The 56,069-nt window shown below is 69.2% G+C and carries 48 protein-coding genes (1 of these 48 running past the window's edge); 19 read left to right on the forward strand and 29 right to left on the reverse strand.

From position 1 onward, the window contains the following. The first annotated feature begins 355 nt into the window (after positions 1 to 355). Positions 356 to 2,263 (forward strand): ATP-binding cassette domain-containing protein, encoded by a 1,908-nt coding sequence (locus AC1DMS_RS25655; protein ID WP_018907346.1) that lies wholly within the window; start codon positions 356 to 358, stop codon positions 2,261 to 2,263. Between the two features lie 93 nt (positions 2,264 to 2,356). After that, complete coding sequence (locus AC1DMS_RS25660) at positions 2,357 to 4,108, forward strand: phospholipase D family protein (RefSeq protein ID WP_015867533.1); 1,752 nt, start codon at positions 2,357 to 2,359, stop codon at positions 4,106 to 4,108. A gap of 10 nt (positions 4,109 to 4,118) precedes the next feature. On the opposite strand, the gene AC1DMS_RS25665 is transcribed toward AC1DMS_RS25660, so the two are convergent. From AC1DMS_RS25665 to AC1DMS_RS25680, 4 genes are all read right to left on the reverse strand, one after another. After that, a complete protein-coding gene (locus AC1DMS_RS25665; RefSeq protein WP_015867534.1) occupies positions 4,119 to 5,027 on the reverse strand; it encodes a copper chaperone PCu(A)C domain-containing protein in 909 nt (302 codons plus the stop codon). Positions 5,028 to 5,062: 35 nt separating this feature from the next. Then, a complete protein-coding gene (locus tag AC1DMS_RS25670) occupies positions 5,063 to 7,345 on the reverse strand; it encodes a TonB-dependent receptor (RefSeq protein ID WP_015867535.1) in 2,283 nt (760 codons plus the stop codon). Positions 7,346 to 7,461: 116 nt separating this feature from the next. Then, the gene (locus tag AC1DMS_RS25675) at positions 7,462 to 7,833 is read right to left on the reverse strand and encodes a DUF2946 family protein (protein WP_015867536.1); all 372 of its coding nucleotides are present in this window, start codon (positions 7,831 to 7,833) and stop codon (positions 7,462 to 7,464) included. 11 nt (positions 7,834 to 7,844) lie between these two features. Beyond that, the gene (locus AC1DMS_RS25680; RefSeq protein ID WP_230537990.1) at positions 7,845 to 9,005 is read right to left on the reverse strand and encodes a TraB/GumN family protein; all 1,161 of its coding nucleotides are present in this window, start codon (positions 9,003 to 9,005) and stop codon (positions 7,845 to 7,847) included. A gap of 108 nt (positions 9,006 to 9,113) precedes the next feature. Here AC1DMS_RS25680 and AC1DMS_RS25685 point away from each other — a divergent pair, with 108 nt between their 5' ends. Together AC1DMS_RS25685 and AC1DMS_RS25690 are read left to right on the forward strand one after the other, a co-directional pair. Then, entirely contained in the window at positions 9,114 to 9,527 is a 414-nt protein-coding gene (locus AC1DMS_RS25685) for a VOC family protein (protein ID WP_015867538.1), read from the forward strand. Further along, positions 9,524 to 10,738 (forward strand): toxin-antitoxin system YwqK family antitoxin, encoded by a 1,215-nt coding sequence (locus AC1DMS_RS25690; RefSeq protein ID WP_018907344.1) that lies wholly within the window; start codon positions 9,524 to 9,526, stop codon positions 10,736 to 10,738. Before AC1DMS_RS25685 ends, AC1DMS_RS25690 begins: the two co-directional genes overlap by 4 nt. 31 nt (positions 10,739 to 10,769) lie before the next feature. Here the strand turns inward: AC1DMS_RS25690 and AC1DMS_RS25695 are convergent, their stop codons facing one another. The 3 genes from AC1DMS_RS25695 to AC1DMS_RS25705 are packed head-to-tail and all read right to left on the reverse strand — an operon-like array spanning position 10,770 to position 13,768. After that, positions 10,770 to 11,744 carry a Bug family tripartite tricarboxylate transporter substrate binding protein gene (locus AC1DMS_RS25695; protein WP_015867540.1) on the reverse strand — a complete coding sequence of 325 codons (975 nt, stop codon included), beginning with the start codon at positions 11,742 to 11,744 and terminating at the stop codon, positions 10,770 to 10,772. 3 nt (positions 11,745 to 11,747) lie between these two features. Next, a complete protein-coding gene (locus AC1DMS_RS25700; RefSeq protein WP_015867541.1) occupies positions 11,748 to 11,978 on the reverse strand; it encodes a hypothetical protein in 231 nt (76 codons plus the stop codon). After that, entirely contained in the window at positions 11,975 to 13,768 is a 1,794-nt protein-coding gene (locus AC1DMS_RS25705; protein WP_369663675.1) for an FAD-dependent monooxygenase, read from the reverse strand. Before AC1DMS_RS25705 ends, AC1DMS_RS25700 begins: the two co-directional genes overlap by 4 nt. Before the next feature lie 83 nt (positions 13,769 to 13,851). On the opposite strand from AC1DMS_RS25705, the gene AC1DMS_RS25710 reads away from it, so the two are divergent. Continuing rightward, positions 13,852 to 14,631 (forward strand): LuxR C-terminal-related transcriptional regulator, encoded by a 780-nt coding sequence (locus AC1DMS_RS25710; protein WP_015867543.1) that lies wholly within the window; start codon positions 13,852 to 13,854, stop codon positions 14,629 to 14,631. On the opposite strand, the gene AC1DMS_RS25715 is transcribed toward AC1DMS_RS25710, so the two are convergent. Further along, the gene (locus tag AC1DMS_RS25715; protein ID WP_369663676.1) at positions 14,632 to 15,702 is read right to left on the reverse strand and encodes a fumarylacetoacetate hydrolase family protein; all 1,071 of its coding nucleotides are present in this window, start codon (positions 15,700 to 15,702) and stop codon (positions 14,632 to 14,634) included. A gap of 134 nt (positions 15,703 to 15,836) precedes the next feature. Between AC1DMS_RS25715 and AC1DMS_RS25720 the strand changes: the two genes are divergently transcribed. Beyond that, the gene (locus tag AC1DMS_RS25720) at positions 15,837 to 17,069 is read left to right on the forward strand and encodes a DUF3108 domain-containing protein (RefSeq protein WP_369663677.1); all 1,233 of its coding nucleotides are present in this window, start codon (positions 15,837 to 15,839) and stop codon (positions 17,067 to 17,069) included. A gap of 87 nt (positions 17,070 to 17,156) precedes the next feature. Continuing rightward, positions 17,157 to 17,468, forward strand: a complete 312-nt coding sequence (locus tag AC1DMS_RS25725) for a BTH_I0359 family protein (protein WP_018907341.1) — start codon at positions 17,157 to 17,159, stop codon at positions 17,466 to 17,468. 77 nt (positions 17,469 to 17,545) lie between these two features. Here the strand turns inward: AC1DMS_RS25725 and AC1DMS_RS25730 are convergent, their stop codons facing one another. Beyond that, positions 17,546 to 18,607 carry an AbrB family transcriptional regulator gene (locus tag AC1DMS_RS25730; RefSeq protein WP_369663678.1) on the reverse strand — a complete coding sequence of 354 codons (1,062 nt, stop codon included), beginning with the start codon at positions 18,605 to 18,607 and terminating at the stop codon, positions 17,546 to 17,548. A gap of 126 nt (positions 18,608 to 18,733) precedes the next feature. Here AC1DMS_RS25730 and AC1DMS_RS25735 point away from each other — a divergent pair, with 126 nt between their 5' ends. Then, the gene (locus AC1DMS_RS25735) at positions 18,734 to 19,504 is read left to right on the forward strand and encodes a ChaN family lipoprotein (RefSeq protein ID WP_278874926.1); all 771 of its coding nucleotides are present in this window, start codon (positions 18,734 to 18,736) and stop codon (positions 19,502 to 19,504) included. Between the two features lie 37 nt (positions 19,505 to 19,541). Here the strand turns inward: AC1DMS_RS25735 and aptA are convergent, their stop codons facing one another. Then, positions 19,542 to 20,876 carry an omega-aminotransferase AptA gene (gene aptA, locus AC1DMS_RS25740; protein ID WP_018907339.1) on the reverse strand — a complete coding sequence of 445 codons (1,335 nt, stop codon included), beginning with the start codon at positions 20,874 to 20,876 and terminating at the stop codon, positions 19,542 to 19,544. Between the two features lie 67 nt (positions 20,877 to 20,943). Here aptA and purU point away from each other — a divergent pair, with 67 nt between their 5' ends. Further along, a complete protein-coding gene (gene purU / locus AC1DMS_RS25745; RefSeq protein ID WP_307595585.1) occupies positions 20,944 to 21,801 on the forward strand; it encodes a formyltetrahydrofolate deformylase in 858 nt (285 codons plus the stop codon). 27 nt (positions 21,802 to 21,828) lie between these two features. Here purU and AC1DMS_RS25750 read toward each other — a convergent pair whose 3' ends face one another. The 4 genes from AC1DMS_RS25750 to AC1DMS_RS25765 all read right to left on the reverse strand — a co-directional run bounded on the left by AC1DMS_RS25750 (position 21,829) and on the right by AC1DMS_RS25765 (position 28,651). Further along, entirely contained in the window at positions 21,829 to 22,206 is a 378-nt protein-coding gene (locus AC1DMS_RS25750) for a YXWGXW repeat-containing protein (RefSeq protein WP_015867551.1), read from the reverse strand. Positions 22,207 to 22,338: 132 nt separating this feature from the next. Then, positions 22,339 to 23,607, reverse strand: a complete 1,269-nt coding sequence (locus AC1DMS_RS25755) for a GDSL-type esterase/lipase family protein (RefSeq protein ID WP_018907338.1) — start codon at positions 23,605 to 23,607, stop codon at positions 22,339 to 22,341. A 122-nt stretch (positions 23,608 to 23,729) separates the two neighbouring features. Next, positions 23,730 to 27,026: a carboxyl transferase domain-containing protein gene (locus tag AC1DMS_RS25760; RefSeq protein WP_018907337.1), complete on the reverse strand. Its 3,297-nt coding sequence runs from the start codon at positions 27,024 to 27,026 to the stop codon at positions 23,730 to 23,732. Positions 27,027 to 27,037: 11 nt separating this feature from the next. Continuing rightward, positions 27,038 to 28,651, reverse strand: coding sequence for an AMP-binding protein (locus AC1DMS_RS25765; RefSeq protein ID WP_018907336.1), 1,614 nt, complete (start codon positions 28,649 to 28,651; stop codon positions 27,038 to 27,040). A gap of 86 nt (positions 28,652 to 28,737) precedes the next feature. On the opposite strand from AC1DMS_RS25765, the gene AC1DMS_RS25770 reads away from it, so the two are divergent. The 3 genes from AC1DMS_RS25770 (at position 28,738) to AC1DMS_RS25780 (ending at position 34,388) form a co-directional block, all read left to right on the forward strand. Continuing rightward, complete coding sequence (locus AC1DMS_RS25770; protein WP_015867555.1) at positions 28,738 to 29,436, forward strand: TetR/AcrR family transcriptional regulator; 699 nt, start codon at positions 28,738 to 28,740, stop codon at positions 29,434 to 29,436. Between the two features lie 30 nt (positions 29,437 to 29,466). Further along, on the forward strand, positions 29,467 to 30,729 hold the full coding sequence (locus AC1DMS_RS25775) for a branched-chain amino acid ABC transporter substrate-binding protein (RefSeq protein WP_015867556.1): 1,263 nt from the start codon (positions 29,467 to 29,469) through the stop codon (positions 30,727 to 30,729). A 434-nt stretch (positions 30,730 to 31,163) separates the two neighbouring features. Further along, complete coding sequence (locus tag AC1DMS_RS25780; RefSeq protein WP_369663685.1) at positions 31,164 to 34,388, forward strand: bifunctional cytochrome P450/NADPH--P450 reductase; 3,225 nt, start codon at positions 31,164 to 31,166, stop codon at positions 34,386 to 34,388. A 12-nt stretch (positions 34,389 to 34,400) separates the two neighbouring features. Here AC1DMS_RS25780 and AC1DMS_RS25785 read toward each other — a convergent pair whose 3' ends face one another. The 5 genes from AC1DMS_RS25785 to AC1DMS_RS25805 form a co-directional block, all read right to left on the reverse strand. Further along, complete coding sequence (locus AC1DMS_RS25785) at positions 34,401 to 35,174, reverse strand: esterase/lipase family protein (protein ID WP_015867558.1); 774 nt, start codon at positions 35,172 to 35,174, stop codon at positions 34,401 to 34,403. An 86-nt stretch (positions 35,175 to 35,260) separates the two neighbouring features. After that, complete coding sequence (locus AC1DMS_RS25790) at positions 35,261 to 35,896, reverse strand: TetR/AcrR family transcriptional regulator (RefSeq protein WP_307595580.1); 636 nt, start codon at positions 35,894 to 35,896, stop codon at positions 35,261 to 35,263. Between the two features lie 50 nt (positions 35,897 to 35,946). Further along, positions 35,947 to 36,477, reverse strand: a complete 531-nt coding sequence (locus AC1DMS_RS25795; protein ID WP_307595579.1) for a phasin family protein — start codon at positions 36,475 to 36,477, stop codon at positions 35,947 to 35,949. 17 nt (positions 36,478 to 36,494) lie between these two features. Further along, positions 36,495 to 37,052 carry a hypothetical protein gene (locus AC1DMS_RS25800; RefSeq protein WP_062364305.1) on the reverse strand — a complete coding sequence of 186 codons (558 nt, stop codon included), beginning with the start codon at positions 37,050 to 37,052 and terminating at the stop codon, positions 36,495 to 36,497. A 137-nt stretch (positions 37,053 to 37,189) separates the two neighbouring features. Next, entirely contained in the window at positions 37,190 to 38,863 is a 1,674-nt protein-coding gene (locus AC1DMS_RS25805; protein ID WP_369663686.1) for a WS/DGAT/MGAT family O-acyltransferase, read from the reverse strand. A gap of 153 nt (positions 38,864 to 39,016) precedes the next feature. Here AC1DMS_RS25805 and AC1DMS_RS25810 point away from each other — a divergent pair, with 153 nt between their 5' ends. Beyond that, complete coding sequence (locus AC1DMS_RS25810) at positions 39,017 to 41,110, forward strand: prolyl oligopeptidase family serine peptidase (protein ID WP_369663687.1); 2,094 nt, start codon at positions 39,017 to 39,019, stop codon at positions 41,108 to 41,110. Further along, positions 41,107 to 42,030 (forward strand): arginase, encoded by a 924-nt coding sequence (gene rocF, locus AC1DMS_RS25815; RefSeq protein WP_015867564.1) that lies wholly within the window; start codon positions 41,107 to 41,109, stop codon positions 42,028 to 42,030. The genes AC1DMS_RS25810 and rocF overlap by 4 nt, the downstream gene beginning before the upstream one ends. 6 nt (positions 42,031 to 42,036) lie before the next feature. On the opposite strand, the gene AC1DMS_RS25820 is transcribed toward rocF, so the two are convergent. From AC1DMS_RS25820 to AC1DMS_RS25840, 5 genes are all read right to left on the reverse strand, one after another. Continuing rightward, a complete protein-coding gene (locus tag AC1DMS_RS25820; RefSeq protein WP_244883464.1) occupies positions 42,037 to 43,086 on the reverse strand; it encodes an FUSC family protein in 1,050 nt (349 codons plus the stop codon). A gap of 5 nt (positions 43,087 to 43,091) precedes the next feature. Continuing rightward, positions 43,092 to 43,583 carry a MarR family winged helix-turn-helix transcriptional regulator gene (locus tag AC1DMS_RS25825; protein ID WP_018906600.1) on the reverse strand — a complete coding sequence of 164 codons (492 nt, stop codon included), beginning with the start codon at positions 43,581 to 43,583 and terminating at the stop codon, positions 43,092 to 43,094. Between the two features lie 50 nt (positions 43,584 to 43,633). Further along, the gene (locus tag AC1DMS_RS25830; protein WP_155736568.1) at positions 43,634 to 44,326 is read right to left on the reverse strand and encodes a DUF2242 domain-containing protein; all 693 of its coding nucleotides are present in this window, start codon (positions 44,324 to 44,326) and stop codon (positions 43,634 to 43,636) included. Between the two features lie 83 nt (positions 44,327 to 44,409). After that, positions 44,410 to 45,063, reverse strand: coding sequence for a nucleoside/nucleotide kinase family protein (locus tag AC1DMS_RS25835; RefSeq protein ID WP_369663688.1), 654 nt, complete (start codon positions 45,061 to 45,063; stop codon positions 44,410 to 44,412). A 31-nt stretch (positions 45,064 to 45,094) separates the two neighbouring features. Continuing rightward, entirely contained in the window at positions 45,095 to 46,366 is a 1,272-nt protein-coding gene (locus AC1DMS_RS25840) for a Glu/Leu/Phe/Val family dehydrogenase (RefSeq protein ID WP_015867569.1), read from the reverse strand. A gap of 201 nt (positions 46,367 to 46,567) precedes the next feature. On the opposite strand from AC1DMS_RS25840, the gene AC1DMS_RS25845 reads away from it, so the two are divergent. Then, on the forward strand, positions 46,568 to 47,029 hold the full coding sequence (locus tag AC1DMS_RS25845; protein WP_369663689.1) for a hypothetical protein: 462 nt from the start codon (positions 46,568 to 46,570) through the stop codon (positions 47,027 to 47,029). Between the two features lie 22 nt (positions 47,030 to 47,051). On the opposite strand, the gene AC1DMS_RS25850 is transcribed toward AC1DMS_RS25845, so the two are convergent. Next, positions 47,052 to 50,024 (reverse strand): L-glutamate gamma-semialdehyde dehydrogenase, encoded by a 2,973-nt coding sequence (locus tag AC1DMS_RS25850; protein ID WP_369663690.1) that lies wholly within the window; start codon positions 50,022 to 50,024, stop codon positions 47,052 to 47,054. 88 nt (positions 50,025 to 50,112) lie between these two features. Between AC1DMS_RS25850 and AC1DMS_RS25855 the strand changes: the two genes are divergently transcribed. Beyond that, a complete protein-coding gene (locus AC1DMS_RS25855) occupies positions 50,113 to 50,586 on the forward strand; it encodes an Lrp/AsnC ligand binding domain-containing protein (RefSeq protein WP_018906595.1) in 474 nt (157 codons plus the stop codon). A gap of 6 nt (positions 50,587 to 50,592) precedes the next feature. Here AC1DMS_RS25855 and AC1DMS_RS25860 read toward each other — a convergent pair whose 3' ends face one another. Then, the gene (locus AC1DMS_RS25860) at positions 50,593 to 51,291 is read right to left on the reverse strand and encodes a YggS family pyridoxal phosphate-dependent enzyme (protein ID WP_018906594.1); all 699 of its coding nucleotides are present in this window, start codon (positions 51,289 to 51,291) and stop codon (positions 50,593 to 50,595) included. A 51-nt stretch (positions 51,292 to 51,342) separates the two neighbouring features. Between AC1DMS_RS25860 and AC1DMS_RS25865 the strand changes: the two genes are divergently transcribed. The 3 genes from AC1DMS_RS25865 to AC1DMS_RS25875 are packed head-to-tail and all read left to right on the forward strand — an operon-like array spanning position 51,343 to position 54,503. Further along, entirely contained in the window at positions 51,343 to 52,386 is a 1,044-nt protein-coding gene (locus AC1DMS_RS25865) for a type IV pilus twitching motility protein PilT (RefSeq protein WP_015867574.1), read from the forward strand. A gap of 28 nt (positions 52,387 to 52,414) precedes the next feature. Beyond that, positions 52,415 to 53,551, forward strand: coding sequence for a PilT/PilU family type 4a pilus ATPase (locus tag AC1DMS_RS25870; protein WP_015867575.1), 1,137 nt, complete (start codon positions 52,415 to 52,417; stop codon positions 53,549 to 53,551). A 43-nt stretch (positions 53,552 to 53,594) separates the two neighbouring features. Then, positions 53,595 to 54,503 (forward strand): NAD(P)-dependent oxidoreductase, encoded by a 909-nt coding sequence (locus AC1DMS_RS25875; protein ID WP_015867576.1) that lies wholly within the window; start codon positions 53,595 to 53,597, stop codon positions 54,501 to 54,503. 45 nt (positions 54,504 to 54,548) lie between these two features. On the opposite strand, the gene AC1DMS_RS25880 is transcribed toward AC1DMS_RS25875, so the two are convergent. The 3 genes from AC1DMS_RS25880 to AC1DMS_RS25890 form a co-directional block, all read right to left on the reverse strand. Then, positions 54,549 to 55,325 carry a BON domain-containing protein gene (locus tag AC1DMS_RS25880; protein WP_015867577.1) on the reverse strand — a complete coding sequence of 259 codons (777 nt, stop codon included), beginning with the start codon at positions 55,323 to 55,325 and terminating at the stop codon, positions 54,549 to 54,551. Next, the gene (locus tag AC1DMS_RS25885; RefSeq protein WP_015867578.1) at positions 55,322 to 55,966 is read right to left on the reverse strand and encodes an SIS domain-containing protein; all 645 of its coding nucleotides are present in this window, start codon (positions 55,964 to 55,966) and stop codon (positions 55,322 to 55,324) included. Before AC1DMS_RS25885 ends, AC1DMS_RS25880 begins: the two co-directional genes overlap by 4 nt. Positions 55,967 to 56,053: 87 nt before the next feature. Continuing rightward, on the reverse strand, positions 56,054 to 56,069 hold the end of the coding sequence (locus AC1DMS_RS25890) for a YraN family protein (protein ID WP_015867579.1). Its footprint extends 356 nt past the window's final position; the window shows 16 of its 372 coding nt (coding positions 357-372); its start codon lies off the right edge, out of view; its stop codon occupies positions 56,054 to 56,056.

Genomic DNA, 56,069 nt, shown 5'->3' on the forward strand with positions numbered 1-56,069 from the left:
TTTTTTAAGTACCGTCAAACTTTTTTCGCTTTCTTCAGCTTCTTGTCGCACCCCGCAACCTTCGCTACGAGACGCTGAAGCTGCTTCAGCGGAGCCTTCGATTATGCACTGTTTTTTCAAACCGCGTCAACTTCGAAGAAGATTTTTTCGACTTTCATCTTCTTGCTTTCCGCTCCTGGGAGCGGCTGCCTGAAGTGCTTTGCAGCGTTGTCAGCCGAGCCCACGAGTATATGCCAAATTCCGGGTCCTGCAAGACTGCCGTGAACAAAATCGGCGTCGGAGCCTTTCCCTCCGGGGACGGCGCTTCGCGCCGCCCCCGGAGGGAAAGGGAGGCTCCTCCGATAATCCGTGCCACATGGCACTCATCACACTCCTCAACGCCCAACTCGCGTTCGGTCACGTCCCGCTGCTCGATCATGCGGACTTCTCTCTTCTCGAATCGGAGCGTATCGGCCTGATCGGGCGCAATGGTGCCGGCAAGTCTTCGCTGCTCAAGATACTGGGTGGCCTGGAGAAGACGGACGACGGCACGCTCCAACTGCAGCAGAACCTGCGCATCGCGTTCGTTGCCCAGGAACCCCAGCTGGACATGGACGCGGACGTATTCACGGCCGCGAGCCAGGGGCTGGCCCCGGTCATCGCCATACGGGACCTCTATCTTTCTGGTGCAGAGGGCCTGGACCTGGATGCGCTGCAATCCCAGATTGAAGCTTTCGACGCCTGGAACTGGGAGCAGCGCGTGGAAGAAACGCTGCATCGGCTCCACCTGGACCGCAACGCCCGGGTCGGCTCGCTCTCCGGCGGCACCCGCAAGCGGGTCGCGCTGGCCCAGGCGCTGGTCGCCGCGCCGGATGTTCTTCTATTGGACGAACCCACCAACCACCTGGACCTGGACTCCATCGAATGGCTGGAGCAATTGCTGATCGACTTCAAGGGAAGCGTCGTCACCGTCACCCATGACCGCAGCTTCCTCAACCGCGTGGCCACCCGCATCGTGGAGTTGGACCGGGGCAAGCTGAATTCCTACCCGGGCAATTTCGAGCAGTACCTGCTGCAGAAGGAAGAACAGCTCGCCCAGGAAGCGGTCATCAGCGCCAAGGCGGACAAGCTCCTCGCACAGGAAGAAATCTGGATCCGCAAGGGCGTGGAGGCGCGCCGCACCCGCAGCCAGAGCCGCATCAGCCGCCTGGAAGCCCTGCGCGCAAGCCGCGCGGCACGCCGCGAAGTGCAAGGCAGCGTCAACATGGACGTGGCCTCGGGCCAGAGCAGCGGCAAGATCGTGGCCGAGCTCACCGAGGCGACCAAGTCCTTCGGCGAAAAGACCGTGATCCGCAAGTTCACCGGCACCATCCTGCGCGGCGACAAGGTCGGCCTGCTGGGCCCGAACGGGGCGGGCAAGACCACGCTGCTCAAGCTGATCCTGGGCGAGCTCGAGCCCGACAGCGGCAAGATCCGCCGCGGCACCAACCTGCAGGTGGCGTATTTCGACCAGATGCGCGACAAGCTCGACCTGGACGCGACGCTGGAGGACTTCATCAGCCCGGGCAGCGAGTGGATCGAGATCGGCAGCCAGCGCAAGCACGTGAAGAGCTACCTTTCGGACTTTCTCTTCTCCCCCGCGCGTGCCAATTCGCCGGTGCGCTCCCTGAGCGGCGGCGAGCGCAACCGGCTGCTGCTGGCGCGCCTGTTCGCGCGCCCGGCCAACGTGCTGGTGCTCGACGAACCGACCAACGACCTGGACATCGACACGCTGGAACTGCTGGAAGGCCTGCTGCAGGACTACGACGGCACCGTGTTCCTGGTCAGCCACGACCGCACCTTCCTGGACAACGTAGTGACCAGCACGATCGCCTTCGAGGGCGACGGCCACTGGCGCGAATACGAGGGCAGCGTGCAGGACTGGCTGATCCAGTCGAAGCGCGCGCGCGAGATCGCGGAGCAGCGGCAGGCCGCCGGCGCCCCGCCTGCCCCGCCGCCCGCACCGGCTCCCGCCGCCGCCGAACCGGCGCCCGCGCGTCCGGCCGGCGCCGCCCGCAAGAAGCTCAGCTACAAGGAACAGCGCGAACTCGAGGCGCTCCCGGCGCTGATCGAGGCGCTCGAGGCCGAGCAGAAGCGCATCGGCGAAATGCTCGAGCTCGACGGCGGCGCGATCTACGCCAGCGACGCTTCGCGCGCGGCCGAGTTGAGCCAGCGCCACGCCCAGATCGACGACGAACTGCTGGCGGCGCTGGAACGCCAGGAAGAGCTGTCCGCCGGGCGCTAGTTCATTGGTTCTACGACGGGCCGTCCCGCCGTCCCACGCCGCGGCGGCGCCGACTGGGCTATATATGCGGCTTCCAAGCTCCGGGAACGCCGCATGTCTTCCTTCTACGCGCTCTTTGGCCGAAGCATTGCGCTTCTTGTCCTTGTCCTGCAGGGCGCCTGCGCACAACTGCCCGAGCACGTCGACCGGCCGGTCTCGACCGCGCTCGCCTCGCCCAACGGCACCGCGCTGGAGGCCCTGGTGCAGCAGCGGCGCAAGGCCGACGGGGCGCGCTTCGAATCCGGCTTCCTGCTGCTCGCGGGGCCGCCCGCCGCCTACGGCAGTCGGCTCGCGCTGATCGAAGGCGCGCAGAAAACGCTCGACCTGCAGTACTACGCCATCCATGCCGACGCCAGCACCGGCCGGCTGGTGCGGGGACTTCGAGCGGCGGCCGAGCGCGGCGTGCGCGTGCGAATCCTGCTCGACGACCTGCACAGCACCGGGCGCGATGCGCTGGTGCTGGGCCTGGCGTTCGTGCCGAACATCGAGATGCGCCTGTTCAACCCGCTGGCCGGCGCGCGCGGGACTTCGCTGGCGCGCGTCTTCAACTCGATCGGCGATGCCTCGCGGATCCAGCAGCGGATGCACAACAAGCTCTTCCTCGCCGACAACGTGCTCGGCGTCACCGGCGGGCGCAACCTGGGCGACGCCTATTTCGGCAATGCGCTGAAGGGCAACTACATCGACGTCGACATCCTGGCGGCCGGGCCGATCGTGCGGGACCTGTCGCGCAGCTTCGACAGCTACTGGAACAACGAACGCGCCTACCCGGTCCAGTCGCTGGTCAAGCGCAGCGAGCTGGAGGCCATCCGCGAGCGCGCGCAGCAGGCCGACCGGGAACTGGCCGACGAGTCGGCTCGGGCGCAGAACTCGCCGCCGCCGGCCCCCCCGCCGCCCGCGCCCGGAACAGAACCGAAGGACGGCGCCGCCCCGACGCCGGCACAGCTCGCCCGCGCCTGGGACGAAAAGCCGATGGACCTGCGAACCGCCCGTTTCGTCTGGGCGCCCGCGGTGATGCTCGCCGACCAGCCCGGAAAGATCCCGGCCGACAAGGGCGCCGAGAAGACGAGGGCGCCGGGCCTGGTCGTGAGCCAGCCCGGGGACGCCGCCAGCTCGTCGCGGCGCGCGGCGGCGCTCGAAGCCAGCTCCGACCTGGCCGCGGGCAGCGACACGGTGGTCGAAGGCCTGCTGCAGCTGATCGGCCAGGCCCGCAGCGACCTGCTCATCATCTCGCCCTATTTCGTGCCCGGCCCGGACATGATGCAGGCCTTTGCAGCGGCGCGGGGGCGGGGCGTGCGCATCCGCGTGCTGACCAACTCGCTGTCGTCGAACGACGCGCCGGTGGCGCATGTCGGTTACTCCCGCCATCGCGAGGATCTGCTCAAAGTGGGCGTGGAGCTCTACGAGCTGCGCAGCGAGCAGGCCAGCGTCGGCAATGCCTTCGGCTCGTCGGGCAGCGGCGGCAGCCTCGGCGAATCGCGCTCGATGCTGCATTCGAAGGTGCTGGTGATGGACGGCCGGCTGCTGGTGGTCGGCTCGATGAACCTGGACCTGCGCTCGCAGCTGCAGAACACCGAGATCGCGCTGCTCGTGCGAAGCGCCGAGCTCTCGCGCGCGGCCTCCGCCCAGATCGAGCGCGGCATGCGCGAGGGCTCATGGCGGGTCGAGCTGGACGGCGGCTCGCTGGTCTGGCGGGCGCCCGAAGGCAGCGGGCTGAAGGACACCTCCACCGAGCCCGACGCCAGCCTGACCCTGCGCCTGCTGCTGCGGCTGTTCGGTCCGCTGGCGCCGGACCAGCTGCTGTAGGGCGCCGGCGTCAGTGCTTGTGCTGATGGGCCGGCGCGGCGGTGTCGGCTCCTTCGGGCGCGCCCACCGGCAGGTTCAGCTCGAGCGAGCTCTTCTGGCCCTTGGCATCCTCGAAACGCAGCGTCATCGGCACGGTCGAACCCTTGGCCAGCGCCTGCTTCAGGTCCATCATCATCACGTGGTAGCCGCCCGGCTTGAGCTCGACGGTCTGGCCGGCAGGCAGGTCGAGGCCGCCCGGCAGTTCGCGCATCTTCATGGTGTCGCCTTCCATCTTCATCTCGTGCACCTCGGCCACGCCGGCGGCCGGCGTCGTGATGCCGACCAGCCTGGCGCCCGTGGGCGCGGTGAGTTTCATGAAGGCCCCGGTGCCGCTCTGGCCCGGCACCGACTGGCGCACCCAGCCGTCGCGCACGTCGACCGTGGCCACGCCCTGCGCCACCACGTCGAGCCTGGCGGCAGGGCTCTTGAGCCCGGTGGTCGAAGTGCCCGAGGCCGGCACTTCCGCCCAATCGATGCTGCCCACGTCGCAGGTCTGCAGCACCTTGAACCACAGCGGGCCGGGCGTGCCCGGCACCTTGCCGCGCAGCACGAACTCGGCGCGCTCGCCGGCGGGCAGCGCCGCTTGCGGGTTTTCGGCGGTCCAGCGCACTTCGCCGTCGCCGGCGTTCTTCTGCACGTCGAGCTTCCAGCCCTTGCGCGCCTGGGCGTCGCTCAGCAGGAAACCCTTGGGCAGGCGCACGGCCAGGCCGGTAGTGGCCTTGGCGCCTTCGCAGGCATGGCCGACGCGGAAGGCCGCGTTGTAGTCGCTGCCGACGGTGGCGCCGCCGCGCGGCAGCGTGACGTGGGCGCAGGCGGCGGCCGTGCCTGCCAGCAGGGCGCAGGCGGCGGCGGTCTTGAGGATGGTGCGCGGATGGTTCATTGCGGGAACTCCTTGAAAAAGGCGGTTGAAAGGAATCAGAGGTCGAACTTGAGTTCGGCCACGTAGGTGCGTTGCGGATAGGGGTGGAAGGCCCAGTACTTGTTGTTGTTCAGGTTGTCGATGCCTAAGGCGGCGCTCCATTGCCGGTCGATCCGGTAGCGGATGCGCGCGTCGACCACGAAGAACTTCGAGAAGCCCATGTAGGCCGCGCCGTTGCCGTCGCTGTTGTCGAGCGTGCCGTACTGCTTGCCGCTGTAGCGGGCGCCGACGGTGTAGCTCCACCTCGCATCGGGCCGGTAGGTGGCGAGCAGCGTGGCCCGCAGCTTCGGCACGCGCGGCTGCTCGCGGCCGACGCTGGCCGGAAAACCGCTGTTGGCCGCGATCTTCGAGCGCGTCAGCGTGAGGCTGCCGCTCAGGTCCAGCCCCTTCACGCCCACGTCGACCGCGTTCAGCGCCACCTCCAGGCCGCGGGTGCGGATGGCATCGACGTTCTGCACCGTGCTGACCAGATTGGTGAGGGCCTGGCTGTAGAGCGCGTCCTTGGTGTTCTCGAAGAACAGCGTGGTGCGCAGCACGCCGTCGAGCCCCCAGCCCTTCAGGTCGCGCTCGGCGCTGAGCTCCGTCGTCCAGGAGCGCTCCGGCCGCAGGTTCGGATCGGTGTTGACGATGCGGTTGCCGTCGATCGAGCCCTGGTAGAGCTCGCTCACCGTCGGCATGCGCACTGCCCGGCCGGTCGATGCCTTGAGCAGCCAGTCCGGCGTGGCCTGCCAGGCAAGGGCCGCCTTGGGCGAGTCGTAGCTGTTCCTGCGCGGCGCGAAGTCGAGCAGCTTCGTCGCGCTGCCGAGCTGGCCGCCGTAGGCCTCCCAGCGTTCGTGGCGCAGGCCGAGCGTGGTCTTCCAGTCCTTGGCGAAGCGCCAGGTGTCCTGCACGTAGAGCGACTGCAGCCGGGTGTTGCCGTTGAAGCCGGAGAACGGCGACACGGCCGGCCCGGCGATCCAGTCGAGCGTGTTGCCGACGCTGGTGCGCAGGCGGGCGGTGTCCTGCTGGAAGCCGAAGTCGACCACGTGCGCGCCCACGCCCTCGGCCGAGCCGATGGGCCGCCATGTGCCGGCGGCCTTGAAGGTGTGCCAGCCGGAGCCCCCCATGTCGGTGGTGCGGCCCGGTCCGCCGTTGAAGGCGCCGGGCAGCGGCGTGGTCGGCGTGCGCGAGGTGTCGCGCGCATAGTCGAACAGGCTTGCGGACAGCTCCCAGTCGAACACCCCGCCGGTGTGGCTCTTCACCGAGAGGCCATGCATGTAGTGGGTGAGCGCGGTTTCGGTCGGCGCCAGCGCGGCGCTCGGCGCATCGAGGTTGTAGCTCCGCCCGGCGATGTTCACGCGCCCCGAATACACCGGCCCACCGAAGGCATCGCGCAGGTAGGTGTCGACGCTGCCGTGCGTGGTGTTGTTCCAGGCGCCCAGCGTGTAGGTGGCGCGCACCGTGGGCGAGAAATCGTAGGCCAGCTTGAGCTTGGCCTGCTCCTGCGTGGTGTCGTAGATCGTCGAGCCGCCTACCAGCCACCAGGGCTGGTTCGACGGGTTCAGCCCCAGAACCGCCCCGGTGACCGGCGTGCCGGCATTGCCCAGGGTGCCGGCACTCGCGAGCCGGTTGCCGAACACCAGCGCCTGCCCCTTGCTGTGGGTGCGCGAGGCGCTGAGCCACCATGACCAGTCGCCGCTGCGGCTGCCCAGCGAGAGCTCGAGCTGCTGGCCGGCGGGCGAGGAGTGGCTGTTGTACAGGTCGAAGTTGGAGGCGAAGCCGCTGAGCTTGGCGTGCGCTTCGAGCCGGGTGGGCATGCGCGTCACGTAGTCGACCACGGCGCCGACCGAGTTGCCCGGATAGGCCGCCGAGAACGGCCCGTACAGCACGTCGACCCGCTCGATCTCCTCGGGCGAGACCATGCCCCAGCGCGGCGCGTAGGTAGCGCCGTTGCCCAGCGGGTTCGACAGCATGACGCCGTCGGCATACACCATCGAGCGAGCGCTGTTGCCCGTGCCGGAGGCGCGCGTGGCAAGCACCGCATGGTTGAAATCGCCGATGTAGCGCTTGCGCACCACGAGGCTGGGCAGGTACTTGAGCGCGTCTTCGCCGTCGGTGGCGTTGACGGTTTCGGCGATCTGCTCGTGCGTCACGCCCTCGATGGTGGTCGGAATCTGGGTCGGCAGCGAGGTCGGGCGGCCGCCGCTGACCGTGACGGTGCTCAGGGTGCGCGCACCGCTGCCGCCGGATGGATCAGGCGCGTCCTGCGCCCACGCGGGCGCGCCAAGGGGAAATGCCATGGCGATCGCCATGGCGCGGGAATGCTTTTTCACTGGGAACCTGCTCCACGAACTTCAAGCCGGACAGGCCGCATGCACCCGTCGATCGGGCGCACGCAGCTACGGTTTTGACAGCTTCAGGAGAAGGCGGGAGGCCCGCGCGCCGGCAGCGGCGCGGCGGTGGCCGCGGCCAAGCGCGCGGCGGGAATGGACTGGACCACGCGGCCGAGCGGCAGCGGAAGGTCGAAAGCGGCAGCGGACGGCGACGGCGGCGGCGCGCCGGTCAGCACGCACAGCGGGCAGTCCATGTGCGAGGCGCCCATCTCCTGCACGCCGTCTTCGGTGTGGACCACCGCCTTGATCGAACCGGCGCTCGAGCACACCAGTTCGACGGCCTGCGGATGCACGATCGGCGAGGCCACCGCCGCGCCGATCGAGAGCGCGAACCACAGCAGCACCCAGCGGCCGACGAGGCCGAGGAAGCGGGGGTGGTTTCGCAGCAGGTGCATGGCGTTGGCGATTATCGGCGCTGTTTGTTCTTTGGTGCCGGTGCGCGCTGAGCGGACTTGGCATTGCCCGAACTCCGGGTGCCCGAGGCCTTGGCGCCGGAAGCCTTGGCGCCGCGATTGCTCCTGGCCCCTTGCGCGCCGCGGGCGCTCGCCTTGGGCGCGGGTGCGGTCGGCACCGCGGCGGGCGGCTGCGCCACCAGCGGGACCGCCTCCACCTTGAAGCCGCGCGCCGCCAGCAGCGCCGGCAGCCCCTGCGGACCGACCATGTGCAGCGCGCCCACGGCAGCGAACACGCGCTTGCCGCCCGCGTGCATGCGCTCGATGCCGTCGGCCAGGCCCGGGTTGCGGTCGTCCAGCAGGCGCTTCATGAGCCGCTGCTCGGCGGGCGTGTTGAGGCAGTTGCACCACTCGGGGTAGCGGCCGAGCTTGTCCGCGTCGCCGCGTGCCCAGATGTCGGCCAGCTCCTTCATCTGCGCGCGCAACTGGCCCGATTCCAGTTCGCTCAGGGCCGCGTCGATCTGCTCGGCCTCCTCGGCCTCGGAGTCGCCGGTCAGCATCTTCAATTGCGCGGCCGCGCTTTCGAGCGCGAACACCGGCTTGTTGTTGTTGCGTGCGGAGACGGCCAGCGCCTCGTCGGCGCCGAACTCGGGGTACAGGCCGTCGGCGCGCGCCACCAGGCCGGTCAGCGCCATGACCTGCAGGATGGGCTGCAGCCCCGTGGCCTGGCCGGGCGGCACGCAGGCGGCCTCGTTCTGGCGCGCCAGCCGCTGTGCGCGCTCGCCACTGAGCAGCCGCGCGACCACGGCCGGATCGGCCTGCTGCGTCAGGGGCTGCATCGCGACCGGGTCGCGCACGTCGAGTTCCAGTGCCAGCGCGTCGCTTTGCTCCAGCGCCTTCTGCACGGTGGGCCCGGGCCGCACCCACTCGGCGCGCCCGAGATGAATGGTCCCGTAGAGCCAGGAAGTGCGCCCGTCTCGCTCGGCGCGCCACAGCAGGCCGCGGTCGGCCGCGTTCCACTGGCCGACGGCCGCGCCGGGCTTTCCGAGGCTGGCAATGGCAGACGGCGGGCAGGCGGCCTGCGCCGCCAGCGCGAAGACGCAGCAGGCGCCGGCCAGCGCAAGGCGCGGCAGGCGCGAAAGCAGGGACGCACGCGCGGGCGTCTTCGTCTTCAAAAGGGTGTCGCGCCTCGGCGCAACCAGGATCCGGAGTATCCGCAAGGCTTGCTCCACGATGAAAGAAAGTCCGGCATTCTCACAGCACCGCTGCCCATAATCCGGAACATGCAGAGCATCTTCCATCTTGCCTTCCACGTCCGCGATCTCGACGCGGCCCGCCGCTTCTATGGCCAGGTTCTGGGCTGCGCCGAGGGCCGCAGCACCGGCACGTGGGTCGATTTCGACTTCTTCGGCCACCAGATCTCGCTGCACCTGGGCGAACCCTTCGCCACCACGCGCACCGGCCGTGTCGGCGACGCGATGGTGCCGATGCCGCACTTCGGCATCGTGCTCGCGCTGCCCGACTGGCAGGCGCTCGCGAAGCGGCTGAAGGCCGCCGAGATCGAGTTCGTGCTCGAGCCCCAGGTGCGCTTCGAGGGCCAGCCGGGCGAGCAGTGGACCATGTTCTTCTGCGACCCGTTCGGCAATCCGATCGAGGTCAAGGGCTTTCGTTCCCTGGCAGCGCTCTACGACAAATGAACCCTCCGCCCCGAGCCGCCCCGGGCTGGCTCGCAGCCTCTGCGGGCGCCGGCGCAGCCGCATTGCGCGCCGCGGCGGCGGTACTGTGGCTTCTTTTTGCGGCGGGCACCGCCCACGCGGCCATCGATTGCGAGCTCAACGACCGCAAGGCCGATCCGTCCGACGGCAGCAGCACCGCGGGCAAGACGGGGCTGATGCGCTGCAAGGAGCGCGAAACCGGCGAACTCCAGCGCGAGCAGCAGATCCAGAACGGCGTCTTCATGGGCCTGGCGCGCTTCTATGAAAAAGGCAAGCTGGCCAGGGAGCACACGCTCAACGCCAAGGGCCACATCCACGGCCTCGCCCGCGAGTTCGCGCCCAACGGGCAGGTCGTGCGCGAGGCGGTCTACGACGACGGACAGGAGCAGGGCCTGGTGCGCAGCTTCTACCCGGGCGGGCAGCTGCGCCGCGTCACCTTCTATCCAGCCGTCGGCACCGACCGCGCCTTCGTCGAGTTCACCGAACGCGGCCAGATGTCGGCGCTGCGCTGCGGCGAAACGCCCATGCTGGCGCCGGCCGTCGACGACGCCCGGCTGTGCGGGTTCATCAGCGGGCCGTCGCAGGTCGAGCTGTTCGATGCGGGCGGCATCCTGCGCTCGCGGCTGTCGTACCTGTCGGGCAAGCGGGTACGTTCGCAGAGCTTCTACGACAACGGCAAGCCTTCCGTGCAGGACGAGATCGTCGGCAGCCAGCGCACCGAGCGCCAGTTTTCATCCGAAGGCGTGAAGCGCCGCGAAACGGTGTGGCTGCTGGTCGAGCGCAGCGCGGTGCGGCAACGCGAGCAGGAGTTCTCCGAAAAGGGAACGCTGATCCGTGACCAGCGATGGAACCCGGCGGGCGAACCGATCGGCGACGACAGCTACCACCTCAATGGCCGGCCGCGCAGCAAGTCGGTCTACCGCGGAAGCGGCAATGCGCGCACGGTCGAGATTACCGAGTTCTACGAGAGCGGCCAGCGCGCCGCCCACGGCCGCTACCTGGTGGCGGGCCGCGGGCGCCAGGTGCCGGTGGGCACGCACCGGCGCTTCAGCGAAAAGGGCAACCTGCTGGCGGAATCGAGCTTCGATGCCAAGGGCCGCGTGACGCGCGAGCGCAGCTGGGACGAGAACGGCGAACTGCAGCACGACGAGCACGTGCTCGAGGACGGCTCGCGCAAGGCCTACACGCAGTAGCACGGCCCACCCCGGGGCCGCGCGGGCTTCATCAATCCAGCTTGATGCCGGCCTGCTTGATGATCGGGCCCCAGCGTTTCGACTCGGCGCGCGACAGCGCCGCGAACTGCGCCGGTGTGCCCGGCATGGCTTCCATGCCGAAATCGTCGAAGCGCTTCTGCACGGCCGGCGTGCCGAACGCGCGGTTCAGCTCGCTGTTGAGCCTGGCGACCACCGCGGGCGGCAGCCCCGCCGGGCCGAGGATGCCCTGGAACGCGAACACCTCGGTGTTGGGCACGCCCACTTCGGCCAGCGTCGGCACGCTGGGCAGCGTCTTGCTGCGCGCGCCCGAGCCGATGGCCAGCACGCGCACCTTGTTGCCCTGCATGATCGGCAGGCCCGAGGCCAGGTCGAGGAACATGCACGGCACCTGGCCGCCCATCACGTCGGCCATGGCGGGCGCCGCGCCGCGGTAGGGAATGTGGGTGATGAAGGTGCCGGTGCGGGCCTTGAACATTTCCATGGCCAGGTGGTGCGGCGAGCCATTGCCCGGCGAGGCGTAGTTGACCTTGCCCGGATTGGCCTTCGCGTAGGCCAGGAACTCCTTGAAGTTCTTGGCCGGAAAGTCGGGATGCACCACCAGCGCGAGCGGGAACTTGCCGATCGCGCCGATGTAGGTGAAGTCCTTCTCCGGATTGAACGGCAGCTTGCTGAACAGGTGCTCGTTGAAGGCCAGCACGGCGTTGTCCGCCGAGAGGATGGTGTAGCCGTCGGGCTTGCTCTTGGCGACGAGGTCGGCGCCGATGTTGGTCGAGGCGCCGGGGCGGTTGTCGACCACGATCTGCTGGCCCAGCGTCTGGCGCATGGCCTCGGCCAGCACGCGTGCGATCACGTCGGTGCCGCCGCCAGCCGGATAGGGCACCACCCACTTGATGAGTTGCGCCGGGTAGTCCTGGGCGCGGGCAAAGGGCGCGGCGGTTACGGCGGCGCCGGAGGCGAGCGTGGCGAGAAGGGTGCGGCGATCCATGGATCAGTCTCCTTTTTGTATTGGTTCGGTTGCGGACAGCGATGGTACGGGCAGCGCGTGCAGTGCGTCGGCCAGCGCGGCGCGGCAGCGCGCCTCGTCGCCGACCTGCTCGAACAGCAGCAGCGCGAGGCGGGCCAGGAACAGCGATTCGCGTTCGGCGCCGGCCTCGGTGATGGCGCGCGCGCACTCTGCATAGAGCCGGTCGCGCGCGTCGGATGGAAGCGGTGTGGTCATCTGGCAATCTCCGTGGAAGCGGCGGCTGCAGCGCGGGCCAATGCGGCCTGCAATGCGCCGCGGGGCAAGCGCCGCCAGCGCGCGGCCACATGGCCGTCGGGGCGCAGCAGGTAGACGGCACCATCGCGCGCGCCCAGCGCCTCGAACACGTCAGGGCCGACGTGCGCGTCGGCGCCTGCGATGCCCGGGCCTGCAATGGTGCGCACCGCGAACGGCAGCGCGCCGCCAAGCGCCTGTGCCAGTTCATCGTCCGGCAGCGGCACGGCATCGGCGCCCGGCCGGAGCACCAGCAGCGTGAAGACCGGCCCGATCCAGTCGGTCAGGTGGCCTTGCTCGAGCTGCTGCTCGGCCATGACCTCTCCAGGCAATGGCCCCGCAGGCAGCGCATCGCCTTCGCTCGACAGCGCCGAATCCGCGTAGCGCACGGCCTGGGTCTGGCGCGGGTTGATCAGCTGCGCAATGCCGCGGTGCACCTGCGACAGCGAAAGCGCGGCCTCGCGCAGCAGGTCGAAGCCGCGCGACGGCGGCGACATGAACTCGGTGCTGCGCATCGCGTTCTCGGCATTGACGTGAAAGGCCGCGATGCGCTCCTGCGAGTACGAATCGAGCAGCGACGCGTCCGACAGGCCGCGCGCCACGAAGGCCAGCTTCCAGGCCAGGTTGTCCGCATCGTCGAAGCCCGAGTTGAGGCCGCGCACGCCGAAGATCGGCATCGCATGCGCGGCATTGCCCGCGAACAGCACGCGGCCGTGGCGGTAGCTGTCGAGCGTCATCGCACCCGCGCGGTAGACCGAGGTCCAGACCGTCTTCCATGGCAGGTGGCCTTCGCCGATGGCGTTGAGGTGGCGCTGCACGAATTCGGCCACGGCCGCCGGCTTCAACGCGTCCTCGGTGCCCTGGCCCGCGCGCAGCTGGTAGTCGATGCGCCAGATGTCGTCAGGCTGGCGGTGCATCAGCACGGTCGAGCCCGGGTTCCACGGCGGGTCGAACCAGGCGCGGCGCTCGGTGGGGTGCGTGCTGTGCAGCTCGATGTCGATGATCACGTAGCGGCCCTCGTAGCCCGTGCCCTCGAGCGCGAGCCCGAGCGCCTTGCGCACGAAGCTCTGGCCGCCATCGCAGGCGGCAAGCCACTGGCCGCGCAGCCGGTAGGCGCCCTCGGGGTTGCGCACGTCCAGCGTCACGCCCTCGTCGTCCTGCGCGAGGCCGGTGAGCTCGGTGCCCCATCGGATGTCGACGAGCCCCGGCGACGCCTCGTTGCGGCGGAGGATCTCGTCCAGCAGGTACTGCTCGATGTAGTACTGCTCCAGGTTGATCATCGGCGGCAGCTTCTGGCGCTCGTCATGCGGCATCTCGAAGCGGAACACCTCGGCCGTCTTGTAGAAGCTGCGCCCGCCGGTCCACGGCAGGCCCTTGGCCATGAAGGCCGGCAGCACATGGAGCCGCTCCATGATCTCCAGGCTGCGGCGCGAGATGCAGGCCGCGCGGCTGCCCACGCACACCGTGTCGTCGGCCTCGAGCACCACGCTGCGCACGCCGTGGTTCGCGAGCCCCAGCGCCAGCGCCATGCCGACCGGCCCGCCGCCCGCGATCACCACCGGATGGCGGCCGGGCTCCATGCCGTCGTGCCCGAGCGCCGGCGTGCGCGCCGGGTAGCGCGTGTAGTGAAAGGCGCCGACGGAAGGCGGCAGTTCGGTGGCGCTGGCCGGCGGCGGCACCGGGCCGCTGGCGGCATCGGCAGCCCGTGCGCCGGGCGGCGGCGCGGTGGCCGGAGCGGTGGGGTTCGTCATCATGCAGCGGGATTGTCCCGATGCGCGGCGCTGGCCATTGTCATAACTTCGTACGAAGTAATTACCCTGCCCTACCTGCTCCCCCCATGAGACGCTGGCGCATCCAGCCCGCGGCGGACACCATGCTGTCCGCCGCCCTCGCCGGCGACGTGCTCGCGGGCATCGGCACGCCGCACCTGGCGGCCAGCTGCCTTGCGGCCATGCACCGCGTGATGCCCGTCACCTTCTGCACCGTGTTCGCGGTCGACGCCACCGGCCGCATCGAGGCGGTGTCGGCCGCCAGCAGCTACGGCACCACGGCCGAACGCACGGCCGAGCGCTACGTGGCGCAGCGCTTCGACCTGCTCGATCCCAACATGACCTGGCTGGCGGCGCGCAAGCTGCCCCGGCGCGCGCAGCTCTGGCTGGGCCACCAGCGCGCCGACGAGGTGGCCGACCCGGCCTACCGCGCGGCCTGCTACGGCGACGTGGGCATCCGCGAGCGCGCGTCGGTGCTGCGCCTGACGCCCACCGGCCAGCGCGTGGCCGTGAGCTTCTACCGGAGCCTCGCGCAGCCCGAATTCGGCGCCGCCGACTTCGCGGCCATCGAGCGCCACGCCACGCTCCTGGCCGACGCCACGCTGGCCCATGGCCGCAGCGCCATGGCCGCCCGCGAAGCGGTGGCGCCCACGCTCGCCTCGCGCCTTCTCACCCTGAGCCTGCGCGAGCGCGAAGTCATCGGCCACCTGATGGCCGGCCGCACAGCCAAGGAAGCGGCGCGCGAAATCGGCATCGAACTGACGACGGTGCGCACCCACCAGTACCGGGCGTTCCGGCGGCTGGGGATACGCAGCCAGAAGGAGCTGCTGCGCGCCGCGCCGCGCTAGTCAGCCTTCGGCGCCGTCGTCGTCCTGCGGGTTCGCCAGCGACACCGGCGCCACCTTCGCCCGCCCCGCCGCCGACACGATTTCCTGGTCGATCGCGCCGAACAGCGAGCGGCCATCGAGCCCCTTCATCTCGATGCGGATGGTGTCGCCGAACTTCATGAATTCGGTCACGGGCTCGCCGCCCTGGATGGTTTCGATGCAGCGCTTCTCGGCAATGCACGAATAGCCCTTGGGCCAGTCCATCTGGCCGTTCTTTTCCACGCCCTTGTTGCTCACGGTGCCGCTGCCGACGATGCTGCCGGCGCGCACGTTGCGCGTCTTGGCGATGTGGGCGATGAGCTGGCCGAAATGGAAGGTCATCTCGGGCCCGGCGTCGCACATGCCGACCTTGCGGCCGTTCCAGCTGCTTTGCAGCGTGAGGTGCACGCGGCCGTGCTGCCAAGCTTCGCCGATCTCGTCGAGCGTCACGGCCACGGGGCTGAAGGCGGTGGCCGGCTTGCTCTGGAAGAAGCCGAAGCCCTTGGCCAGCTCGGCAGGGATCAGGTTGCGCAAGCTCACGTCGTTGGCCAGCATCACCAGGCGGATGCCGTCGAGCGCCTGGTCGGGCGTGGCGCCCATCTTCACGTCGCCGGTGATCACCGCGATCTCGGCCTCGAAGTCGATGCCCATGGCTTCGCTGGGCACGACCACGTCGTCGACCGGGCCGAGGAAGTCGTCGCTGCCGCCCTGGTACATCAGCGGGTCGGTGTAGAAGCTCTCGGGCACCTCGGCATTGCGCGCCTTGCGCACCAGCTCGACGTGGTTCAGGTAGGCCGAACCGTCGGCCCACTGGTAGGCGCGCGGCAGCGGCGCCATGCACTGGGCGGGGTCGAACGGGAAGGAATGGCGTGCGCGGCCGGTGTTGACCGCGTCGTACAGGTCCTGCAGCTGCGGGCTCATGAAGCCCCAGTCGTCCAGCACCTGCTGCAGCCGGCTGGCGATGCCAGTGGCGTAGTGGGCGAGCGTGAGGTCGCGCGAGACGACGACGAGCTGGCCGTCGCGCGAGCCGTCCTTCAGGGTGGCGAGTTTCATGATGGCAAATGCGTGATGAAGGACACGGCGCGAACACGAGAGCCGGCGCCGCGCCCACTAAACTGGTTGAACGGGCGGCAGTGTACCGAGGTGCTCCCGGTGAACCTCGGCGCCGGCGCCCACTCCACCACCTCATGCCGACGCTTGTCGCCTCCCAGCTGCCGTCCTCCGCCGCCCCGCCCGCACGCCCGTCATGGCGCGCGCTGGCCGGGCTGACGCTGGCGGTGGCGCTGGCCCACGTGCTGTTGCTGGACCTGGCTCCCACGGCCATCGGGCCCGACCCCTCGCCGCTCGCGAACAAGTTCATCACCCGCACCATCGTGATTGCACCGCCGGCCGCGGAAAAGCCGGCCGCGCCGGCCGCCGCAGCGCCAGTGGCCGAGGCCAAGCCGCCGCCGCCCGCAAAGCCGCGCCGGCCGCGCGAGCCGTCCAGGCCCCGGCCGGTGGCGCCACCATCCGAGCCAGTGCCGCAGCCGGCGCCGGCGCCGGAACCCCAGGTTTCGGAACAGCCCCCGCCGCAAACGCCAGACCTCACGGCGCAGAACGCTATTGATTCAGGAGCGACACCTCCCGACCAGGCAGCCAGCGCCCCGGCAGGCGCCGTGCTGGGCGGGGCGGGCAGCACGGCCAACGCCGGCGTCGGAAACGGCGCGCCCGGCGAGGCTGCGGGCGCCGCCAGCGCCGCGGCAGGCAATGTCGTCGGGCCCGAGGCGCTGCGCATCCCCGGTTCGGTGAAGCTCGCCTTCGCGGTCACGGGCCAGCAGGGCGCCTCGCCGATGCAGGGCGTTTTCGGCGACCTGGTCTGGCTGCAGGACGGCAGCAGCTACGACGCCCGGCTGTCGCTCAAATTCCTGTTCCGGACCATCCGCAGCCAGCACAGCACCGGCCGGATCGGCCCCACCGGCATCGAGCCGGCGCGCTTTTCGGAGAGCCGCAAGGGCGAGGTCGCCTCGCACTTCCTGCGCGACCAGGGCCAGATCATGTTCAGCAACAACGCGCCCAGCGTGCCCCTGCTGCCCGGCGCGCAGGACCGGCTCAGCGTGGTGATGCAGTTGGGCGGCATGCTGGCGGGCGATCCGGGCCGGTATCCGGCCGGCAGCCGCATTTCCATCCAGACCGCCGGGCCGCGCGACGCGGGCGTCTGGGTGTTCAACATCGAGGGCGAGGAGCAGATGAGCGTGCCGGCGGGCGACTACGCCGTGCGCAAGCTCACGCGCAGCCCCCGGCGCGAGTTCGACGACAAGATCGAAATCTGGCTCGCGCCGGCGCTGGGGTACCTACCCGTGCGGATGAAACAGACACAGCCCAACGGCGACTTCGCCGACATGCAGTTGCGTGAATCCCTTCCCGCGGGGCCGTCCAGCTGATAGTACAAATGAGGTAAAGAAACACCGTTGTGACCGCAATGCGACAACCCTTCTTGAAACTGGCGCGTTGATTGCTATCTAAACCCCATGAACGCCATCGACATCCTCACAGGCCCCGCAATGAACATGCTCTATGACTCGGAGTCCTTCGTCGTCGTGCACGTGCAGCCGAACGAAAGCGACGCCCCGGACCAGCCCAATGTCCCGGTGCTGGAACGCCACGGCTTCGAGATCGTCGACAAGCGCTCGGGCAAGGAGGTCTACCTCGACGGTTCCTGGGCCGAACTGTTCCAGCAGCAGATCGCCGCCTGGCAGCTCAACACGCCCACGCAGGAAGAGGTGGAAGACACGCTCGAGGGCTATGCCGAGCTGGCGCACACGCCGGTGCTGGTGCACTGAAAACCCGGGTTCCCCGCCCGCCCGAACAAGAAAGCGCCCGAGCGGCGCTTTTTTTGCGTCTTTTCAGCGCCTGCCGCTCATTTCCGTTGGTAAATCCATCGGTACATCGGCCCCACGAGCAGCAGCACCGCCACCAGCCGGCAGACCTGGAACGCCGTCACCACCGGCACGCCCAGCTGCAGCACCTTGGCGGTGATCGACATCTCGGCAATGCCGCCCGGCGAAGTGCCCAGGATCATGGTGGCGGGGTGCAGCCCCGTCGCCCAGGCCAGCAGCCAGGCGGCCCCCGCGCACAGCACCAGCATGCCGACGGTGCCCAGCGCCACCGATCCCAGCCAGCGCGGCGCCGTGTGCAGGAATTCGCGGCTGAAGCGCACGCCCAGGCTGACCGCAATCACGAGCTGCGCGGTGTTCGACATCCAGCCGGGCACGGCCGACAGCGGCTGGCCGGCGATGGTGAAACCCATCGCCACCAGCAGCGGCCCCATGAACCAGGGATTGGTGCGGCCCAGCGCCCGCATCGCAAGTCCGCCGGCGGCGGTGGCCAGGGCGAGCAGCAGGAGCCCGCCCGCATTCACTTCGCGCACCGTGGACGGATTGACTTCGAGCCCGTGCAGGCCGCTCCACTGCATTGCGAACGGAATGGCGATGGTCACCACCACCAGCCGCAGGCTGTGCGCCGCGGCCACGAGGTCGGTGCGCGCACCGGCCGATTCGGCCAGCAGCGTCATCTCGGAGGCGCCGCCGATGGCGCCAGCGAAGTAAGTCGTGGCTCTCATGGAACTGGCCGGCACATGCGGCATTCGCCGGGCGTGCAGCCCATGCAGCCAGCGCCCGAACCCCCAGCCGAGCAGCAGGGCCCAGGCGATGGCCAGCGCAATGGCCCACCAAACGCCGGCCACCAGCGCCACCACCTGCGGCGTGAAATAAAGGCCCAGCACCGTGCCGATGGTCCATTGCCCGGCATTGCGCAGCGGCGTGAAGCTGGCCGTGGGCGCACCGGCAATCGACGCCAGCGACACCGCCAGCAGCGGGCCGATCATCCACGGCAGTGGGGTGTGCAGGGCGAGGCAGATTTCGGCCGCGGCGAGCGCGAGCAACAGCGTGGCCAGCACGCGAACCAGAAAGCGGAGAGACACGGGCAGGAAGGGAAGAAGCGGAATTGGATGGCACTGCGTGCGAGCGCCAGCGCATAGTATGGCGCGATGCGATGCCAACCCTTTTCCGCACGGGCTTCCCGATTGCTGCTGCCCCTGTTCGCTGCCATGGCCCTTGCGGGTTGCACCGCATTTCAGGACGGCCCCGATGCGCCGGTGGCGCGGCGCGCGGCGGCGCTGCTGCCGGTGGACGCGCTGATCCTGGGCGAGCAGCACGACGCCCCCGAGCACCATGCGATCGAGCGCGAAACCGTCCAGGCGCTGGCCAGCCGGGGCCAGCTGGCCGCACTGCTGCTCGAAATGGCCGAGGAAGGCCACAGCACCCTTCGCCTCGACGCCGCGGCCACCGATGCGCAGGTGCGCGACGCGCTGGCCTGGAACGACAAAGCCTGGGCCTGGCAGAGCTACGGTCCCGTGGTGATGGCCGCGGTGCGCGCCAGCGTGCCCGTCATCGGCGCCAACCTGCCGCGTTCGCGCATGAAGAACGCCATGGCCGACGTCTCACTCGACGTGCAGCTCAACGGCGAGGCCTACACCGCGCAGCAGGACGCCGTGCGCGAAGGCCACTGCAAGCTGCTGCCCGAGCCGCAGATCGTGCCGATGACGCGCATCCAGGTCGGGCGCGACCGCGCCATGGCGCAGGCCATCGTCAAGGCCCGCCAGCCGGGCAAGACGGTGCTGCTGGTCAGCGGCGCGGGCCATGCCACCAAGGTGCTGGGCGTGCCGCAGCACCTGCCGACCGACGTGTCGGTCAAGTCCGTGCGGCTGCAGGCCGGCGAATCACCGGACGAGGAGCAGGACAAGGAAGCCTACGACGCCGTCTGGCGCACGGCCCCGCTGCCGCCGAAGGACTACTGCGCGGACATGCGCACCCGATAGCCGCGGCCATCGCCCTGGATGAAGGCCGCGAGCCGGCTCAGGCGAACTTCCTGATCGAATCCGCCAGCGTGTTGACCAGCGTCTCGATGTGCTGCTTCTCCACGATGTAGGGCGGCGCAATCACCAGCACGTCGCCCGCGGGCCGCACCAGCGCGCCCTTGTGGAAGCAGTCCAGGAAGATGTCGTAGGCGCGCTTGCCCGGCGCGCCCGCGATGGGCGCGAGCTCCACCGCGGCGGCCAGGCCGAGGCTGCGGATGCTGACCACGTTCGGCAGGCCCTTGAAGGCGCTGTGGAAGGCATCGCCCAGCACCTTGCCCATTTCGCCGGCGCGCGCGAACAGGTTTTCTTCCTTGAACAGGTCGAGCGTGGCAATGGCGGCGGCGCAGGCCACCGGATGGCCCGAGTAGGTGTAGCCATGGAAGAACTCGACCACGTGCTCTGGCGCGTCGGTCTTCATCATCGCGTCGTAGAGCTTGTCGCGGCAGATCACGCCGCCCAGCGGAATCACGCCGTTGGTCACGCACTTGGCAAAGTTCAGCATGTCGGGCACCACGCCGAAATAGTCCGACGCGAAGTTGGTGCCCATGCGGCCGAAGCCGGTGATGACCTCGTCGAAGATCAAGAGGATGCCGTGCTTGTCGCAGATCTCGCGCAGGCGCTTCAGGTAGCCCTTGGGCGGCAGGTACCAGCCGGCCGAACCGGCCACCGGCTCGACGATGATCGCGGCGATGTTGCTCGGATCGTGCAGCGGCAGGATGCGCGTTTCGAGTTCGACCAGCGGGTCTTCGGCCCACACCGGCTCCTCGTTGTGGATGTAGGCATGGTTCACCGGATCGTGGATGAAGCGCATGTGGTCCACGCGCGGCAAAAAGGCCGCGCCGAACACCTTGCGGTTGCCCGGGATGCCCCCCACCGACATGCCGCCGAAGCCCACGCCGTGGTAGCCCTTCTCGCGGCCGATGAACACGTTGCGGTGGCCTTCGCCGCGCGCGCGGTGGTAGGCCAGCGCCACCTTCATCGAGGTGTCGGCCGCCTCGGAGCCCGAATTGCAGAACAGCACCTTGTTGAGGTCGCCGGGCGCCAGCGAGGCGATCATCTCGGCCGCCTTGAAGGCCTTGTCGTTGCTGACCTGGAAGGCGGTGGCGTAGTCCAGCGTGTCGAGCTGCTTCTTGATCGCCTCGTTGATGGGCTTGCGGTTGTGGCCCGCGCCCACGCACCAGAGCGACGAGATACCGTCGATCACCTTCTTGCCGTCGTGCGTGGTGAACTCCATGCCGTCGGCGGCCACGAAAACGCGAGGGTCTTTCTGGAAGTGGCGGTTGGGAGTGAAGGGCAACCACTGGTTGCCCATGTTGAAGTCCTGATAAGCCATCGATTGCTCCTGCTTAACGCGCACCAAAAAACGGCATTCTGGCACCCCTGCGACAATCGTGCCCCTCATGACGACCACAACGCCCGCTTACATCCTGACCCTCTCCTGCCCCGACCGGACGGGCATCGTGCATGCCGTTTCGGGCTTCCTGCTCGAACGCGGCGGCAACATCGAGGAAGCCGCCCAGTACAACGACCACGACACGGGCCTGTTCTTCATGCGCGTGCGCTTCGCCTGCAGCGACCACACCGAGGCGGCGCTGCGCGAACAGCTCGCCACCTTCGGCGCCGGCTTCGGCATGAGCCTGCAGCTGCACGCCGCGGCCGAGCCCATGAAGACCGTGATCCTGGTCAGCAAGGAAGGCCACTGCCTGAACGACCTGCTGTTCCGCTGGAAGAGCGGGCTGCTGGCCATCGACGTGCGCGCCATCATCTCGAACCACCGCGACTTCTACCAGCTGGCCGCCAGCTACAACGTGCCCTTCCATCACATTCCCGTGACGGCCGCCACCAAGGCGCAGGGCGAAGCAAAACAGCTGGAGATCATCGAGTCCGAGGGCGCCGAACTCGTGGTGCTCGCGCGCTACATGCAGATCCTGAGCAACGGCCTGTGCAAGAGCCTGGCGGGCCGGGCCATCAACATCCATCACTCGTTCCTGCCCAGCTTCAAGGGCGCCAAGCCCTACTACCAGGCGCACGACCGCGGCGTGAAGCTCATCGGCGCCACCGCGCACTATGTGACGGCCGACCTCGACGAAGGCCCGATCATCGAGCAGGACGTGGCGCGCGCCGACCACACCGACACGGTCGAGGACCTCACGGCCCGCGGCCGCGACACCGAGAGCCAGGTGCTGGCCCGCGCGGTGAAGTGGCACAGCGAGCACCGCGTGCTGTTGAACGGGCACCGCACGGTGGTGTTCCGGTAGGCGGCGCCCGTCCAGGCATACCGCTAGTCAATACCGGTTCGGATTGTCCGGGCGGCGGTCGTAGCGGTTCGGCACGCCGTCGCGGTCGCGGTCCCAATAGCCGCGGCGGTATTCCCAGCGGCCATCGCGCTCGCGCCATTCCGGCGGACGGTAGGCGTAGCCCGGGCGGGCGCGCACCCACATGCCCCGGACCCACACATGGTTTCCACCGCGCCATTCATAGTGCCCCGGCGCCCACACGTAGCCGCGGCGCGGCGGCGGAATGCGCTCGTGGCGGGGCGGAGGCGGCGGCACTTCGACATACACCCCGGGCTGCGCCTGGGCGGCGGTCGGCACCATCAGCGCGCCACCCACCGAGAACAGCGAAGCAGCGGCAACGGAAAGGGTCATTGCGAGTTTTTTCATGGGGATCCCCTCATGAGTGGTTGGAGCCTTCATGCTGACCAACCCATGTGAAGCGCCTGTAAGCACTCGGCGGGACTTTGTGTAGAGGTGTTTCCTCGAAAGTAGTACCTTTGTAGGCACTTACTGCGCCCACTACTCCTGCAGTTCGCGCAGATCGACGGCCGCGGCCATGGCGGCATGGCCTGCCTTGTTGGGGTGCAGGTGGTCGCCGTTGTCGTAGGCGGGGTTCAACGTCGTCGGATCGGCCGGGTTGCGCAGCACGGCGTCGAAATCGATCATGCCGTCCACGTCCTGGCGGCTGCGGATCCAGCGGTTGACCTCGCCGCGCATGGCCTCGGTGGCCTCGGTCCAGTAGGGCGTGTTCCTGAACGGCGGCACGGTGCCGATCAGCACCTTCACGCCCTTGGCGCGGGCCTGCTTGATCAGCTGCTGCAGACCATCGGTGATGCGCTCGGCCGTCGCCACCTCATGGTCCGGCGTCGGCCGCCCCGGCAGCACGAACACGCTGCGGCCGATGTCGTTGGTGCCCAGCAGGATCATCACGTGCGTCACGCCGCTCTGCCCGAGCGCATCGCGCGCAAAGCGCGACAGGCCGTTGGGGCCGATGCCGTCGACCAGCAGCCGGTTGCCGCCGATGCCCATGTTCAGCACCGAAACCGCCTGCGCCGCGGCAGGACTGTTGCGCAGGCGCGTGGCGAGCAGTTCGGGGTACGAGCCGTCGCCCGCCTCGCCGCCGCCCGCGGTGATCGAGTCGCCGAAGGCCACCACCGTGCGCACGGGCTGCGTCGCCATCACGTCGAGTCCGGTCACGATGTGGTTCAGCGGCAGGGGCGCGGCATCGTGCAGCCTGGGCGCTGCAACGGCGTTGCCGCCCGCCACCCAGACGGTGCCGGGGGATTGCAGGTGCACGGTTGCAAAGGGCACGGCGCGATCGAAGAAGGCACTCACCGCCACCGCCTGCCCGGCGTCGACCTTCAGGTCGGCGCCGTCGCTCCAGGCTTCGGCGCCCGGCGCGATGACCGTGCTTGCGCGCCCACCGAAGCGCAGCTTGCGCAGCGTGGCCGGCGAGACCGCGCCGCCACCGGTGCCCTGGCCCACGCTGGCCTCGGCGATGCGCATAGGTGTCTTGCCGAACCGATTCGAGAAGCGGATGCGAACGCGCTCGCCGCGCAGCGCGGGCTCGACCTGCTGCCGCAGTGTCTGTCCGCGGAACGCATCGCCGCCGGGCCGGGGCGCCGCAGCCGTGAGGAGCGGATTCGCACTGAGTTCGCGGAAATCCACCGGCGCGGCCGCCCATCCGGCCACCCAGTGCGCCTCGGCAGGCTGCTTCGGCCGCGCGTCGGGCTGAACGGCCTGCACGGCCACGGCCACGACGAACAGCAGGCAACCCACTGCGGCCATCCAATGCCGCAGAGCACCTTGGCGAAGAGCGAAGAACCAATGCGAACCCAGTTTCATGCACGCAAAGCGCTTCAGTTTACGAAGCCGCCTTGCCATTGCATGTGACGAGGTCTAGTGCATGGTTACCAAGTGTCTACATAGGGCGACGCGGTTTGCGCAGAGCGCCCCGCGGAGGCGAGTCCGCGCACCAGCCAGGTGCGGGTTTCGGCGGGATCGATCACCGCATCGATCTCGAGCGTCTGCGCCATGTGGATCGCCTCGCCATTGGCGTATTGCTGCGCCACCAGCGTCTTGAACAGCGCGTCGCGCTCGGCGCCCTCGGCCGCCGCCGCCAGCTCCTTGCGATAGCCCAGGCGCACCGCGCCCTCGAGCCCCATCGCGCCGAATTCGCCGGTCGGCCAGGCCACCGTGAACACCGGCGCATCGAAGCCGCCGGCCGTCATGGCCTGCGCGCCCAGGCCGTAGCCCTTGCGCAGCACCACCGCAAAGAAGGGCACGCGCAGGTGCGAGGCCACCATGAACATGCGGCAGACATGGCGCACCTGCGCCTGCGCCTCGATCTCGGGGCCGACCATGAAGCCGGGCGTGTCGCACAGCGAGACGATCGGCAAGCCGTGCGCATTGCACAGCTGCATGAAGCGCGCCGATTTGTCGGCCGCCTCCACGTCGATCGCGCCGCCCAGGTGGTGCGGGTTGTTGGCCATCAGCCCCACCGGCTTGCCCTCGATGCGCGCGAGCGCAGTGACGATGCCGGCGCCGAAGCCCACTCGCAGCTCGAGCAGCGAGCCCGTGTCGGCCACGCCGCGCATCGCGGCGCGCACGTCGTACACGCGCAGCCGGTTCTCGGGCACCACGTGGCGCAGCGCGCGCGGGTCGGCGCATTGCCAGTCGCTCACCGGCCCCTGGAAATACGAAAGGTATTGCTTTGCCGCAGCCACCGCCGCGGCCTCGTCTTCCACCAGGACGTCGATCACGCCGTTGCGCGACTGCACGCTGCTCGGCCCGATCTGCTCGGGCGCGAAGCTGCCGAGCCCGCCGCCCTCGATCATCGCGGGGCCGCTCATGCCGATGTTGCTGCCGCGCGTGGCAATGATCACGTCGGCGCAGCCCAGCAGCGCCGCGTTGCCCGCGAAGCAGCGGCCATGCACGATGCCCACCACCGGCACCTTGCCCGAGAGCGCCGCGAACTGGCTGAAGGTGTGGTTGTTGAGGCCCGCGACGATCGGCATATCGGTATCGCCCGGCCGCCCGCCGCCGCCTTCGGCGAACAGCACCACCGGCAGCTTCAGCTGGTGCGCGATCGACAGCATGCGGTCGGTCTTGTGGTGGTTGCGCATGCCCTGCGTACCGGCCAGCACCGTGTAGTCGTAGGCCAGCACCGCGCAGCGCGAGGCCTCGGGGCCGAACAGCTTCGCGTTGATGCTGCCCAGGCCCGTCACCATGCCGTCGGCCGGCGTGTTGGCGACCAGGTCTTCGAGCGTGCGGCGGCGCGTTTGCGCGGCGATGGCGAGCGCGCCGTATTCGATGAAGTTGCCGGCATCGGCGGCGGTATCGCACAGGTCAGCGATGTTCTCGCGCGCGGTGCGCCCGCCCTGCGCATGCCGCTTGGCCACGGCCGCGCCGCGGTTGGCATCGAGCGTGAAGGCATGGCGGTCGATCACCTTCTGCAGGTCGGGGCGGATCGCATCGAGGTCCTGTTCGGTGCGCGCCTCGGCTGCGGCCGCCTCGGCATCGACCGGCTCCAGCCGCACCAGCGACTGGCCTTCGACGAGGTAGTCGCCGGGTTCGGCCAGCAGCGCAACCACGCGGCCCGCGACCGGCGCGTGCAGCAGGTGCTCCATCTTCATGGCCTCGAGCACGCCGAGCTGCGCACCGGCAGGCAGCACATCGCCCACCGCCACTTCGAACTGCACCAGCTTTGCGGGCATCGGCGCCTTGATCGCCAGGCCGTCCGCATCGTCGTTTTCGATTGCCGCCGCCTGCGCATCGACAGGTGCGATCTTCTTCGCATGCTTTTCAAGCGATGCCGCGGCGGCCAGCAGGTCGCCCAGATGCGCTTCGACGAAGCGCGTGTGCACCGCCTGGCTTGCGAACTCGGGCCGCGCCGCAATGGCGCGCAGCAATGCAATATTGGTCGCGATGCCGTCGATGCGGCATTCGTCCAGCGCGCGCAGCGAGCGGCGCAGCGCGTCGGCAAAACGCGGCGACGGCGAATGCACGATCAGCTTGGCAAGCAGCGTGTCGTAGTGCGGCGATGGCGCAAGGCCTGCATAGCCGTGCGTGTCGACGCGCACGCCGGGCCCGCTCGGCAGGTCGAAGCGCGCGAGCGTGCCGCCCGAGGGCCGTGCGCTGCCATGGGCATCGAGCGTCTCGGCGTTGATGCGCCATTGCACTGCAAACCCGCGCTGCACCGCCGTGCGGCCGGCTTCCACGCCGAGCGCCTTCAAGGACTGGCCGGCTGCCACCGCCATCTGCAGCTGCACGAGATCCAGGCCCGTCACGGCCTCCGTCACCGTGTGCTCGACCTGCAACCGCGGGTTCGCCTCGATGAAGACGAAAGGGAGCGTGGGCGACTGTGCATCGACGAGGAATTCGAAGGTGCCCAGGCTGCGGTAGCCCGCGGCCTGGGCCATGCGCAGCGCGGCCTGCGTGATGGACGTGCGCAGCGCATCGGGCAGCGAGGGGCTCGGCGCGATCTCCACCAGCTTCTGGAAACGCCGCTGCAGGGTGCACTCGCGCTCGCCGAGGCTGGCCACGGCCTGGCCGTCGCCGAGCACCTGAATTTCGATATGGCGCGCATTGCGCATCAGGCGCTCCACGTACACGCCTTCGACGCCGAAGGCCGCCTTGGCCTCGGACATGCAGCGCGCATGTGCTTCGGAGAGTTCGTCCGCATTCATGACAGCGCGCATGCCGCGCCCGCCACCGCCGCCGATGGCCTTGATCATCACGCCCGCGGCGCCCTGCGCCTGCTGCTCGGCAAAGAAGGTCTGCGCCTGCGCGAGCGTCACGGCGCCGGCGCTGCCGGGCATCACGGGAACGTCGCACTGGGTGGCGAGTGCGCGTGCACGCGCCTTGTCGCCGAACAGCGCCAGCTGCTCGGGTGCGGGGCCGATGAAGACCAGCCCCGCCTCCGCGCAGGCCTCTGCAAAGTCCGCGCGTTCGCTCAGGAAGCCGTAGCCGGGATGCACCGCGTCGCAGCCCTGCGCCTTTGCTACGCCGATCAGCGCGGCAACATCGAGGTAGGCCGAGGGCCCGGCCGCATCGAGCGCGACGGCCACGTCGGCCAGCTGCACATGCAATGCCGAGGCATCGTCGCGCGCATGCACCGCCACGCTCGCAATGCCGAGGTCGCGCAGCGCACGCACCAGGCGCACCGCGATCTCTCCGCGGTTGGCAATCAGGACTTTGGAGAACAAGGGAGGACCTTTCAGGCTTTGTCTTTCAGCAGGCGCCGCAGCACCTTGCCGGCACCGGTGGTCGGCAAGGCATCGATGAAGCTCACGGCGCGCGGCGCCTTGTAGCTGGCCATGTTGTCGCGCGACCAGGCGATGAGCGCATCGGCCTCGAGCGCCGCGCCGGGCTTGCGCACGATGAAGGCCTTGACGACCTCGCCCTTCTCGGCATCGGGCTGCGCAATGACCGCGGCCTGGGCCACCGCGGGATGCTTGATGAGGATGGTCTCGACCTCCTCGGGGAACACGCTGTAGCCCGAGACCTTGATCATCTCCTTGAAGCGGCCGATGAAGGTCAGGTAGCCGTCGGCATCGAGCTTGCCCATGTCGCCGGTGTGCACCCATCCATTGCGCAGCGTGGCCGCTGTGGCCTCGGGCTTGTTCCAGTAGCCCTTGAAGGAGCCGGGGCTCGCGAGCACGATCTCGCCGACCTCGCCCGCGGGCAGGTCGGCTTGCGTGTCGGGATCAATGATGCGGATGCGCACGCCCGGCACCGCAACGCCCTGGGTGCCCCAGCGCGGCGCATGGTGCGGCGTGTAGGTGTCGCAGGTGTGGGTTTCGCTGAGCCCGTAGGCGGCCTCGAACGACGTGCAGTTGGGCGCATGCGCGCGCCACTGCGCGGCCAGCGGCTCGGTGAAGGCGATGCCGAAGCTCGTGACCGGATTGCGCCGCAGGCTCGAGAGGTCGAAGCCCGCGATGTCCGGCACCTGCATGCAGGCCACGTTCATCGGCGCGATGCTGTACCACCAGCTCACCTTGTAGCGCGCAATGGCCTGCAGCACCGCGCGCGGATCAAAGCGGTGCAGCAGCACCGAGGCCGCGCCGCTGAGCACCGGCACGTTCACGCCCATCAGCATGCCGGCGATGTGATAGAGCGGCGCAATGGAAAGCAGCACGTCGTCGCCGGCCACGCCGTTGCAGTCGGCCGCCGCGCGGGTCTTGAAGAGCGCATTGCCGTAGCTCAGCATCGCGCCCTTGGGCAGGCCTGTGGTGCCGGAGGTGTAGGTCATGAGCGCCACGTCGTCGAGGTCGATGGCCACCGGCTGCGGCACCGCGCCGCCCTGCATCACGGCCAGGAAGTCTTCGCATCCTTCGGGCACGCTGCGCGGGGCGCCGCGCTCGGCGAGCAGTTCGGCGGGAAGGTCGGGCACGGGCTCTTCGGGCAGCAGGTCGGCGTAGTGCACCACGAACACATGCGCGAGCGCGCTCTGCGGCTGCACCTTGCGCACCACCGGCAGCAGCGGCGCGGCGGCGACGATCACGCGCGCCTGCAGGTCGTTGACCTGGTAGGCCAGCTCATGCTCCTTGTTGAGCGGGCTGCCCGGGCAGACGATGGCGCCGATCTTCTGGATGCCGAAATGCGCGACCAGGTACTGCGGGCAGTTGTTGAGGAACAGCACCACCGGCTCGCCCTTCTTCACGCCGATGGCCTGCAGCCGCGCCGCGAAGGCGTCGCTCGCGCGGTCGAGCTGCGCCCAGCTCATGGCGTGGCCGTACCAGAGGCAGGCCGGGCGTTCGCCGCGCTCGCGCGCATGGGCGCGCAGGTATTCGTGCAGGGGCTGTTGCGGACGGTCGGGCAATGTCTCCATGGCGTCACTTTCTCAGGGTTATCGATAGCCGGCTGCAGGAGCCAAGCGCTTGCCAATGGGTGCATGGTGCACCAACAATCCTACCCATGGGTATAACTTCCGCGACACGGCACAAACCCTCTGGCAAGGCCGAAACCTCGGCCGCCGCCACGGCACAGCCGCACCTGCCCCAGGGCACCGGGCGCCAGCGCGCGGCCACGCAGGGCACCGACCTGCAGCGCGAGCGCATCCTGCAGGCCGCGGCGCAGCTCTTTGCGGCGCAGGGCTATGCCAACACCACCATGGCGCAGATCGTGCGCGCGCTGGGCGTGACCAAGCCCTTCGTGTACTACTACTTCCGCGACAAGCAGGAGATCTTCGAAACGCTGTCGTGGCGCCCCGCGGTCGACTGCTTCACCGCGCTCGATTTCGCAGCCGGCGATCCGCGCCGCGCGAGCGAGAAGGTGCTCGAAGGCATCGAACGGCTGATCCGCGCGACCATTGCGCACCATCCCTGCGCCTTCTTTCCGTACCGCGAGCCGCAGGTGTACCGGCCCGAATACATCGCGGCGCAGAAGAAGCTCGCACATCACTTCTACGACCTGCTCTGTCCGCTGCTCGAAGAAGCGCGCCGCGACGGCGACCTGGACTTCGAGGAAACCAAGATCACGGCCCTCGCGGCCTGCAGCCTGCCGGGCTTTCTCTACAGCTGGTACCGGCCGAACGGCCGCCTCTCGCCCGACGAGGTGGCGACCGAGCTCACGAAGCTCGCGAGCCGCGTGATCGGCCTTCGCAGCCCGGACTGACTTCCCCCAAAAAACCGAGAGAGACAAACCATGAAGCCCAAGCACGCGCCACTGGCGCCGATCGCCCTTGCCTGCCTGCTGGCCGCTGCCGGCGGCGCCCAGGCGCAGCAACAGCAGCCCAGCTACAAGATCGCCTACATCGACCCGCTCTCAGGGCCGTTCGCGAACGTGGGCGAGCTGATGCTCACGCACACGCAGTACGCCATCGAGGAGATCAACGCCAAGGGCGGTGTGCTCGGCGGCACGAAGCTGCAGTTGCTGCAGTTCGACAGCAAGCTCTCGGCGCAGGAGAGCCAGAGCGCGCTGCAGGCGGCCATCGACCAGGGCGCCCAGGCCATCGTCACGGGTGGGTCGGGCTCCTCGGTGGTGTCGGCACTGGTGCAGTCGGTGGCGCGCTGGAACCAGCGCAATCCGGGCAAGGAGCTGATCGTGCTGAACCATTCGTCGATCGACCCCGAGATGACCGGCAAGAACTGCAGCTTCTGGCACTTCCAGACCGAGGCCAACACGGCGATGAAGATGAAGGCGCTGGCCAACTACATCAAGAAGACGCCGGACGTGAAGAAGGTCTACCTGCTGAACCAGGACTACGCCCACGGCAAGCAGTGGGCGAGCCACGGGCGCCAGCTGGTGGGCCTGGCGCGGCCCGACGTGCAGTTCGTCGGCGAAACGCTGCATCCGATCGGCCGCGTAAAGGACTTCTCGCCCTACATCGCCAACATCAAGCAGAGCGGCGCCGACTCGGTCATCACCGGCAACTGGGGCCAGGACATGACGCTGCTGCTCAAGGCCGCGGGCGATGCGGGCTACAACCTGCGCTACTTCAACCACAGCGCGGGCTCGGTGCCGGGCACGGTGCTGGCGGTGTCGCAGGCCAAACTCGGGCAGCTGACCTGGGTGGCCGAGTGGCATCCGGGGCAGGCCGACACGCCGCGCGCCGATGCGCTGGCCAAGGCGTACAAGGCGAAGACGGGCAAGGACTTCCTCGCGCCGCGCATCGACTTCACGCCGCGCCTTCTGGCCGCCGCCATCAACAAGGCCGGCTCGACCGACACGGTGAAGGTGGCGCGTGCGCTCGAGGACATGAGCTACGACTCGGTGGTGGGGCCGATCCGCATGCGCGCCGAGGACCACCAGTTGCTGCTGCCGCAGGTGGTCAACACGATCGCGCCGGTCGATGGCAAGAGCGTGAAGGTGGGCTGGGAAGGGACGAACTACGGCTTCCGGACGGACGCTGTCTATACGGGCAACGAGCTGGCGCAGGGGTCTGAGTGCAAGATGGTTCGGCCTTGAGGGCTTCTGCTTGCTGTTGCGGCTGAAGTCCTTCAGGGCGCGTGCACAGATCACCGGGTACTCCCCTCCGCGAATGTCCCCCGGGGGCTACGCCCCCTCCTCCTTGATTTCGCTGCGGGGAGCACCCGATGCTCTGTGCACGAGGACACGCTCCGGGTGCACCGCTGATCAACCAGTGCTCTGATCACGCTCCCGCCGATGGGGTGCCTTGCGCAGCGAAATAAAGGAGGAGGCCGCAGGCCGGGGGACATTCGCGGAGCAAGGCACCCCGTCGGCGGGAGCGCACCCTGAATCAGCGGCGCCACCGAACAAAGGCAAAGGCACCGAACCAGCCTAAGGGAAACCCCGTCCTGCCCCCCACCGGTGCCCTCGGGATACTCCGGAGTCACACGCCGGAATCTCCGAAGCGGGTCCACTCCAAAGGCACGACACCCATGGCAGGCAAAAACTCGCTCCATCCGATCCCGCATCCCGCCAAGAAGCCCTTCGTCGGCAACCTGCTGTCGATCGGCTCCGACTCCCCCGTGCTCGACATGTGGAAGATCGCGCAGGAGCTCGGCGGCATCTACTGGCTCGACATGCCGGGCATGCCGGTGATCGTGGTGTCCTCGCCCGCGCTGGTCGACGAGCTGTGCGAAGAGGCGCGCTTCGACAAGAGCACGCGCGGCGCGCTGCGGCGGCTTCGCGCAGCGTCGCACGGCCTCTTCACCTCCGACACGCACGAGGAAACCTGGTCGAAGCCGCACAACATCCTGCTGGCCAACTTCAGCCAGCGTGCCATGCAGGCCTACCACCCGATGATGCTGGACATCGCGGGCCAGCTGGTCACCAAGTGGGAGCGCCTGAACTTCGACGAAGAGGTGGACGTGGTGCGCGACATGACCGCGCTCACGCTCGACACCATCGGCCTGTGCGGCTTCGGCTACCGCTTCAATTCGTTCTACCGCGAGGGCTTCCATCCTTTTGTCGATGCAATGGTGCGCACGCTGGAGACGGTGCAGAACCGCCGCGGCCTGCCGCTCGAGGAGTTCATGCTCAAGAAGGAGCTCGCGCAGCAGCGCAAGGACATCCGCTTCATGCACAAGATGGTGGAAGACATCATCGAGGAGCGCCGCGCGGGCGGGGCCGACATTGCCACCAAGCCCGACCTGCTGAGCTACATGATCGCGGGCGTCGACAAGAAGAGCGGCGAGAAGCTCACCGACAAGATGATCCGCGACGAGTGCATCGAATTTCTCATCGCGGGGCACGAGACCACCAGCGGCCTGCTCTCGTTCGCGATCTACTTCCTGCTGAAGAACCCCGAGGCGCTGGCCAAGGCGCAGGCCGAGGTCGACAACGTGTTCGGCCCCGACACCTCGCAGAAGCCGACCTATGCGCAGGTCAACCGCCTGCAGTACGTGATGCAGGTGCTGAAGGAGGCGCTGCGCCTGTACCCGACCGCCCCCGCCATCGCGATGCGCGCGAAGGAAGACACGACCATCGGCGGCCAGTACACGATCAAGAAGAAGAACATGGTCATCATGCACGCGCTGGCGCTGCATCGCGACAAGGGCATCTGGGGCGAGGACGCCGACGAATTCAACCCCGACCACTTCAGCCGCGAGGCCGAGCGCGAACGGCCGGTGAATGCCTTCAAGCCCTTCGGCAACGGGCAGCGCGCCTGCATCGGGCGCCAGTTCGCATTGCAGGAAGCGGTGCTCACGCTGGGCATGATCCTGCAGCGCTTCGACCTCGTCGACCACACGGGCTACAAGCTCCGCATCAAGGAGGCGCTCACGATCAAGCCGGAAGGCCTGAAGATCAAGGCGCTGCTGCGCGACCCGGCCACGCGGCCGCGCGGCAACACCGCCGATGCGGCCGCCGCGCCGGTGCAGCCCAGGCAGGCCGCCGCGCGCAAGCCGCAGGCCGCGCGGCACGGCACCTCGCTCCTGGTGCTGCAGGGCTCCAACCTCGGCACGGCCGAAGACCTGGCGCGCCAGCTGGCCGAGGCCGGCGAGCTGCGCGGCTTCTCGACACAGGTGGCCTCGCTCGACGACTACGCCGAGCGGCTGCCGGCCAATGGCGCCGTCGCCATCGTCTGCGCCTCGTACAACGGCGTGGCGCCCGACAACGCGGCCGAGTTCCATCGCTGGCTCGACAAGGCCGACGATTCGCTCAACGGCGTGCGCTTCAGCGTCTTCGGCTGCGGCAACACCGACTGGGCCGCCACCTACCAGGCGGTGCCGCGGCGCATCGACGAGCGGCTGGCGGCGCTCGGCGCCACGCGGGTGCATCCGCGCGGCGAGGGCGATGCGCGCGAGGACATGGACGGCGCCTTCCAGGACTGGAGCGACGCGCTCTGGCCCGAACTGGTGAAGGCCTTCGGCATCCAGTCCGGCGCCGACACGCCCGCCGAGGCCGAGCCGCTCTACACGCTCGAGGAACTGCCGCCGCCGCAGAAGAACGCGCTCGTCGACGCGCTGGGCGCGGTGGCGCTGCGCGTGATCGAGAACCGCGAATTGCAGAAAGATCCCGGCAGCGCCGGCGAAGCGGGCCGCTCCACGCGCCACGTCGAGCTGATGCTGCCCGAGGGCGTGGACTACCGCGCCGGCGACCACCTGAGCGTGGTGCCGCGCAACAGCCCGGCGCAGGTGGAACGCGCGATGGCGCGCTTCGGATTCGACCGCGCCGCGCATGTGCGGCTGCATGCCGACTCAGGCCGCAAGACCGCGCTGCCGGTCGACCAGGTGATTGCGGTCGACCGCCTGCTCGGCGACTATGTCGAGCTGCAGGACGTGGCCACGCGCAAGCAGATCGCCACGCTCGCGGCATACACCGAGTGCCCGGCCACCCGGCCGAAGCTCGCCGCGCTCTCGGGCAGCGACGACGCCTCGCAGGCCGCCTACAAGGCCCAGGTGCTGCACAGGCGCAGGTCGCTGCTCGACCTGCTCGAGGAGCACCGCGCCTGCCAGCTGCCGTTCGCGGTGTTCCTAGAAATGCTATCGCCGCTCTCGCCGCGCTACTACTCGATCTCTTCCTCGCCCACGATGACGCCGGGGCGCTGCAGCGTCACCGTGGGCGTGGTGAGCGCGCCGGCGCTGTCGGGCAAGGGCAGCTTCGAGGGCGTGTGCTCCAACTACCTGGCGCGCGCCGAAGCGGGCGACACGGTGCACGGCGTGATCCGCGAAACCACGGCCGAAGGCTTCCGCCTGCCCGAGGATGCGCAGCGCCCACTCGTCATGATCGGCCCCGGCACCGGCCTTGCGCCGTTCCGCGGCTTCCTGCAGGAGCGCGCGGCACAGGCCGAGCGCGGCCAGGCGCTGGGCGATGCGATGCTGTTCTTCGGCTGCCGCCATCCCGAGCAGGATTTCATCTACGCCGAGGAGCTCGAAGCCTGGTCGCACCGCGGCCTGATGAAGCTGCACACCGCGTTCTCGCGCGCGGGCGAGCGCAAGGTCTATGTGCAGGACCTGATCCGCGAGCAGGGCGCGGCCGTGTGGAAGCTGCTGGAAGCGGGCGGCGTGATCTACGTGTGCGGCGACGGTTCGCGCATGGAGCCCGACGTGCGGCGCACGCTGGCCGACCTGGCGCGGGGGCACGGCCACGACGGCGCGGCATGGATGGACCAGATGATTGCCGACCAGCGCTACGTACTGGACGTCTGGGCGGGAGCGTAGCCCCGCCGCAGCTCAGGCCTTGCGGCTCGGATCGGGATAGACCAGCGGCCCGAGCAGGCCGCGGTTGAAGGGCTTCCACTCGCCCTCCGGCTGCGCCAGCCGATCGGCCAGCGCATAGAGCACCGCCGGATGCGCGCCCAGCCCGAGGTGGCTCGCCACCACCTCGATGTTTTCCGCCTGCGGCCCCGGCTTCTCGAGGCTGCAGCGCCAGGCGACGACGCCGTCGGTGCGGCTGAAGATCGAGGTCGTGGGCACCGGCGGCGTGGGCTGCACGAACTTCATGCGGCGCGGGTCATGCGAGCTCTGGCCGCTCACGCCCTCGTACACGCGCCATGCATTGGTGGCGCGCGGGCTGCCGGAGAACGGGCTGCCCAAGGTGATGACGTTGCGCACCAGCGCCGGCTGCGCCGATGCCAGCAGCCGCGCATAGACGCCGCCCAGGCTCCAGCCGATCACGCTGACCTTCTGGCCGCTCTTTTCAGCGAGCGATTTCAGGAGCGCGAGCATGCCGTCTTCCACGCCTTCGCGCGGGCCGAAGTTGCGGCCCTGGCCCCAGCCGTGCGCGTCGTAGCCGCGGCTGCACAGGTAGCGGCGCAGCACCAGCGTGGAGCCGTCGCCCGCCACGAGGCCGGGCAGCACGAGCACCGGATGCCCGTCGCCGCGCGGCGCGAGCTGCAGCAGCGGCCACATCGCGATGCCGGCGCCCGTTTCCCAGAGTGCGCGCGCCTCGGCCAGCAGCAGCAGGCCGGACGGCGGCGCGATGGGGTCTCGGGTGGCGGTGGTCATGAGGGCGGCTTTCCTTTCTGTTCTTTGTTCTGTGGGACGAGCATGGCGAACCAAAGTTTCACCGCCCCGTCGGACAACAGCGATCTTTATCCGAGGTATTTGCCCCGCAGGTAATCAAGGTAAGCCCTCGATTCGCTGGAAACATACGGGGAAATCAGGGTGAGCGTGTAGAAGGCCGCCAATCCCGGGTCGGCCTGCGCCAGCGCGTCGCGCCCCGGCACCAGGCGTTCGAACGAGAGCCAGCAGGTGGTGGTGAAGACCATCTGCAGGGCGAGGATGCGGGCCTGCTCGGCGCTGGTCTCGATCACGCCCGAGGCCACCAGCCCTTCGCACAGCGCCTGCGCCGCCAGCAGGTTCTGCGCGGTGAGCGCCTGCGCGCGCTGGCCGAGCGCCGGGTATTCGCCGGCCAGGAAGGCCATGTCGCGGTAGATGAAGCGGTACTGGTCGATCGCTTCGAAGCGCAGGTGCAGCGCGAGCCAGAGATCGTCGATGGCGGTGATCGAACCCGCGGAGCCGTCGAGCACTTCGAGCCGCTGCTCGAAGCGCCGGAACAGCCACTCGACGATCAGCTGCTTGGCCTTGAAGTGGTAGTGCAGGTTGCCCGGGCTGATGCCGAGCTCGGCCGCGATCTTGTGCGTGGACACGGCCGGCAGGCCCTGCGCATTGAACAGCGCGAGGCTGGCCTGCAGGATGCGGTCGCGCGTGGTGTTGGAACTGGCCACAACCGGCTGGTGCTGCTGCGTGCGTCGGTGCTTCGCCGGGCTGCCGGCGCTCAGCGCTTGCCGCTGCCGCGCGGGCCGGCGTTCCTGGGCTCGAGTTGCGCGAGGCGTTCGCGCAGCCGAATGACTTCTTCGCGCAGCGCCTGCACCTCTTCCGCGCTGGGCATGCCCAGGCGCTGCAGCGCGGTGGCCACGCGCTGGTCGAACACGTCCTCGAACTTGCGCAGGCCGAAGCTGTCGAGACCCGGAAAGCCGCGGGGAACCGCGGCCTTGGCACCCGCCGCCGGATCGAACCTGGCCTGGCCGATGCCCAGCAGCCCCTCGATCACGTTGGCCTGGCGCTTGGCGACGTCGTCGCGCACATTGCCGAGCACCTTCAGGCCGGCGCGCAGCAGGCCCTCGGCGCCGACGGCCTTCTTGCCCCGCGCGGTGTCCGGTGCGGCAGCAGCCGTTCTCTTCTTCGATACCGCAGCCTTCTTCCCGGCTGCGGGCGCCTTCCTGGCCGCAGGAGTTTTCCTTGCAGGCTTCGCAGGCGCCGCCCTCTTCTTCCTGGAATCGTCCGTCGGATCGGGGTGGGTCGCCATGCGTTGTTGCTCCAGGGTCAGGCCGCCTTGCGGGCGGCGGTGCGGCGAACCGGCTTCTTGGCAGCGGCGGCCTTGGCCTTCACGCTGCGCACGGGCTTGGCTTCTTCGGTGCCGCTCACGCGCACTTCGATCTGCCTGGCACCGGCAGCGACCTTGTCGGCGATCTGCACCGACACGTTGGCGATCGGCTGGTTCAGCGCATTCAGCGTCTTGACCACCGAGGTGACGACGGGCGACTCGACGCGCGCCACGCGGCCGGCCACGGTTTCGATGCCGCTCGTGGTGCCCGCGGCGACGCGGTCCATCACCGAGACGATGCGGCCGGTGTCGATGTCCAGGCGGTTGGCCAGGAAGCCGTTGATCTTTTCCTGCGCGCCGATCAGGTTGGCCTTGACCTGCTCGCTCACCAGCGGAATCTGGCGGCTGCCGAGGAATTCGCTGTAGCGCGACGCGGCGCCGCCGAGCAGGCGATGGACGCCGGCGCGGTAGGCACCCACCAGGGTCTTGCCGGCGTCGTTGTACTGGCCGATGACGTGGATGGCGGCGGAAGAGAAGGAGGCTTGCGTGGTGGTCATGTGGATTTCCTGGAAGTTGATCGGGTCGCTGGGTTCGCGATGAAGTGATCTTCTTCCAGAGTGCCTAGGCCTGGAAAGCTAGAACAGTCGGAAAACTAGTCCAACTGCCCCAATTTTCCGGCCCTCGTGCCTGGCGATCATGCCGCAGCGGCCACCCTGGCGCGCTTGGCGGGCGCCGCGGGCTTGCTGCGCGGCGCGGCCTTGGGTGCGGCTGTCTTGGCCGGTGCCTTCCTGGCGGCGGTCTTGGCGACCGGTGCCTTGGCCGCGGGGGCTTTGGCGGCCGGCGGCTTCTTCGCCGCCGCCTTTTTTGCAACCGGCTTGGGCGCCGCCTTCACGGCGGGCGCCGGCTCGGGAGCCGCCGCTGCCTTCGCGGGCGCCGCGCCCGCCGCCGCGGGATGCGTCTGCGTCAGGCCCAGCAGCAGCTGGTGCTCGGCCAGCATGTAGTCGCCAATCTCGGTGATGTCGGGCACCGCGCGGCGGCAGGCGATGAGGCCGTAGTCCATGCGCCCGTTGTAGCTCTGCACCGTGACGTTGAGGGCGGTGCCGTGGCTCGCGATCGACACCGGGTAGTAGCTGGTGACCAGCGCGCCCGCAAAGTACATCGGGAACGGCGCGCCCGCCACATTGGAGATGGCCACGTTGGCAGCCGGCGGCAGCAGGTTCACGAGGCCCGAGCGGCCCACCATCGAGGCGATGCCCGACACCAGCCAGGGCGCGGCAAAGGTCGGGAAGTCGTCGAGGATCACCGCCTTGAAGCGGTTCATGGTCGACTTCGAACTGGTCGACGACGCGTTGATCGCCTTCAGCCGCTGCACCGGGTCGGTGATGTCGGTGGCCAGGCTCACGAGGATCATGCTGGCCTGGTTGTTGGCCGTGTCGTCGCCCGCTTCGCGCAGGCTCACGGGAACGCCGGCCACCAGCGGCTTGGCGGGCAGCTCGTTGTTGTCGGCCAGGTAGTGGCGCAACGCCCCGGCCACGGTGGCCATCACCACGTCGTTGAGCGACACGCCGAAGTGCTTGGCGATGTGCTTGGTCTCGGCCAGCGAGATGGTGCGGCCGGCAAAGGTGCGCTGGTTGGTGATCGACACGTTCAGCGAGGTGCGCGGCGCAAACAGGTTGAACTTCTTGGGCGCGGTGGCGGCGTCCTTCTCGGCCGCCTTCTCGTCGGGCTTGGCGAGGCCGCCGAGCGCGCGCGCGATGGCCGGCGCCATCTTGAAGAGCTTGACGTACTGCTGCGCCGTGTTGCGCAGCGCCGCGGTCGCAAGCTCGGCCATGCCCAGCTGGTAGCCGCTGCTGCGCGCGCGGGCGCGCGGCGGCTTGACCACGCGGCCCGTGGGCTCGAGGTCGAAGATGGCCTTGCCGAGCGCCACGCCGGCCTGCCCGTCGATGCCCGCATGGTGCACCTTGGTGTAGAGCGCCACCTGGCCGCTCTTCAGGCCGTCGATGATGAAGAACTCCCACATCGGCCGGCTGCGGTCGAGCAAGGTGGAATGCAGCCGCGCCACGTACTGCTGCAGCTGCCGGTTGGTGCCGGGCCTGGGCAGCGTGATGTGGCGCACGTGGTAGTCGAGGTCGATGTCCTCGTCGGCCACCCACACCGGGTTGGTCATGTCGAAGGGCATCAGCGCGAGCTTGCGCGTGAACACGTCGGCCAGGTGGATGCGGCTGGACATGAACTGCTTGGCATCCTCGTAGAAATCGCCCTTGTAGCCCTTGGGCAGGTCGAGCACGTTGAGCGAGCCCACGTGCATCGGCATCTCGGGGGTTTCCAGGTGCAGGAAGGTGGCATCAAGACCGCTCAGGTGTTTCATGTGTCGTGTCTCCTTGTGTGCGCAGGCGCCGTCCGGCAGGATACCCGTGGGAGCCCCGCGCATCGAGGCCAAACGGCCGAACGCGGGTTTGTCACTAGGCCGGCGCGCGGTGCGCTATGAATTCAGTAGCTTCGGCCGACCCTGACGGCAGGCATGCCTTTCTTCACGGCGGATTCGTACACTGCGCCCATGACATCCACCGCTTCCACGCAGACCGACGAGCACCAGTGGCTCGAAGACATCGACGGCGCCGAACAGCTCGAATGGGCGCGCCAGCACAACGCGAAGACCGTGCAGCGCTACGCGCGTTCGCCCGCCTTCGAGCGGATGGAGCAGGGCATCCTCGAAGTGCTCGACTCCGAGGCCCGCATTCCGATGGTGCGCAAGATCGGCCCGCTCTTCTACAACTTCTGGCGCGACAAGAAGAACCCCAAGGGCCTGTGGCGGCGCACCACGCTGGCCGAATACCGCAAGCCCCAGTCCGACTGGGAAACCGTGCTCGACCTCGACGCGCTGGCCGAGGCCGACAAGGAAAACTGGGTCTGGCATGGCGCCGATTGCCTGCAGCCCGGCTACAAGCGCTGCCTCGTCTCGCTCTCGCGCGGCGGCGCCGATGCGAACGTGGTGCGCGAGTTCGACCTCGAGCTCAAGCAGTTCGTCGCGAGCGGCTTCACGCTGCCCGAGGCCAAGAGCAACGTGGCGTGGAAAGACATCGACCACCTCTACGTGGCCACCGATTTCGGCCCCGGCTCGATGACCGGTTCGAGCTACCCGCGCATCGTCAAGGAATGGAAGCGCGGCACGCCGCTGGAAAGCGCGGCCACGGTCTACGAGGGCGGCGAGGACGACATGACGGTCAGCGCCTGGCGCGACAACACGCCGGGCTTCGAGCGCGACTTCGTCTCGCGCCAGATGGACTTCTACGACAGCGAGACCTGGCTGCGCACGGGCGACGGCCGGCTGGTGAAGATCGACGTGCCCGACGACGCCAGCACCGAGGTCACGCGCGAGTGGATGCTGGTCGAGCCGCGCAGCCCCTGGACCGTGGGCGGCACCACCTACAAGCCGGGCTCGCTGCTGGCAATGCGCTTCGACGACTACATGGCCGGCCGGCGCGAGATCACCGTGCTGTTCGAGCCCGACGACACGACCGCGCTCGACGACTATTCGTGGACCCGCCACCACCTGATCCTCAACGTGATGCACGACGTGGTGAACCGGCTCGAAGTGCTCACGCCGCAGGCCGGCTCCAAGGCATGGAAGCGCGAGGGCCTGGGCGGCGCGCCCGAGCTCTCGACCATCGCGGCCGGCGGCGTCGACGAGGACGAGAACGACGACTACTTCCTGACCGTGAGCGGCTTCCTGCAACCGACCACGCTCTACATCGGCACCATCGGCCGGGGCGAGCCCGAGCCGCTGAAGGACAGCCCCGCCTTCTTCGATGCCTCCGGCTATCGCGTGAGCCAGCATTTCGCCACCTCGAAGGACGGCACGCGCGTGCCCTACTTCGAGATTGCGCCCAGGAACCTGCAGGCCGACGGCAGGAACCCCACGCTGCAGTACGCCTACGGCGGCTTCGAGATCTCGCTGCAGCCCAGCTACAGCGGCGCCATCGGCCGCGCATGGCTCGAGCGGGGCGGCGTCTACGTGGTGGCCAACATCCGCGGCGGCGGCGAGTACGGGCCGCGCTGGCACCAGGCCGCGCTGCAGCGCGACCGCCTGCGCACCTGCGAGGACTTCGCCGCGGTTTCGGAGCACCTCGTCGCGCGCAACATCACTTCGCCGCCGCACCTGGGCGCCATGGGCGGCAGCAACGGCGGGCTGCTGATGGGCAACATGCTCACGCTGTATCCCACGCTCTACGGCGCCATCGTGAGCGAGGTGGCGCTGCTCGACATGAAGCGCTACACGCATCTGTCGGCCGGCGCCTCGTGGATTGCCGAATACGGCGACCCGGACGATCCGGAAGAATGGGCCTGGATCCAGGCCTTCTCGCCCTACGAGAACGCGAAGAAAGGCCAGCCCTATCCGCCGGCGCTCTTCACCACGTCGACGCGCGACGACCGCGTGGGCCCGGTGCATGCGCGCAAGATGCATGCGAAGCTGGCCGCCATGGGCTACGACAGCAGCTTCTACGAGAACATCGAAGGCGGCCACAGCGCGGCCACCGACAACAAGGAGGCCGCCTTCATGGACGCCCTGGGCTACGCCTACCTGTGGGAGCACATCGGACGGACATCCGCATGAGCAACGACAACGGCACCACCCTCGAACTGATCGGCGCGCCCACCGACGTCGGCGCCAGCGTGCGCGGCGCCGGCATGGGCCCCGATGCGCTGCGCGTGGCCGGGCTGCCGGAGGCGCTCGCGCGGCAGGGCTTCACCGTGATCGACCGCGGCAACCTCGCGGGCCCCGCCACGCCGTGGACCGCGCCGGCCAACGGCCTGCGCCACCTCGACGAGGTGATTGCCTGGAACCGCTCCGTCTACGCCGCCGTCGACACCGCCCTGGGCACCGGCCACGTGCCGCTCATGATGGGCGGCGACCACTGCCTGGCCATCGGCTCGATCAGCGCCGTGGCCTGGCATGTGCGCAAGCGCGGCAAGAAGCTGCGCGTGCTGTGGCTCGATGCGCACTCCGACGTCAACACCGAAACCACCAGCCCGAGCGGCAACCTGCACGGCATGCCCGTGTCCTGCCTGCTGGGCCACGGGCCCGCGGCGCTCACCGGCTGGAGCGGCGAGCGCGCGGCGCTGGAGCACGATGCCATCCGCTTCATCGGCATCCGCAGCGTCGACGCGGACGAGAAGGACGCCATCCGCACACTCGGCCTGCATGTGTTCGACATGCGCCACATCGACGAGCACGGCATGCGCACCACCATGACCGAGGCGCTGCAGGACGTGGACGAAGACACCCACCTGCACGTGAGCTTCGACCTGGATTGCCTCGACCCGAACATCGCGCCCGGCGTGGGCACCGGCGTGCGCGGCGGCCCGACCTACCGCGAGATGCAGCTGTGCATGGAAATGGTCGCCGACACCCGCCGCCTCGGCTCGGTCGACGTGGTGGAGCTGAACCCCGCGCTCGACGTGCGCAACCAGACCGCCGAAGTGGCGGTGGAGCTGATCGAGAGCCTGTTCGGAAAGTCGACGCTGGTGCGCTGAGCGGTTTCAGGCCGCGGATGCCGCGGATGCCGCTGCCGCCACACAGCGCTGCATGCGCTGCAGGTCTTCGAGCAGCAGGCACACCGGTGCCGCCAGCAGCAGCAAGGCGGACGAGGCGCCCGGCGACTCATGCCGGCGTGCGAGCTGCGCAAGCTTGGCAAGATCAGGCACGCCCTGGCCATCGAGCGCATCGGCCATGGCGGCGAGCGCGGCGGCCGCGGCCCGGGCGGTGTCCTGCCACGCTGCGCCGCCAGCCGGCATGCGGCGCAGCATGCGTTCGAGCACGGTGGCGTCCTGGAAGATCCGCGCCGCGAGCCGCGCCTTGCTGCGGCAGGACTGCGCCGCCGGCACGGCAGCGCCGCGGCGCCACCAGCGGGCTTCCAGGTCGGCACTGCCCGCGAGCAGCGCCAGCCGGGCGAGCGCCGCGCGCGCGGCGGCATTGGCACGCTCGGCCTCGGACTCGGCAGGCAGCCCGGCAGCGTCGCCCGGGCCGAGTGCGGCCAGCGTGGCCAGGCGCTTCGCCATGCCGCGCAGCAACGCGGCACAACCCGCATCGAAGCGCGGACCCGCGCGGTACTCCGACGCGACGAGCGCCACCGCCAGCGCCACGCCCACCCCGATGCCGATTTGCAGCATGCGCAGCAGCGCCACGTCGAGCGCCGAGTGGCCGGGGATGGCGCCGGCCGAAAGAATGAGCAGCGCGGCCACCGGCGCGCTGCGAAAACCCGGCAGCGCGGCGCCGGCAAAGGCCAGCAGCATCACGGTGGCCAGCGTGGTCGCGAGCACCGGCGCGCCCCGGTGCTGCAGGTAGACCCCCGCGAGTCCGCAGAGCGCGCCGGCGGCCGTGCCGCGCAGGCGCTCCCAGCCCGCGCCGAGCGTGCCGCCGGCGCTCGGCCGCATGACGATCAGCACGCTCATCACGGCCCAGAAGCTCTCGGGCAGCCGCATCGCCACGGCCACCAACCATGCCAGCGCCACCGCGGCCGCCAGCTGCGCGCCCGCGCGCCAGCGGCCCTCGCGCCAGAAGCCGCCGATGCGCTGCAGGGCCGGTGCCATCGGCATCATCGCGGCCGCGCCGCGCCCGTCGAGGACTCGCCGCCCTCTTCGAGTGCGCCGGCGATGCGGTCGAGCAGCCCGCAGGCCTGCAACAGCAGCGCGCGCTGTTCGGCGCCCAGTGTGGCGCCGATGGCGCGGGCCAGGGCGGCCTCGCGCGAGCGCATCAGCGCCTTGAGCCGGCGCAGGCCCTCGGGCGTGAGCGACAGCAGCCACTGGCGCCCGTCGGTGGCATGCGGCGCGCGGCCGATCCAGCCCTCGGCTTCCAGTTCGGCCAGCAGCCGGGTCAGCGATTGGAGCTTGACGCGTTCATGCGCCGCGAGCGCGGTGGGCGTGCACGGCCCGTGCCGGTGCAGCTGGCCCAGCACGCTGAGCTTGGCCACGCTCGGGCCGTCGGGCGCGGCCGGGCCGCTGCGCAGCTGGCGCGAGAACTGCGACACCGCGGTGCGCAGGCGCGCGGCGCACTGCAGCGCGTCGGCGGAGTCGAGGTTGGAAGCCATGCCAGATTGTAAGACGCATCTTGCTATCTGGCGCGGCGGCCGCAGGACGCTCAGCCCGGATTCGGCACCGGCTTCACGGGAAAGGTGGTGGCCGGCGCCGCAGGGTTCAGCGGCGCGGCGGGCCGCGGCGCCTCGGGCGCCACGCTCGGCACGTCGGGCTCTTCGCCGCCCTGGCCTTCGAGAAAACGGTCGAGCAGCGCGAAGAAGCGGTCGTAGAACAGCTCGTCGGTGAGCGTTTCGCTGGCCACCTTGACCATCGCGTCGTCGCTGCCGGCAAAGGGCAGCGAGAGCGAGCCGAAGGCGCCCACGCCCACGCTGGCCGAGTTGTTGACCTTCTTGATGCCGTAGCGGTCCTGCAGCGCGGTCGCGAAGGCCACGGTGCTGCGCTTGCCGGCCTTGCCGCCCTCGCGTGCGCACACCACGCGGAACTCGACCTCCACATGCACCTCGGACGCCGGCTGGAAGCTCTTGCGCCCGGTCACCAGGTCGGCGTTGGCCGCGCTGATCATGTAGCCCTGGCTCAGCAGCGCACGGCGCGCGGCTTCGCAGGTCTGGGCTTCGGTGGCGGCGTAGGTGCGCGTGTGGGTGGTGGTGGAGTCGAACTCCTCGGTCTCGTACGACACGCGGCGCGTGCCGCCATTGCTGCCGCAGCCGGCGAGCACCAGCAGGGACGCGAGGCCGAGGACCAGAACGGGCGTGCGAAGGACGGAAAGAACCGAAGTGGAAAGGGGAGGCATGGTCATGGAGCGGCGAATCCTAACCGGCGTGTCCGCCGGCGAAGCTTCGAGCATGCCCGGGCGCCGGTGTTCCCCGGCGGCGCGAATTTTCAGGACCAGTGCAGCACGTGGTGCGCCCGTCCGCGCGTGGCGGCAATCAGGCGTGCGTTGGGTGCATCGGTGCCGGCCACCCAGTCGCGCGCGGCCTCGGCGCTGCGGCCGAACTGCTGGTGGCGCTTCAGCAGGCGCTCTTCGCGCACGGCGTCGTCGATGTCGACGTACCAGGCCTCATCGAGCATGGCCGCCGCGCCGGCCCAGGGACCGTCGTCGTGCAGAAGATAGTTGCCCTCGGTGATGACCAATTGGGTCTGCGGCAGCACCGCGATGGCGCCGGCGATCGGCTCCTCGATCTCGCGGCGGAATTCGGGCGCGTAGACGATCGGGTCGTGCGGCCCCTGCATGCGAAGCCGCTGCAGCAGCGCCACGTAGCCGGCGCTGTCGAAGGTGTCGGGGGCGCCCTTGCGGCCGGCGCGGCCGAGCCGCTGCAGCTCGACGTTGGCCAGGTGGAAGCCATCCATCGGCACGACCTGCGCGCGCCCGGCGCCCACGGCCCGCAGCAGCGCCAGCGCAAGCGTGGACTTGCCCGCGCCGGGTGCGCCGACCAGCCCCAGCAGCTTGCGCCGGCCGTCGGCCATCAGGGCCTGCAGGCGGGCGAGGGCGTCGGCGGGAATGGACGGAAGTTGTTGCTCGGGAGAGATGCTCATCCCCCGAGCGTACAACCTTGGCTTCAGCGGATCAGGGGTACAAACCGCGTTCCTGGCGGGCCATCAGGATGCGCTCGCAGGCCACCGCGTAGGTCGCCGTGCGCAGCGTGATCTTGTGCCTGTCGGCCGTGTCCCAGATCTGGTTGAGAGCCTTCATCATGATGCGGTCCAGGCGCACGTTGATCTCGTCCTCGTCCCAAAAGAAGGACGAGAAGTCCTGCACCCATTCGAAGTACGAAACCGTCACGCCGCCGGCGTTGCAGATCACGTCGGGCACCACCAGCACGCCGCGCTCGGCCAGGATGTCGTCGGCCGTGGGCACCGTGGGGCCGTTGGCGCCTTCGAGCACCAGCTTGGCGCTGGTCTTCTGTGCGCGTTCGGCGGTGATCTGGCCTTCGAGCGCCGCGGGAATCAGGATGTCGCAGGCCACGTCCCAGAAGGCTTCGTTGGGCACCACGTCGCCGCCCTTGAAGGCGACGACGCCTTCCTTGTTGGCCACCGGGATCAGCGTCGCAAGGTCGAGGCCGTTGCTGTTGACGATGGTGCCGGTGTGGTCCTGCACCGCGACGATCTTGGCACCCGCCTCGGCAAAGAGTTCGGCCGCGACCGAGCCCACGTTGCCGAAACCCTGCACCGCGATGCGCGCGCCGCGCAGGTCCAGGCCCAGGCGGCGCGCCGCTTCGCGGCCGGTGACGAACACGCCGCGGCCGGTGGCCTTGACGCGGCCCAGCGAGCCGCCCAGGTGCAGCGGCTTGCCCGTGACCACGCCGGTGGCGGTGCCGCCGACGTTCATGGAGTAGGTGTCCATCATCCACGCCATGATCTGGGCGTTGGTGTTGACGTCGGGCGCGGGAATGTCGGTGTGCGGGCCGATGATGATGCCGATCTCGCTGGTGTAGCGGCGCGTGACCTTCTCCAGCTCCTGCAGCGAAAGCTTCTTCGGGTCGACGCGGATGCCGCCCTTGGCGCCGCCGTACGGCAGGTTGACGGCGGCGGTCTTGATGGTCATCCAGGCCGACAGCGCCATCACTTCTTCCAGCGTGACGTCGGGGTGGAAGCGCACGCCGCCCTTGCCCGGGCCGCGGCTCATGTTGTGCTGCACGCGGTAGCCCTCGAAGTGGGCGATGGTGCCGTCGTCCATCTCGATCGGCACGTCCACGATCAGCGCGCGCTTGGGGCGCTTGAGCGTCTCGACCCAGCGGGCCAGCGGGCCGAGGTAGGGCACCACGCGGTCGACCTGCGAAAGGTAGGTGCCCCAGGGGCTGTTGGCGGTCGGATTGACGAAGGAGAGCTTTTCACTCATGGGAGATCCCTTGGTTGGAATGGATGGCCGCAACGATAGACCTCTCGCGCCCGCCGCGCCATGTCTTATGCGCGCCGCGATGGCGGTTATGCAAGAGAGGTTTGGCCGAACATGACAAAACGGTCATCGCCGGGTCATCGGCCCCCGAGCTGCGGTTCCTAGAGTGGGGGCTGCCAACCACCGATCGAAAGGACCGATTCCATGACCCGCTCTTGCACCCGCCTCCTGGCCACGGCCGCCGTCTCGTCGCTGCTGGGCCTGGCCGCCGCGCCGAGCCTTGCCGGCAACTATGCGGAGGGCGATCCGCGGCCCGTTCCGTTCGCCTCCTCCACCACGCGCGCCGCCGTCTCGGCCGACGCGCGGCAGTGGCTCGCTACCGCGCCCACGCAAGGCTATGCCGAAGGTTCGCCGCAGCCCGAGCCGCGGGTGTCGCCCAACAGCCGCGCGGCCGTGGCGGCGGACACGCAGCTGTGGATCCGCTCGGGCCTGGCCGCGCGGCAGAACGGCGAAGCGGGCGCCGATCCGTCGAGCCCCGCCTACCGGCAGGCGGCCGCCGAATATGCGCGGCTGCGCACCAGCCCGGCCTACGGCGCGCTGATCGACCAGTTCAACAGCCGGTCATCTTCCGCACGCGCCGAAGAAGACGGCCATTCCCTGCGTTGAGGAAAGAAGACGAACGGCGCCCTCAGGCCACCGCGCTCAGCAGCGCCGCGTTGCCGCCGGCTGCCGTGGTGTTGACCGTGACCGTCTGCTCGGCACAGAAGCGGTAAAGGTAGTGCGGCCCGCCGGCCTTGGGGCCGGTGCCGCTCAGCCCCTCGCCGCCGAAGGGCTGCACGCCGACCACCGCGCCGATGATGTTGCGGTTCACGTAGATGTTGCCCACGTGCGCCCGCGCCGCGAGCGCCTGCGCGCGCGAGTCGATGCGGGTCTGGATGCCGAGCGTGAGGCCGTAGCCGAGCGCGTTGATGCGATCGATCACCTCGGCGGGATCGCTCAGCGCGCCCTGGCCCCAGCGCGCGATCTGCAGCACCGGCCCGAAGATCTCGCTGGTCACGCTGTCGATCGAGGGCACCTCGTAGGCCTGCGGCGCGATCAGGTTGCCTTCGGCTGAAGAAGAAGCCGGCGCGAGCAGCCGCTTCGCCTCCGAATCCAGGCGCTTCAGATGGCGCCGGATGTTGTCGGCCGCCTCGCCGTCGATCACCGGCCCCACGTCGGTCGAAAGCAGCGCCGGGTCGCCGGCGGCCAGCTCCCCGGCCGCGCCGCGGATCATCTCGATCACCGCATCGGCGATGCCCTCGTGCAGCACCAGGAGGCGCAAGGCCGAGCAGCGCTGGCCGGCCGAACGGAATGCGCTCTGCACCACGGCGTCGACCACCTGCTCGGGCAGCGCGCTCGAATCGACCAGCATCGCGTTGATGCCGCCGGTCTCGGCGATCAGCGGCACGATCGGGCCGTCCTTGGCGGCAAGCGCGCGGTGGATGATGCGCGCCACCTGGGTCGAACCGGTGAACACCACGCCCGCCACGCCCGGCGCCGCCACCAGCGCGGCGCCCACGGTTTCGCCGGGCCCGTGCAGCAGCTGCAGCGCATCGGCCGGCACGCCCGCGGCATGCAGCAGCTTCACGGCTTCGAGCGCGATCGCCGGGGTCTGTTCGGCCGGCTTGGCCAGCACCGTATTGCCGGTGGCGAGCGCGGCCGCCACCTGGCCCGCGAAGATCGCGAGCGGAAAATTCCACGGGCTGATGCACACCCAGGGACCGCGCGCCGTGAGCCGCAGTTCGTTGCTCTCGCCCGTCGGGCCGGGCAGCGCCACGGGCTGCATGATGCGTTCGGCCTCGTCGGCGTAGTAGCGCAGGAAGTCGACAGCTTCGCGCACTTCGGCCACCGCGTCGCCCCAGGTCTTGAAGGCCTCCTTGACCAACAGCGCGCAGAAGCGCGGCAGCTCGCGCTGCAGCGCGTCGGCGGCCTGGCGCAGCATGGCGGCGCGCGCCTCGACCGGCGTCTTGCGCCAGCTGCGGAAAGCGGCGGCGCTGGCGGCCACGGCCTTGGGCGCGCTCGCGGCATCGAACAGTTCGACATGGGGCACCGCGGTGGTCTCCAGCGCCGCGAGCAAGGGCGCGCGCATCGGCTCGACGGCAAGGTCGATGCCTTCGCTGTTGCGCCGTGCCGGCGCCGGGCCGTAGAGCGCGGGCGGCAGCGGCAGGGCGGGGTTCGCCTCTTCGAGCCAGAGCGGCGACATCAGCAGCTCGCCGATGTCCACCTGCTCGTCGCCGAGCTGGTTCACGAACGAGGAGTTGGCGCCGTTTTCGAGCAGGCGCCGCACGAGGTAGGCGAGCAGGTCCTTGTGCTGGCCCACCGGGGCGTACACGCGCACCGGCGCGTCGGTGCTCTTCATCACTTCGCGGTAGACGCCCTCGCCCATGCCATGCAGGCGCTGCAGCTCGAAGGGCGCACCGGCCGCCTCGGCCATCTGCAGGATGGCCGCGATGGTGCCCGCGTTGTGGGTGGCGAACTGCGGATAGACCGCATCGGGCGCCGACAGCAGCGCGCGCGCGCAGGCCAGGTAGCTGACGTCGCTGTGGTGCTTGTGCGTGAAGACCGGGTAGTGCGGCAGGCCGAGCTCCTGGGCCCGCTTGATCTCGGCGTCCCAGTAGGCGCCCTTCACGAGGCGGCACATCAGCCGCAGCTTGTGCCGGCGCGCCACCGCCGTGACGTGCGCAATCAGTTCGAGCGCGCGTGTCTGGTAGGCCTGCAGCGCCAGGCCGAAGCCGCGCCATTGCGGCCGTTCGGCGGCCACGCGCGCGGCCAGCGCCTCGAACACGTCGAGCGACAGCTCGAGCCGGTCGACCTCTTCGGCATCGATGGTGAGGTTGAGGCCGGCATCGGCCGCCAGTTCGCACAGCTGCCACACGCGCGGCACCAGCTCGCGCATCACGCGCTCGCGCTGCGCGTCCTCGTAGCGCGGATGCAGCGCGCTGAGCTTGATGGAGATGCCGTCGTTGTGCTCGGGCCCGCGCGCCGCATCGGCACCGGCCGCAATGGCGCCGATGGCTTGCGTGTAGCTCTCGAGGTAGCGCAGCGCATCGGCATCGGTGCGCGCGCCTTCGCCGAGCATGTCGTAGCTGAAGCGCAGCGCGCCCTGCCGGCGGTGCGCCGAGCGGGCCTCGTCCATGGCCTCGGCGATGGTCTGTCCGAGCACGAACTGGCGCCCCAGCAACTGCACCGCGCGCAAAGTGGCGGCCACCACCGTGCGGGAGCCGAGCTTGGCCATGAGGCCGGGCGGATGGTCGCCTTCGGGCAGGAATTTCTTCGACATCGCGATGGCGGCGGACGACAGCCGCGACAGCGTGGAATCGGCCGTGCCCTCGAAATCGGCCCGGCCCAACTGGTCGGCCGTGAGCGCGATGGCCGTGGCGGCGTCGGGCACGCGAAGCAGCGCCTCGGCCAGGCGCATCAGCGCAAGGCCCTCGGCGCTGGAGATCGGGTATTCGCGCAGCAGGCTTTCCATGGCCCAGAACGGCGGCGGATGGCGGCGCACCGCCTCCACCCAGGGCGTGGCGGCGGCAGCCGCGGCGCGCCAGTCGAGCGCGCCTTCGAGCGAGGCAAGCCGGTGCGAGACGACATCGGCTTCAGGGCGGTAAGGGATGGGCAGGTGCATGGCAGTTCCTTGGTTCTATCCCCTATAGTCTTTGGATATAGACCGAATCTTTTGCCAAAAAATACGGAGCCGGCCGGATAATTCACCAATGCTCGACCTGGATCTGGATCGCATCGACCTTCGGCTGCTGAAGATTCTTCAGGAAGACGGCCGCATCACCAACCTCAAGCTGGCCGAGTTGGTGGCGCTCTCGCCCACCGCCGTGCTGGCGCGGGTGCAGCGGCTCACGCGCGAGGGTTTCATCCAGGGCTACGAGGCGCGGCTCGATCCGCACAAGCTCGGGCGCGGGCTCACGGTGTTCGTCGAGATCCTGCTCGACCGCACCACGCCCAACGTGTTCGAGCAGTTCAAGGCCGCGGTGCAGGTGCGCGACGAGATCATGGAATGCCACATGGTTGCGGGCGGCTTCGACTACCTGCTCAAGACCCGCATGGCCGACATGGCGGCCTACCGCGAATTCGCGGGCACGGTGCTGTGGCAACTGCCGGGCGTGCGCGAAACCCGCACCTACGCGGTGATGGAAGAAATCAAGAGCAGCGCGCGGCTGCCGCTGGCCGTCTAGCGCCCGTCAGGCGGCCTTGGGCCGGCCGCCGAAGATGGCGGTGCCGATGCGCACCATCGTGCTGCCGGCGCTCACGGCCGCTTCCAAGTCGGCGCTCATGCCGAGCGACAGGGTGTCGAGTTCGATGCCGGCGTCACGCATCGCGTCGTACACCGCCCGGGCGCGCAGGCACAGTTCGCGCTGCGCGGCGAAATCCGGCGCCGGTTCTGGAATGGCCATGAGCCCGCGCAGCCGCAAATGTGGCAATGCCGCCACAGCACGCGCGAGCGGCAGCGCCTCTTCGGGCGGCACGCCGGACTTGTTGGCGCCGCCGTCCACATTGACCTGCAGGCACACCTGGAGCGGCAGCAGATGCGCCGGCCGCTGCGCCGAAAGGCGCTCGGCGATCTTGATCCGGTCGATGCCGTGCACCCAGTCGAAATGCTCGGCCACGGGCCGCGTCTTGTTGCTCTGCAGAGGGCCGATGCAGTGCCATTCGAGCTCCGCGCGCAGGTCCGACAGCGCGGAGATCTTGTCCAGCCCCTCCTGCACGTAGTTCTCGCCGAAGGCCCGCTGGCCCGCCGCATGGGCCTCGCGCACGGCCTCGGGCCCGAAGGTCTTGGACACCGCCAGCAGCCGGACTTCGGCCGGGTTGCGCCCATGTTCGGCACAGGCCTTTGCGATCCGGTTCTTTACTTGCTGGAGGTCGTCGCCAATCATCGTCATAATCTTCCAAAATCGTATCAAAACGTCACCGAACTCGAGCCGAGGACCCCCGTGGACATTACCCAGCTGCTGGCATTCAGCGTCAAGAACAAAGCCTCCGACCTGCACTTGTCGGCCGGCCTGCCGCCGATGATCCGCGTCCACGGCGACGTGCGGCGCATCAACGTCGATGCGCTCGACCACAAGTCGGTGCACGCCATGGTGTACGACATCATGAGCGACACGCACCGCAAGCACTATGAAGAATTCCTGGAGGTCGACTTCTCGTTCGAGATCGACGGCCTCGCGCGCTTCCGCGTGAATGCCTTCAACCAGGCGCGCGGCGCGGCGGCGGTGTTCCGGACCATTCCCTCGAAGATCCTCACGCTGGAGCAGCTCAACGCGCCCAAGATTTTCGCGGAACTGGCGCTCAAGCCGCGCGGGCTGGTGCTGGTGACCGGGCCCACCGGCTCGGGCAAGTCGACCACCTTGGCCGCGATGGTCAACTACCTGAACGAAAACGAGTACGGCCACATCCTCACGGTGGAAGACCCGATCGAATTCGTGCACGAATCCAAGAAGTGCCTGATCAACCAGCGCGAGGTCGGGCCGATGACGCTGTCGTTCTCCAACGCGCTGCGCTCGGCGCTGCGCGAAGACCCGGACGCCATCCTGGTGGGCGAGCTGCGCGACCTGGAAACCATTCGCCTGGCCATGACCGCGGCCGAAACGGGCCACCTGGTGTTCGGCACGCTGCACACCTCGTCGGCCGCCAAGACCATCGACCGGATCATCGACGTGTTCCCGGGCGAGGAAAAGGAAATGATCCGCGCCATGCTGTCCGAATCCTTGCAGGCCGTGATCTCGCAGACGCTGTGCAAGACCAAGGACGGCCAGGGCCGCGTGGCGGCGCACGAGATCATGCTGGGCACGCCGGCCATCCGCAACCTGATCCGCGAGGCCAAGGTGGCGCAGATGTATTCGGCCATCCAGACCGGCCAGGGCGCGGGCATGCAGACGCTGGACCAGAACCTGACCGACCTCGTGCGCCGCAATGCCATTTCGGCGGCGGAAGCACGCGGCAAGGCCAAGATCCCCGAAAATTTCCCTGGCTGATCCCAGCCCTTCGGAGCACCGACACATCATGGAACGCGATCAAGCCAGCCAGTTCATCAACGACCTGCTCAAGCTCATGGTGAGCCGCAACGGCAGCGACTTGTTCATCACCGCGGACTTTCCGCCCGCGATCAAGGTCGACGGCAAGGTCACCAAGGTGTCGCAGCAGGCGCTGGGGGCGCAGCACACGCTGGCGCTCACGCGCTCGGTCATGAACGACCGCCAGACGGCGGAGTTCGAGCGCACCAAGGAATGCAACTTCGCGATCTCGCCGACCGGCATCGGCCGCTTCCGCGTGAACGCCTTCGTGCAGCAGGGCAAGGTCGGCATGGTGCTGCGGACCATTCCGGCCAAGCTGCCGACCATCGACGGGCTGGGCATGCCGCAGATCCTGAAGGACGTGTCGATGACCAAGCGCGGCCTCACCATCCTGGTGGGCGCCACGGGCTCGGGCAAGTCGACCACGCTGGCCGCCATGATCGACTGGCGCAACGAAAATTCCTACGGCCACATCGTGACGGTGGAGGACCCGGTCGAATTCGTGCATCCGCACAAGAACTGCGTGGTCACGCAGCGCGAAGTGGGCATCGACACCGACAGCTGGGAAGCCGCGCTCAAGAACACGCTGCGCCAGGCGCCCGACGTGATCCTGATGGGCGAAATCCGCGACCGCGAGACCATGGAGCACGCCGTGGCCTTTGCCGAGACCGGCCACCTGTGCATGGCCACGCTGCACGCCAACAGCGCCAACCAGGCGCTGGACCGGATCATCAACTTCTTCCCCGAAGAGCGTCGCGCGCAACTGTTGATGGACCTGTCGCTGAACCTGCGCTCGCTGATCTCCCAGCGCCTGGTGCCCACCGAGGACGGCCAGGGCCGCGTGGCGGCGGTGGAAGTGCTGCTGAACACGCCGCTCATTTCCGACCTGATCTTCAAGGGCGAGGTGGGCGAGATCAAGGAGATCATGCGCAAAAGCCGCAACCTCGGCATGCAGACCTTCGACCAGGCGCTGTTCGACCTGTTCGAAAGCCACTCGATCACCTTCGAGGACGCCATCCGCAACGCCGATTCGGCCAACGACCTGCGGCTGCAGATCAAGCTCAACAGCCAGCGCGCGCGCAGCACCGACCTCTCGGCCGGCACCGAGCACTTCGCGATCGTGTAGACGCAGGTGACGGGGGCTTCGCGTTGGCTTTAAGCTCTCGCCCATGAGCAGCATCAATCCCCGAACCTACGAATCCACTCCCTCCCAGACGGTGGCCTTCCTGGGCCTTGGCGTCATGGGCGGCCCGATGGCCGGGCACCTGGCCAAGGCCGGCCACAAGGTCACGGTCTACAACCGCACGCCGGCCAAGGCCGAGGCCTGGGTCGCCGAATTCGGCGCGCCCGGCCGCCATGCCGCCACCCCGCGCGAAGCGGCCGCAGGCGCCGACATCGTCTTCAGCTGCGTGGGCAACGACGACGACCTGCGCGCCGTGGTGCTGGGCCCGAACGGCGCCTTTGCCGGCATGAAGAAAGGCAGCGTGCTGGTCGACCACACCACCGCCTCGGCCGACGTGGCGCGCGAGCTCGCGAACGCGGCGGCGGCAGCCGGCCTGCAGTTCATCGACGCGCCGGTGTCCGGCGGCCAGGCCGGCGCGCAGAACGGCGCGCTCACCGTGATGTGCGGCGGCGACAAGGCGAGCTTCGAGCGCGTCAAGCCGGTGATGGAGGCCTTCGCGCGCGCCGTCACGCTGCTGGGCGCGAGCGGCGCCGGCCAGCTCGCCAAGATGGTGAACCAGATCGCCATCGCGGGCCTGGTGCAGGGCCTGTCCGAAGCCATTGCCTTCGGCCAGCGCGCGGGCTTGGACATGAAGCTGGTGCTCGAGGTGATCGGCAAGGGCGCCGCCCAGAGCTGGCAGATGGACAACCGCGGCAAGACCATGATCGACGGCAAGTTCGACTACGGCTTTGCGGTCGACTGGATGCGCAAGGACCTGGGCCTGGTGCTCGACGAGGCCAAGCGCAACGGCGCGCGCGTGCCCGTGACGGCGCTGGTCGACCAGTTCTACGCCGACGTGCAGCAGGCCGGCGGGCGGCGCTGGGACACGTCGAGCCTGATCATCCGGCTCAAGTAAAAACAAAAAAAAGCCCGCGCGAAGCGGGCTTTGTTTTTTGCGGGGTCAGCGCACCGGCGTGGCCGTGGCGCCGCCGGGCTGGGCCGGCGGCAGCGGCTCCATCGGCGGCAGCGGCACGCGCGACGACGACGAAGAAGACCCGGGCGCCGACGACGGCGCGGGTGCCGGTGCAGGCGATCCGGTGCCGCCCCGCTGCGCCTGCTGCGCCTGGCTGGCCAGCTCGGCTTCGCTCACCACCTCGACCACGCGCACCACCTTCTGCACGCCCGAGATGCCGCGTGCGATTTCGGTCGCGCGGTCGGTCTCGCGGCGCGTCGCAATGCCCATCAGGTAGACCACGCCGCGCTCGGTCACCACCTTGAACGAGTTGGCGAAGATGTCCTTGGCGTCGAGCAGCGAGGCCTTGACCTTGCCGCTGATGAACAGGTCGTTCGAGCGGTCCTGGAAGGTGCTGGGCGGGCCGACGGTGAGCTCGTTGACCACCGAGCGCACGTTGTCCACGCGCTGCACCAGGTCCTCGACGCGGCGGCGGTCGGCGTCGCTGCCCACGGCGCCGGTCAGCAGCACCTGGCGGTTGAAGCTGGTGACGCTCACGTACATGTTGTCGTTGGCGATCTCGCGCACGCGGGCCGCTGCGCGCAGCTCGATGCCCTGGTCGTCGAGCTGGGCGCCGGAGCTGCGGCGGTCGGTGGCCACCATGCCCACGCCCACCGCCGCGGCCCCTCCGACCACGAGCGGCACGCAGGCCGAAAGCCCGGCAACCAGGACGGTTCCCGAGGCAAGTGCAATGGCGAAGCGCTGGAACGGTGTCGTTGTCGTCATGTGGAAGCTTCCTGTTCTCCGAGTAGCTGGGCATCCACGCCGTCGCACAGGCAATGCAGCGCGAGCAGGTGGATTTCGTGGATACGCGCCGCACGTTCGTGCGACACGCCGATCTGGACGTCCGTTTCGCGCAGCGCGCGGCCGATGGCGCCACCGGTTCCGCTGCTGCCCGCGCCGGGCGAGGCCGGCTGGCCCGCGCTGGCGTTGCCCAGCAGCGCCACCACCGTCATGTCGCGCTCGTGCGCAGCCAGCACCGCGGCCAGCACGGCCGCCGACTGGCCGCTCGCGCTCAGCGCCAGCAGCACGTCGCCGGCCTGGCCGAGCGCGCGCACCTGGCGGGCGAAACGGTCGACGTCGGTGGCAGCGGCGCTGTCGGCCGACGGGTCGGTGGGATCGCCGGGCAGCGCGATGGCGCCGAGCTCGGGGCGCTCGCGCTCGAAGCGGCCGACGAACTGCGCCGCGAACTGCGCCGCCAGCAGGCCCGAGACGCCCGCGCCGCAGGCCAGCACCTTGCCGCCGCTGGTCACGCAGGCCAGGATCGCCTGCATGGCCTGCGAAATGGGTTTGCTGAGGATGGGGCCGGCCTGGTACTTGAGGTCGGCGCTGTCGATGAAGTGTTGCTGAATCCGTTGCTCGAGCATGGGGCGCGATGATACCGGGGGGCGTTGAAACAAGACGTTTGCGATGGATGGGAGGATGAATGTGTGGGTGGAGCCCGCGGCGCGCTTTCAGTTCCCGCCCGCG

The sequence above is a fragment of the Variovorax sp. 05T418 genome (assembly GCF_056396385.1).

Bases quoted from the DNA above. Each gene is read 5' to 3' on its own strand.
- AC1DMS_RS25655 (WP_018907346.1), top strand. From the start codon at position 356: ATGGCACTCATCACACTCCTCAACGCCCAACTCGCGTTCGGTCACGTC.
- AC1DMS_RS25660 (WP_015867533.1), top strand. From the start codon at position 2,357: ATGTCTTCCTTCTACGCGCTCTTTGGCCGAAGCATTGCGCTTCTTGTC.
- AC1DMS_RS25665 (WP_015867534.1), bottom strand. From the start codon at position 5,027: ATGAACCATCCGCGCACCATCCTCAAGACCGCCGCCGCCTGCGCCCTG.
- AC1DMS_RS25670 (WP_015867535.1), bottom strand. From the start codon at position 7,345: ATGGCATTTCCCCTTGGCGCGCCCGCGTGGGCGCAGGACGCGCCTGAT.
- AC1DMS_RS25675 (WP_015867536.1), bottom strand. From the start codon at position 7,833: ATGCACCTGCTGCGAAACCACCCCCGCTTCCTCGGCCTCGTCGGCCGC.
- AC1DMS_RS25685 (WP_015867538.1), top strand. From the start codon at position 9,114: ATGCAGAGCATCTTCCATCTTGCCTTCCACGTCCGCGATCTCGACGCG.
- AC1DMS_RS25690 (WP_018907344.1), top strand. From the start codon at position 9,524: ATGAACCCTCCGCCCCGAGCCGCCCCGGGCTGGCTCGCAGCCTCTGCG.
- AC1DMS_RS25695 (WP_015867540.1), bottom strand. From the start codon at position 11,744: ATGGATCGCCGCACCCTTCTCGCCACGCTCGCCTCCGGCGCCGCCGTA.
- AC1DMS_RS25700 (WP_015867541.1), bottom strand. From the start codon at position 11,978: ATGACCACACCGCTTCCATCCGACGCGCGCGACCGGCTCTATGCAGAG.
- AC1DMS_RS25705 (WP_369663675.1), bottom strand. From the start codon at position 13,768: ATGATGACGAACCCCACCGCTCCGGCCACCGCGCCGCCGCCCGGCGCA.
- AC1DMS_RS25710 (WP_015867543.1), top strand. From the start codon at position 13,852: ATGAGACGCTGGCGCATCCAGCCCGCGGCGGACACCATGCTGTCCGCC.
- AC1DMS_RS25715 (WP_369663676.1), bottom strand. From the start codon at position 15,702: ATGAAACTCGCCACCCTGAAGGACGGCTCGCGCGACGGCCAGCTCGTC.
- AC1DMS_RS25720 (WP_369663677.1), top strand. From the start codon at position 15,837: ATGCCGACGCTTGTCGCCTCCCAGCTGCCGTCCTCCGCCGCCCCGCCC.
- AC1DMS_RS25725 (WP_018907341.1), top strand. From the start codon at position 17,157: ATGAACGCCATCGACATCCTCACAGGCCCCGCAATGAACATGCTCTAT.
- AC1DMS_RS25735 (WP_278874926.1), top strand. From the start codon at position 18,734: ATGGCCCTTGCGGGTTGCACCGCATTTCAGGACGGCCCCGATGCGCCG.
- aptA (WP_018907339.1), bottom strand. From the start codon at position 20,876: ATGGCTTATCAGGACTTCAACATGGGCAACCAGTGGTTGCCCTTCACT.
- purU (WP_307595585.1), top strand. From the start codon at position 20,944: ATGACGACCACAACGCCCGCTTACATCCTGACCCTCTCCTGCCCCGAC.
- AC1DMS_RS25750 (WP_015867551.1), bottom strand. From the start codon at position 22,206: ATGAAAAAACTCGCAATGACCCTTTCCGTTGCCGCTGCTTCGCTGTTC.
- AC1DMS_RS25755 (WP_018907338.1), bottom strand. From the start codon at position 23,607: ATGGCCGCAGTGGGTTGCCTGCTGTTCGTCGTGGCCGTGGCCGTGCAG.
- AC1DMS_RS25765 (WP_018907336.1), bottom strand. From the start codon at position 28,651: ATGGAGACATTGCCCGACCGTCCGCAACAGCCCCTGCACGAATACCTG.
- AC1DMS_RS25770 (WP_015867555.1), top strand. From the start codon at position 28,738: ATGGGTATAACTTCCGCGACACGGCACAAACCCTCTGGCAAGGCCGAA.
- AC1DMS_RS25775 (WP_015867556.1), top strand. From the start codon at position 29,467: ATGAAGCCCAAGCACGCGCCACTGGCGCCGATCGCCCTTGCCTGCCTG.
- AC1DMS_RS25780 (WP_369663685.1), top strand. From the start codon at position 31,164: ATGGCAGGCAAAAACTCGCTCCATCCGATCCCGCATCCCGCCAAGAAG.
- AC1DMS_RS25785 (WP_015867558.1), bottom strand. From the start codon at position 35,174: ATGACCACCGCCACCCGAGACCCCATCGCGCCGCCGTCCGGCCTGCTG.
- AC1DMS_RS25795 (WP_307595579.1), bottom strand. From the start codon at position 36,477: ATGGCGACCCACCCCGATCCGACGGACGATTCCAGGAAGAAGAGGGCG.
- AC1DMS_RS25800 (WP_062364305.1), bottom strand. From the start codon at position 37,052: ATGACCACCACGCAAGCCTCCTTCTCTTCCGCCGCCATCCACGTCATC.
- AC1DMS_RS25805 (WP_369663686.1), bottom strand. From the start codon at position 38,863: ATGAAACACCTGAGCGGTCTTGATGCCACCTTCCTGCACCTGGAAACC.
- AC1DMS_RS25810 (WP_369663687.1), top strand. From the start codon at position 39,017: ATGCCTTTCTTCACGGCGGATTCGTACACTGCGCCCATGACATCCACC.
- rocF (WP_015867564.1), top strand. From the start codon at position 41,107: ATGAGCAACGACAACGGCACCACCCTCGAACTGATCGGCGCGCCCACC.
- AC1DMS_RS25820 (WP_244883464.1), bottom strand. From the start codon at position 43,086: ATGGCACCGGCCCTGCAGCGCATCGGCGGCTTCTGGCGCGAGGGCCGC.
- AC1DMS_RS25825 (WP_018906600.1), bottom strand. From the start codon at position 43,583: ATGGCTTCCAACCTCGACTCCGCCGACGCGCTGCAGTGCGCCGCGCGC.
- AC1DMS_RS25830 (WP_155736568.1), bottom strand. From the start codon at position 44,326: ATGACCATGCCTCCCCTTTCCACTTCGGTTCTTTCCGTCCTTCGCACG.
- AC1DMS_RS25835 (WP_369663688.1), bottom strand. From the start codon at position 45,063: ATGAGCATCTCTCCCGAGCAACAACTTCCGTCCATTCCCGCCGACGCC.
- AC1DMS_RS25840 (WP_015867569.1), bottom strand. From the start codon at position 46,366: ATGAGTGAAAAGCTCTCCTTCGTCAATCCGACCGCCAACAGCCCCTGG.
- AC1DMS_RS25845 (WP_369663689.1), top strand. From the start codon at position 46,568: ATGACCCGCTCTTGCACCCGCCTCCTGGCCACGGCCGCCGTCTCGTCG.
- AC1DMS_RS25850 (WP_369663690.1), bottom strand. From the start codon at position 50,024: ATGCACCTGCCCATCCCTTACCGCCCTGAAGCCGATGTCGTCTCGCAC.
- AC1DMS_RS25855 (WP_018906595.1), top strand. From the start codon at position 50,113: ATGCTCGACCTGGATCTGGATCGCATCGACCTTCGGCTGCTGAAGATT.
- AC1DMS_RS25860 (WP_018906594.1), bottom strand. From the start codon at position 51,291: ATGACGATGATTGGCGACGACCTCCAGCAAGTAAAGAACCGGATCGCA.
- AC1DMS_RS25870 (WP_015867575.1), top strand. From the start codon at position 52,415: ATGGAACGCGATCAAGCCAGCCAGTTCATCAACGACCTGCTCAAGCTC.
- AC1DMS_RS25875 (WP_015867576.1), top strand. From the start codon at position 53,595: ATGAGCAGCATCAATCCCCGAACCTACGAATCCACTCCCTCCCAGACG.
- AC1DMS_RS25880 (WP_015867577.1), bottom strand. From the start codon at position 55,325: ATGACGACAACGACACCGTTCCAGCGCTTCGCCATTGCACTTGCCTCG.
- AC1DMS_RS25885 (WP_015867578.1), bottom strand. From the start codon at position 55,966: ATGCTCGAGCAACGGATTCAGCAACACTTCATCGACAGCGCCGACCTC.